Below are 56,876 nucleotides of genomic sequence, written 5' to 3'. Positions count from 1 at the left end.
CAAGGAACGGCGGCCGGTCCCCGCACCGGTACAGGAGAGGGCGACGTGCGAGAGATCTGTGTCATCGGCGGAAACCGGTATTTCGGAAAGCGACTCATAGCCCGTTTGACCGCCGCGGGGGACCGGGTCACCGTCGTCAATCGCGGCTCGTCGCCGCCGCCCGCCGGGACGATCCATCTGATCGCCGACCGCGACGACGAGAACTCCCTGGAAAGGGCGCTGGGTTCCCGGACCTTCGACGTCGTCGTCGACCAGGTCTGCTACACACCGCGGCAGGCCCTGATCGCGCGCCGGGTCTTCGCGGGCCGCACCCGCCGGTACGTGATGACCTCCACCGTCGAGGTGTACGAGTACGAGGACACGGCGGTCCCCGTCGCCGAGGGGGCCGTGGATCCTCGTGCGGTCGCCGTCGACCCGAGTCTGCCCTGGGACGACGCGGAGTTCCTCGACGCGCACTACGGCGAGGGCAAGCGACAGGCCGAGGCGGTGTTCGCGGCCGGCTCCGGCTTCCCGTACGTGGCCGTGCGCGTGGCCCATGTGCTGGGCGGTGACGACGACTTCACCGGCCGTCTGGAGCACTACGCCGACCGCGTCCGCACCGGAGAGGCGATCGCCGTGCCCGCCGTGAACCACCCGGCGACGTACATCCACGTCGAGGAGATCGCCGACTTCCTGTTCTGGACGGTGGGCGAGGACTTCACCGGTCCGGTCAACGCGGCCTCCCACGGGCCGCTGACCACGGAGGAGTTGTGCGCGGCGCTCACCGCCCGCCTCCCGGACGGCAAGGTGCTGCTGCGGCCCGTCGAGCCGGGCGACGAGGTCTCCCCCTTCTCGTTCGACCGTTCCTACGGCATGGACAACTCCCGGGCCGTCCGGCTCGGTTTCCCCTTCGGCGAGGCGCGGGCCTGGCTGCCGCGCGCCGTGGCCGAGACCCTCGGGAAGGGCGGCTGACATGCGGTACCGGACGCTCGGCGGGCTGCGCGTCGGCGCCGTGGGGCTCGGCGCGATGCCGCTGTCGATCGAGGGCCGCCCGGACGAGGAGCGGGCTCTGGACACGGCGGAACCGGCCCGCCTGACCGCGGCGGCGGACCACCGGAGCCCGCCCGTCGCCGGACCGTGAGCCGGGCGTGGCCCCGAGGGGTCACACCGGGGTCATACGAGGACCCCGGCCGACTCCTCCACCTCCAGGAGCGACGCGCTCCGACGCTCCGCCTCGAACGCCTTGCGCCCGCCGCGCAGCCCGAACAGCCGCTTGGTGAGGGCGATGTAGAGGACGGCGAGGATGTTCAGGACGAGCGTCGCGATCTTCAACCAGCTGATGTGCTCGGTGAGTTCGTAGACCTCCAGCGGGAGGAACCCGGCGGTGGCGACGACCGTGAGGTACTCCGCCCAGCGCTTGGCGTACCAGAGTCCGACCGCCTCGACGATCTCGATCAGCGCGTAGACCAGCAGCAAGACCGCGACCAGCGTCAGTGTGGAGTGCTTGTAGCCGAAGGTCTTCTGGATGGTGCCGACCACCGGCGAGTGGTCGAGGTCGTAGTGGAAGTGCCGGAAGACCGGCCGCAGGACGTCGAGGTACTCGTCGAAGAGGCGTCGCACCGCGTCCTGGCTGTTGCTGAACTTCCACACGGCGGCCGCGACGAGGACGATGAACACCCCGCGCACGGCCCGCTCGACGGCCAGGAAGCGCAGGACGAACAGATCGCGGAGCACGCTGCCGCGCGGCACGAGCGGCGCCTCGGCGGCCGGACCCGAACCGTGCGGGGCGCCGAGCGCGAAATCTCCGCAGCGCAGGCAGCGCCAGATCTCGCCGAGCGCGGTCTCGGCGTGCAGCCGTACCCGCAGGCGCGGGTCGTCCGGCGCGTAGGTGATGTGCCCCTTGCGCGCGCAGGTACGCCGGTCCCAGTCGATCTTCATGCTCGGTGTCCTCCGCAGAACGTGTCGTGCCGTGCCGGTCAGCCCGGCACGGCACGGTAGTGCAACTGTTCTACGAGACGGTGGCCCGTGGGGCACGGTTCCGGGGGAGGCCGCGACACCGCCCGCTCACGGGATCAACGGGACGCCCGCCCACCGGCCCCGGCCTCCTCCACCGGCCCCCCGACACCGACCACCACGTCACCCTGGGCGTCGGTTCCGGTGTCGACACCGGTGCGGCTGTCCGCGTCCGTGCCGGTGCCGGTGCCGGTGCCGGTGCCGACGGCGTCCGGGTCGGTGTCAGGGAGTTCAGCGTGCGCGTCCGTGTCGGGGTCAGCGACTTCGGCGCCCGTGCCAGTGTCCGTGTCAGCGACTTCGGCGCCCGTGCCGGCGTCGGCGTCACCCCTGCCCTCGGCACCGCTCTCGGCGGCGGCACCGTTCTCGGCGGCAACCTCGCCCCCCGTACGCCCCTTCCCCGGCAGCAGCACGGCCACCAGCACCGTGCCCACGCCCAGGATCACCGCTCCGACGAGGCTGGTGCGGGCGACCGCGTCCGAGAAGGACGAGCCGACCGCGTCGGCCATCTGCCGTGCTCCGTCGGCGAGTTGGCCGGCCTGCGTCTTCAACTGGGCCGCCTGCTCGGCGTCCGGCGTCCGGGCCGCCTGCTCGCCGAGCGCGCGCGCCTTGTCGCCGATGCCCTGGGCGACGGCGTATCCGGCGCCCACCGAGTCCTGGGCCGTGGCCAGGGCACCCGCGGGAAGCCCGCCGCCCGCGGTCGCGTCCGCGAGGTGCGAGGAGTACGAACCCGCCAGCACCGAACCGAGGATGGCGATGCCGAGCGAGCCGCCGAGTTCCAGCGAGGTGTCGTTGACCGCGCCGCCGACGCCGAGCTCGGCCTCGGGGAACGCGCCCATGATGGCGTCCGTGCAGGGCGAGAGCGCGAGCCCGATGGCGAGGCCGAGGATGACGAGGGGCAGCACGAAGTCGCCGTACACGGAGGAGGCGTCCACCCGGGTGAGCAGCGCCAGCGCCGCCGTGCCGCCGACCATGCCGGCGGTGACCGTGATCCTCATGCCGACGCGCGGGGTGAGGTACCCGGTGAGCGCCGAGCCCACGAAGACGGCACCGGCGAGCGGCAGCATCCGCACCCCGGTGTCCAGCGCGTCGTGGCCGAGGACGAACTGGAGGTGCTGGGTGAGGTAGTAGAAGGCGCCGAAGACGGCCAGGAAGAAGAGGGCCACGGCGAGGTTAGAGCCCGCGAAGCGACGGTGGGCGAAGCGTCGTACGTCGACGACCGGGCGCGGGTGGCGCAGCTCCCACAGGACGAAGGACAGCAGTCCGGCCCCGGCGACCACGGCGGCGGACACGGCCTTCACCCCCCACCCGAAGTGCGGGCCTTCGATGATCATGTAGACCAGCGAGCCGATCCAGACGACGGAGAGCAGCCCGCCCACGTGGTCGATGCGGTTGTGGTGCGCGGCCTTCGACGGCGGTACGAGGACGAGGGCGCCGACGATGGCGAGGGCGGCGATCGGCACGTTGATCAGGAACGTGGACGACCAGCCGTGGTGCTCCAGGAGGGCGCCGGCGACCAGCGGCCCGGCGGCGATGGCGAGTCCGGCCGTGGCGGTCCACAGCACGATCGCCTTGGCCCGCTCGGCGCGCGGGAAGGTCGCGGCGAGCAGCGAGAGCGTGGCGGGCATGATCAGCGCGGCGCCGACGCCCATGACGGCACGGGCCGTGATGACCCCGGTGGAGGTGTCGACGAGCGAACCGGCGATCGCGCCGCCGCCGAAGACGACGAGCCCGAGGACGAGCGCCCCGCGGCGGCTGTACTTGTCCCCGATGGCGCCGAGCAGCAGCATCAGCGCGGCGTACGGGACGGTGTAGCCGTCGATGACCCATTGCAGGTCGGCGCTGGACAGGCGGAGGTCCTCGGTCATGTCGGGAGCCGCGACCGTGAGGGCGGTGTTCGCCATGACGATGATCAGCAGGCTCAGGCAGAGGACCAGCAGCGCCCACCAGCGCCGGGCGTAGGGCCGGTCCATCCTCTCGACCGGTTCCTTCATGACGAGACGCATGACCGCGGCCGTCCTTCCTTCGTCGACGGGTACGGAGATCCGTCCGCACCGGACTTGCACAGTGGAGCGCAATTACACAACCATGTGCAATGTACGAGGTTGCACAGCACTGTGCAAATGACGGAGATGGAGACCGTCGACCGCGGGACGGGTGGTGTCGCGGGCGGCGGGCAGAATGGCAGCCATGACCACGGGCAACCCGAGCCGCGCCGATGTGAACCGCCGCCGCATCCTCGATGTCGCGCTCGCCGAACTGCTGCGCGACCCCGACGCGTCCATGGACCAGATCGCGCGGGCCGCGGGCGTCGTACGGCGCACGGTGTACGGCCACTTCCCCAGCCGCGAGGCGCTGATCGGCACCCTGACCGACGAGGCCGTGGCGGCGGTCGCGGCGGCTCACGCCGAGGGCCGCGCGGGGGTCGCGGACCCCGCCGAGTCCCTGGCCCGCTCGACCCTGGCCGTCTGGGAGATCGCCGACCGCTACCGCCTGCTGGTGGCCCTCGCCCAGCGCAGCGTCACCATGCAGGGCATCCGCGAGCGGCTCACACCGGTCCGCGAGGCCTGCGCGGAGATTCTCCGACGCGGCCTGGAACAGGGCGTGTTCGCGTCCCCGCTGCCTCCGTACGCGCTGGCGTACGTGCACGAGCAGACCCTGTTCGCCCTCATGGAGGCGGTGAACGACGGGCTCCTGGCAGCGGAGGAGGCGGGCGGCTCCGCCGCGGTCACGATGCTGACCGCGGCGGGCGTACCCGCCTCGAGCGCCACCGAACTGGTGGCGGGACTGAGCGACTGAGCCCTCGGAGGGTGTCAGGTCCCTCCGGGGCCCGGCCGTCTCAGCGGCGCACCGGACGGCCGGTCCCGTGGGGGAGGCCCGACCGCCCGGCGTCTTGGAGGGCGGCACCCGCCCGCGGGCGGCGCGCACCCCGGGACCGGGTTCCCGCGCTCGAACCCGGATCCGTACCGTCCCGGACTTCCGGCGTGCACCCGCCCGGAGTCCGTCTTCCTTTCCCGACCTCCGCGCGGGGCCCCGGCCTACTGCTTCGTGACCGGCGCCTTCTCGCCGCCCTGCTCCGGCACGTCCGGGTGGGCCCCCGCGGTGCCGGAGTCGGTGCCGGAGTCGGTGCCGGAGTCGGTGCCGGAGTCGGAGTCGGTGCCGGTGGTCCCGGCTTCGTCCAGCAGGGTCTCCTCGTCGAAGGGCAGGTGTCCCGCGAGGACCAGGGCCACCCGCTCCGTGTCGATCTCCTTCGTCCAGGTGCCGATCAGGACCGTGGCCACGGCGTTTCCGGCGAAGTTCGTCAACGCGCGCGCCTCGCTCATGAAGCGGTCGATGCCGACGATGAGGCCGACCCCGTCCACCAGGGCGGGCTTGTGCGACTGGAGGCCGCCGGCCAGGGTGGCGAGTCCCGCCCCGCTGACGCCCGCCGCGCCCTTGGACGCGACCAGGAGGAAGAGCAGGAGCGGGATCTGCTCCCCGATCGACATCGGCGTGCCCATCGCGTCGGCGATGTAGAGCGAGGCCATGGTCATGTAGATCATCGTGCCGTCGAGGTTGAAGGAGTAGCCGGTCGGGACGGTGATGCCGACCACCGGCTTGCCGACGCCCAGGTGCTCCATCTTCGCGATGAGCCGCGGCAGGGCGGACTCGGAGGAGGAGGTGGACAGGATCAGCAGGAACTCCCGGCCAAGGTACCTGAGGAGCCTGAGGATGTTCAGGCCGGTCACCACCCGCAGCAGCGTGCCGAGCACGACGAAGACGAAGAGGAAGCAGGTGACGTAGAAACCGAGCATCAGCACGGCCAGGCTCTTGAGCGCGTCGAGGCCCGCGGATCCCGTGACGGCGGCGATGGCCCCGAAGGCACCGAGCGGGGCCGCCCACATGACCATGGCGAGGACCCGGAAGACGAGCCGCTGGATGTGCTCCACACCGCGCAGGACCGGCTGACCGGCCGGCCCCATGGCCTGGAGCGCGAACCCGGTGAGGAGCGCGACGAGCAGGGTCTGCAGGACCTGGCCCTCGGTGAACGCCGAGACCATGGTGGTCGGGATGATCGAGAGCACGAAGTCGACCGGCGGCAGCGCCTCCGCCGACACCTGCCCCTGTCCGGCCTCCTTGACCGCGTCGGTCATCGCCAGGCTGCTGCCCGGTTCCAGGATGTTGCCGACGACCAGGCCGATCGCGAGCGCGACCAGCGACATGACCAGGAAGTAGCCGAGCGCGATACCGCCCACGGCGCCGACCTTGGCGGCCTTGCGGACCGAGCCGATGCCCAGCACGATCGTGCAGAAGATGATCGGGGAGATCATCATCTTGATCAGGTTCACGAAGCCCGTACCGATGGGCTTGAGCTCGACCGCGAAGTCGGGGGCGATCAGGCCCACGGCGATACCGAGGATCACCGCGCCGATCACGGCGATGTACAGATAGTGCGTGCGGTCCCGCCGGGCGGCGGGTGCGGCAGGTGCCGTCCGCGATGTGCTGGCCACGGCTGCCCTCCTTGACGACGTCGGCATCATCCGGCGTGCGGCTCACGTCCGGCGGACCCGGCGTACGGCTCACGCCCGGGGAAGCCGGGAGGCGTGTGCGCTCCCGGGGGTCGAGGGGACTATCTCCCGGCGTGTGAGGGCGGTCACCCTTCCGTTCATTTCGTTCACGCCCGCCCGGCGGAGTCCGCGGCCCGGCGAGGCACACTGAACGCCATGCGCCTCCCCCGTGTCCCGCGACCCCGCAGCCTGGCCGGCCAGCTCTTCGGCATGCAGGCCGTGCTGATCGCGGTCCTCGTCGCCGGGTACGCGCTGTTCACCTACGTCAGTGACCGCGGCCAGGCCCAGGAGGCGGCGGGCCGCCAGGCGATGGCGGTCGCGCGTTCGGTCGCGGACTCCCCGTCCGTCCACGAGGCCATCGGCACCGCGAACCCCACCGAAAGACTCCAGCCGTACGCCCTCCAGGTGCAGCGGGACACCGAGGTGGACTTCGTGACGATCATGAATACGAAGGGCATCCGCTGGACGCACCCCGAGGAGAAGCGGATAGGCGAGCACTTCCTCGGGCACTTCCGCCCCGCGGTGGCGGACGGCCGATCCTTCACGGAGACGTACACGGGCAGCCTCGGTGCCTCCGTCCGTGCCGTCACCCCGATCCGGTCCGGCGGCACGACCCTCGGCGCGGTCAGCGCCGGCATCAAGGTCGAGGCGATCACCGAACGGGTCCAGGACCAGGTCACGGCCCTGCTCGGGGTCGCGGCGGGCGCGCTGCTGCTCGGCGGCATCGGCACGTACGTCATCAACGCCCGGCTGCGCCGCTCCACCCACGGCATGAACGCGGCCGAGCTGAGCCGGATGCACGACTACCACCAGGCCGCCCTGCACGCCGTACGCGAGGGGCTGCTGATGCTGGACGGGCGGTTCCGGGTGGCGCTGATGAACGACGGCGGGCGGGAACTGCTCGGCGTCACGGACGACGTGGTCGGCCGCTCGGTGGCCGAACTCGGCCTGCCCGCGCCGCTGACGGGCGCGCTCCTGTCGGCGGAGCCCCGCGTGGACGAGGTCCATCTGACGGACACCGGGGTCCTGGTCGTGAACACCTCCCCGGTGTCCGGCGGGGAGCGCCGCGGCACGGTCGTCACCCTGCGCGATGTGACCGAACTCCAGGCGCTGACGGGCGAACTGGACTCGGAGCGCGGCTTCACCCAGGCGCTGCGCTCGCAGGCCCACGAGGCGGCGAACCGGCTGCACACGATGGTCTCCCTCATCGAACTGGGCCGCCCCGAGGAGGCCGTCGACTTCGCCACCGCGGAACTGGAACTGGCGCAGACCCTGACCGACGAGGTGATCTCCGCGGTCAGTGAACCGGTCCTCGCCGCACTGCTGCTGGGCAAGGCGGCGCAGGCGAAGGAGCGCGGCGTGGAGCTGGTGGTCGCCCGGGACAGCGGCATCGACGACGGGATGCTCCCCGCCTCGCTCTCCGCGCGCGACCTGGTCACCGTCCTCGGGAATCTGATCGACAACGCGGTGGACGCGGCGCAGGGCACGGCGGGCGCGCGCGTCACGGTGACGGCGTCCACGGACGACTCCGTCCTGTCGCTGCGCGTCGCCGACACCGGCTCCGGGGTGGACCCGGCCCACGCCGAACAGGTCTTCCAGCGCGGCTGGTCCACCAAACCGGCGGGTCCCGGGGGGCGCGGTCTCGGTCTGGCCCTCGCCCGCCAGGCCGTGAGCCGTCACGCGGGCACGCTCACGGTGCGCGAGGCCGCGGGCGGCGGCGCGGAGTTCGAGGCACGGCTCCCGCTGCCCGGGCCGTCGGAGCCGTCCGAGCCCCGAGGGCCGTCGGGGCGTCCCGGGATCTCGCGCTCCGCCCGGACCGGAGGTGCCGTATGACCGATCCGATCCGCGTGCTCGTCGTCGAGGACGACCCCGTCGCCGCCGACGCGCACGTCATGTACGTCGGGCGGGTACCCGGTTTCACGGTCGTCGGCACGGCCCGCACGGGCGCCGAGGCGCGCCGCGCGCTGGACCGTACGCCGGTGGACCTGCTGCTGCTCGACCTGCATCTGCCGGACGTGCACGGGCTCCGGCTCGCCCGCTCGCTGCGGGCCGCCGGCCATCACGCCGACGTCGTCGCGGTGACGTCCGCGCGGGACCTGGCCGTCGTCCGCGAGGGGGTCTCGCTCGGGGTCGTCCAGTACGTGCTGAAGCCGTTCACCTTCGCCACCCTGCGCGACCGGCTGGTCCGGTACGCCGAGTTCCGCGCGACGGCCGGCGAGGCGAGCGGCCAGGACGAGGTGGACCGCGCGCTGGCCGCCCTGCGGGTTCCGGGCCCGGCCGCGCTGCCCAAGGGCCTGAGCGCGCCGACCCTGGAACGCGTCACCGTCACCCTCCGGGACCGTGCGGAGGGGCTGACCGCGGCAGGGGCCGCCGAGGCCGTCGGGATCTCCCGGATCACCGCCCGGCGCTATCTGGAGCACCTCGTGGAAGCGGGCCTGGCGGTGCGCGCCCCGCAGTACGGGACGGTCGGACGGCCGGAGTTGCGGTACCGCTGGGTGCGGGGCTGACCGGCGCGGGTGCGTCCACGGACACGCGCCGGGCACGGTACGGGCGCGCCACGGGGCGCTCGACGGCGTTCCGGGCCGTGTGCCCGGGCTCCGCGCCCCCGTGGTGCGCGGAGGCGCGCGGCGGGCGGGCAGGGGGTCGCCGCCGGTCGCCCCGAAGGCGTGAACAGCCCTCCGGCCAGGGCGGACGGAGCCCCCGGGCCCCCTCCGTACGTTCCTACGATCTGTGATTGTGGCCGGACGGACCGTAGTCACCGCCGCTCCGGGACCCGTACTTTGTGCGCGTGCACCGACCGCAAGCCCAACAGCCCACCCCGCCCTTCAACGCCCCCGCCGCCCGGAGACTGCGGGCAGCGCTCGGAATGGGGCCCGAACACGTCGCGTACGGGCTGAGAGCCTCGTACGGGCTGCCGTACGTCACACCCGATCTCGTCGCCGCCTGGGAGCGTGGCACCACCGCACCCAGCAGTCCCGAACTCACGGCACTCGCAGGCGTGTTGTGGTGCTCGGCGGGTGAACTCATAGACGCGCCGCGCACCTTGCGCGAACACCGCCTCGCCCGTGATCTCGCCCAGGAGGACGTGGCGCGCGCCGCCGGGCTCGAACTCTCCGCCTACCAGCAGATGGAGGAGTCCGGCACCTGGCGCGGCAACGAGCGGCAGTCGACCGCGCTCGCCGCCGTGCTCGAACTCTCCTTGCCGGACTTCATCACCCTGACGGGCCGCGACGGGCGCCTCGCCGAGCTGCTGCGCGGCGCCGTGACGACGCGCTGGCAGGCCCAGGTGCGCGCGGTCGGGAAGGTGGTGCCGCTGGACCGGCAGCTCCTGGAGAACGTGCTGGAGGAGATGCACGCCGACTACCAGGGTCAGCTCGTCACCACGCCGGACCGGGGCGGTGATCCGGCCGACGGCGGCTCCGGCGCGTCCGGCCGGGAGTACCTCGACCGGGTCGTCGGCCACTTCTGGTCGACGGTCCACAGCAGTCCGTACTGACGTCACCGACGTCGTACGCGCGCCCGCCCCGGCGGTGCCGGGGCGGGCGCGTACGTACCGGGCCCGGGGACCCGGAGGCGCGAATGCCTCGGTCCCCGGCCTCGACGGGTCTAGAAGACCGACTCCGCCTCGTCCATGCGGTCCTTCGGAACCGTCTTCAGCTCGGTGGTCGCGTCCGCGAGCGGCACCATCTCGATGTCCGTGCCGCGCAGCGCGGTCATCCGGCCGAAGTCGCCGCGGTGCGCGGCCTCGACGGCGTGCCAGCCGAAGCGGGTGGCGAGGACGCGGTCGTACGCGGTCGGCGTGCCGCCGCGCTGGACGTGGCCGAGGATGACCGGCTTGGCCTCCTTGCCGAGGCGGCGCTCCAGCTCGAACGCGAGGGCCGTGCCGATGCCCTGGAAGCGCTCGTGGCCGAACTGGTCGATGGCGCCGTGGCCGTAGTCCATGGTGCCCTCGACGGGGTGGGCGCCCTCGGCGACGCAGATGACGGCGAACCGCTTGCCGCGCGCGAACCGCTCCTCGACCATCGCGACGAGGTGGGACGGGTCGAAGGGACGCTCGGGCAGGCAGATGCCGTGGGCGCCGGCCGCCATGCCGGACTCCAGGGCGATCCAGCCCGCGTGCCGGCCCATGACCTCGACGACCATCACGCGCTGGTGGGACTCGGCGGTCGTCTTCAGCCGGTCCATGGCCTCGGTGGCGACACCGACCGCGGTGTCGAAGCCGAAGGTGCGGTCCGTCGCGGAGATGTCGTTGTCGATGGTCTTCGGCACGCCGACCACCGGCAGACCCGCGTCCGACAGCATCCGGGCCGCCGTGAGCGTGCCCTCGCCGCCGATCGGGATGAGGGCGTCGATCCCGAACTCGCGGGCCATGTCCTGGGCGTTCTCGCAGGCCTCGCGGAGCCGGTCGCGCTGGAGCCGGGAGGAGCCGAGGATGGTGCCGCCGCGGGCGAGGATGCCGCTGACCGCGTTGAGGTCGAGGGTGCGGTAGTGGCCGTCGAGGAGCCCGGCGTAGCCGTCCTCGAAGCCGATGACCTCGTCCCCGAAGTTGGTGACCGCTCGGTGCACGACCGACCGGATCACTGCGTTCAGGCCAGGACAGTCGCCGCCTGCGGTGAGAACTCCGATGCGCATCGTGCTGTGTCTCCTGCTCCCTGCTGGTTCGTGTGAGCCGGTTCGATTCTTTCACGGCCCGGGACGGCCCGCCGATTCCCTCTCCCGGGCGCCCGCCGGACGGGCGTCCGACCGGGGGGAACGCCGCTCCCGCCCGACCAGGACGTTTGTCCTGGCGGGCGTCCTAGCCAGCGCCGGAGGTATTGTCAAGAGGGTTCTGCTCACGTCGGTGGGCCGTGTCCCGAGCCCAGAAACCGCCTGGCGACGAGACGGATGGAGAGCACGCGTGACGCGCAGCGTGTACGTGACCGGGATCGACCGAGGGGACGGCCGCCAGGTCGTCGAACTGGGGGTCATGGAGTTCCTGACCCGCCAGGTCGACCGGGTGGGGGTGTTCCGTCCGCTGGTGCACGACGGTCCGGACCGGCTCTTCGAGCTGCTGCGCTCGCGCTACCGGCTGACGCAGGACCCGGCGACGGTGTACGGCATGGACTACCACGAGGCGTCCGCGCTCCAGGCCGAGCAGGGTACGGACGAGCTGGTGTCCACGCTCGTCGACCGGTTCCACCTGGTCGCCCGCGACTACGACGTCGTCCTCGTCCTCGGCACCGACTTCGCCGGCACCCAGGTCCCCGACGAGCTGGCGCTCAACGCCCGTCTGGCGAACGAGTTCGCCGCGTCCGTGATCCCGGTCGTCGGCGGCCGGGGCCAGAACGCGGAGTCGGTGCGGTCCGAGACGCGCAACGCCTACCGCGCGTACGACGGACTGGGGTGCGACGTCCTCGCCATGGTGGTGAACCGGGTGAGTCCGGAGGACCGGACGATCCTGGAACAGCTCGGCTCCCGGCTCCCGGTGCCCTGTTACGTGCTTCCGGACGAGCCCGCGCTCTCCGCCCCCACCGTCGCGCAGATCACCCACGCGCTCGGCGGCACGGTGCTCCTCGGCGACGACGCGGGGCTCGCCCGTGACGCTCTCGGCTTCGTCTTCGGCGGTGCGATGCTGCCGAACCTCCTGCGGGCGCTGACCCCGGGATGCCTCGTGGTCACCCCCGGGGACCGGGCCGATCTGGTGATCGGCACGCTCGCCGCGCACAGCGCCGGCACCCCGCCGATAGCCGGCATCCTGCTCACCCTGGACGAGCGGCCCAGCCCCGAGATCCTGACGCTCGCGGCCCGCCTCGCGCCCGGCACCCCGGTCGTCTCGGTGGCCGGGAACTCCTTCCCCACCGCGACCGAGCTCTTCGCCCTGGAGGGCAAGCTGAACGCGGCCACGCCCCGCAAGGCGGAGACCGCGCTCGGCCTCTTCGAGCGGTACGTGGACACCACCGAGCTGCTGAAGCGGGTCTCCGCCCCCAGCAGCGACCGGCTCACCCCGATGATGTTCGAGCACAAGCTGCTGGAGCAGGCGCGCTCCGACCGGCGCCGCGTCGTGCTCCCCGAGGGCACCGAGGAGCGCGTCCTGCACGCCGCCGAGGTGCTGCTGCGCCGGGGGGTGTGCGACCTGACCCTGCTCGGCCCGGTCGACCAGATCCGCAAGAAGGCCGCCGACCTCGGCATCGACCTCGGCGCCACCCAGCTCATCGACCCGGGGACCTCCCCGCTGCGGGACACCTTCGCCGAGAAGTACGCCGAACTGCGCGCCCACCGGGGCGTCACGGTGGAGCTGGCGTACGACGTGGTCGCGGACGTGAACTACTTCGGGACGCTCATGGTGGAGGAGGGCCTCGCCGACGGCATGGTGTCGGGTTCCGTGCACTCGACGGCCGCGACCATCCGGCCCGCTTTCGAGATCATCAAGACCCGGCCGGACGCGAACATCGTGTCGTCCGTGTTCTTCATGTGCCTGGCCGACAAGGTCCTGGTCTACGGCGACTGCGCGGTGAACCCGGACCCGGACGCCGAGCAGCTCTGCGACATCGCCATCCAGTCGGCCGCCACCGCCGAGCAGTTCGGCGTGGAACCGCGGATCGCGATGCTGTCGTACTCGACGGGCACCTCGGGTTCGGGCGCCGACGTCGACAAGGTGCGCGAGGCGACCGAGCTGGTGCGCGAGCGCCGCGGCGATCTGAGGATCGAGGGGCCCATCCAGTACGACGCCGCCGTCGAGCCGTCGGTCGCCGCGACCAAGCTGCCCGACTCGAAGGTCGCCGGACAGGCGTCGGTGCTGATCTTCCCCGACCTCAACACCGGCAACAACACCTACAAGGCCGTGCAGCGTTCGGCCGGCGCGATCGCCGTCGGCCCGGTGCTCCAGGGCCTGCGCAAGCCCGTCAACGACCTGTCCCGCGGCGCGCTCGTCCAGGACATCGTCAACACGGTCGCCATCACCGCGATCCAGTCCCAGGCCCCCGACCAGAAGGCTTCCCAGCAGTGAGCGCCGACCCGTCCTCCTCCTCCGCCGCCGTGACCGACGCGTCCTCCTCCCCGTCGGCCACGCGTGTCCTCGTCCTCAACTCCGGCTCCTCGTCGGTGAAGTACCAGCTGCTCGACATGCGGGACAGCTCGCGGCTGGCCGTCGGGCTGGTGGAGCGCATCGGCGAGGGAACCTCGCTGATCCGGCACACCGCGCTGACGACGGGTGAGACCCGTGAGCGGACCGACACGTTCGCCGACCACGAGGCCGCGCTGAAGGCGATGGGGGAGGAACTGGCGGTGGACGGCCTCGGCCTGGGCTCCCCCGAACTGGCCGCCATCGGTCACCGGGTGGTGCACGGCGGGCAGACCTTCACCGAGCCGACCGTCATCGACGACACGGTCCTCGCCGAGATCGAGCGGCTGATCCCCGTCGCGCCCCTGCACAACCCGGCGAACCTCACCGGCATCCGCACCGCGAAGGCACTGCGTCCGGACCTCCCCCAGGTCGCGATCTTCGACACCGCGTTCCACACGACGATGCCGGAGGCGGCCGCGCGCTACGCGATCGACGTGGCGACCGCCGACGAGCACCGCATCCGCCGGTACGGCTTCCACGGCACCTCGCACGCCTACGTCTCCCGCGCGACCGCCGAACTCCTCGGCAGGGCGCCCGAGGAGGTCAACCTCATCGTGCTGCACCTGGGCAACGGCGCCTCGGCGTCGGCGGTCAGGGGCGGACGGTGCGTGGACACCTCGATGGGGCTCACGCCCCTGGAGGGGCTGGTGATGGGAACGCGCTCCGGTGACGTGGATCCGGCCGTCATCTTCCATCTGGAGCGCGTCGGCGACATGTCCACGGACGAGATCGACACTCTTCTCAACAAGAAGAGCGGTCTGATCGGTCTGTGCGGCGACAACGACATGCGGGAGATCCGCCGCCGTGTCGACGAGGGCGACGAGCGGGCCCGGCTCGCCTTCGACATCTACATCCACCGTCTGAAGAAGTACATCGGCGCCTACTACGCGGTCCTCGGCCGGGTGGACGCCGTCGTCTTCACCGCCGGGGTGGGCGAGAACGCCGCCCCGGTACGCGAGGCCGCGATCGCGGGCCTGGAGGAACTGGGTCTCGTGGTCGACGGCGACCTGAACGCCGTGCGCGGCGGCGAGCCGCGGATCATCTCGCCTCCGTACGCGCGGGTCGCGGTCGCCGTGGTTCCGACGGACGAGGAACTGGAGATCGCCACACAGACGTATGAGCTGGTCGGAAAGGGCCATGTCTGAGCGGGCCGCGGAGCCACGCCTGAGCGGCCGCCCGCCCATTTGTATCTTCCGCCAGACGGAATATTCCGTAGCGAAACAAACCGATAGGATCGCCCCATGCGCCGTTCGAAAATCGTCTGTACTCTCGGCCCCGCGGTCGACTCCCACGAAAAGCTGGTCTCGCTGATCCAGGCGGGCATGAATGTGGCCCGCTTCAACTTCAGCCACGGATCACACGCCGAGCACCAGGGCCGGTACGACCGTGTCCGGGCCGCCTCGGCCGAGACCGGCATCGCCATCGGTGTGCTCGCCGACCTGCAGGGCCCGAAGATCCGCCTGGAGACCTTCGCCGAAGGCCCCGTCGAGCTGGAGCGCGGTGACGAGTTCGTCATCACGACCGAGGACGTGCCGGGTGACAAGCAGATCTGCGGCACGACCTACAAGGGTCTGCCCGGTGACGTCTCCCACGGCGACCAGATCCTCATCAACGACGGCAACGTCGAGCTCCGCGTCGTCGAGGTCGACGGCCCCCGGGTCAAGACGGTCGTCATCGAGGGCGGGGTGATCTCCGACCACAAGGGCATCAACCTGCCCGGCGCGGCCGTGAACGTGCCCGCGCTGTCGGAGAAGGACATCGAGGACCTGCGCTTCGCCCTGCGGATGGGCTGCGACATGGTCGCCCTCTCCTTCGTGCGTGACGCCGACGACGTGAACGACGTCCACAAGGTGATGGACGAGGAGGGCCGCCGCGTCCCCGTCATCGCCAAGGTGGAGAAGCCGCAGGCGGTCGACAACATGGAGGCCGTCGTCGCGGCGTTCGACGCCGTCATGGTGGCCCGTGGCGACCTGGCCGTCGAGTACCCGCTGGAGCGGGTCCCGATGGTGCAGAAGCGCCTCGTGGAGCTGTGCCGCCGCAACGCCAAGCCCGTGATCGTCGCGACCCAGATGATGGAGTCGATGATCACCAACTCCCGTCCGACGCGCGCCGAGGCCTCCGACGTGGCCAACGCGATCCTGGACGGCGCGGACGCGGTCATGCTGTCCGCCGAGTCCAGCGTGGGCGCGTACCCGATCGAGACCGTGAAGACGATGTCGAAGATCGTCGTGGCGGCCGAGGAGGAGCTCCTCTCCAAGGGCCTCCAGCCGCTGGTGCCGGGCAAGAAGCCCCGCACGCAGGGTGGTTCGGTCGCCCGCGCCGCCTGCGAGATCGCCGACTTCCTCGGCGGCAAGGGCCTGGTGGCCTTCACCGAGTCCGGTGACACCGCTCGTCGGCTCTCGCGCTACCGGGCCGCCCAGCCGATCCTGGCCTTCACCACGGACGAGGGCACCCGCAACCAGCTGACGCTCAGCTGGGGCGTCGAGTCGCACGTCGTGCCGTTCGTGAACAGCACCGACGAGATGGTCGCGCTGGTCGACCGCGAGCTGCAGAAGCTCCGGCGGTTCAACGACGGCGACGTCGTCGTGATGACCGCCGGTTCTCCCCCCGGCGTCCCCGGCACCACCAACATGGTCCGGGTGCACCACCTGGGCGAGGCCGACCGCGCCTGACCCCCGGTCCCCGAACACCGCTGAGGGCGCCCCCTGTTGGACAGGGGGCGCCCTCAGCGTTCTGTGCGGCTCCCGGAAGGGCTCTGGACGACTCAGCCGGTCGTGTACTGGTGCAGTCCGGGGACGGTCAGGGTTCCACCGAACTGACCCGCCTGGACGACCTTCACCTTGGTGAAGTAGATCAGCGGGATGTTCAGCGGCGGAGGGTTGTCCGGGTCGAACGTGACGGGGATGAGCCCGAGCAGGTTCCCGGAGATGCTCTCCGTGTACATGATCGTCTTGCCGTTGCGGATGGTGGACGTCGAGCCGCCGGCGGCCTGCACGTGATACGTCTTGCCGGCCTGCTTGTCCTCCACCGTCTGGTGCAGGTCCCCGATGTCCGTGCCGTCGGAGATGACGTACTTCAGCACCTTCTTGACGGTGCCGTTGGCCGTCTTCACCTTGACGATGCCCTGGTAGTCGGCGCCCTTGAGGAGCAGGGAGCTGGCGTTGAGGTACCAGGGGTCGTCGGGCAGGGTGACCGGGTTGTCGACGCCGCCCACGTCGTCGGTCGCGACCGGGCAGTCGTCGGGGTCCGTGGTCGCGCTCGCGGACGGGCTGGGCGTGGCGGAGGCCGCGTCCTCGGCGGCCTTCTCGGCCGCCTCCGTCGCGTCCGCGGCCGCCTCGGACGCCGTGTCGGTGGTGTCCTCCGCGGCCTCCTCCGCCTTGTCCACGACCTTGTCGGCCGTGTCCTCGACCGTGTCCCCGCTCTTGCCGTCGGTCGCGGTCTCGCTCGCGCTCGCCGAGGCGGACGGCGCGGGTGTGGCGCTCGCCGTCTCGTCGGGCGTGAGGATGTCCTTGATGGCGTCGCCGACGCCCAGCGGGTCGAGCGGGTTCGTGCTCTTCTCCGAAGCCGACGGGGTCGGCGTGGACGCGCTGGCGTCCGCCGCCTTGTCCGACGTGCTCGCGGCGGAGGACGACGCGGAGGGGGCCGGCTCGGCCTTGTCGTCGGAACCTGAATCCGAGGAAGAGGTCTTGCCCGGGGCCGCCGACTCGGACGCCGGTGCCGAAGGGGTCGGCGTGGCCTCGTCGGACGACTCGCTCGCGCTGGGCGTGGCGGAGGGCGACGCCGTCTCCGACGCGTCCTTGTCGTCCTCGTCGGTCACGGCCTCGACGCACGCCTGGTACTCGTCGGCCGTGAGACTCCTGGACGTGGAGTGGTCGTCGGCCTGGGCGAGCGTCGGGGTGAGGCCCATGCCCATGAGGACCGCGGTAGGCATCGCCGCTATGGCTATCGCCTTGCCGGCGGGCATCTGGAACCTGGTGAGCAGCGGCTTCCTGGGGGCCGCGTGCCGCGGCCCGGTTCTCACAAAGGACTCGTCCACATCAGTCCCCTGTGTCACCTTGTCAGCCGGCACTGTGCCTCCCGTTCGCCCCATTGATCGGGCTCGTTCCTGACAGATCGTTCGGGTCGTCCACACCGGTCGCCGACTTGTCGAAGTCGACGGGCTCGGCGGATTCGGCCACCGCGCCCACGGGTTCGGCCTGCCGGCCGAAGGACTCCTGCTCGCCGTAGTTCTCGTCGGGCTCACCGGGAACCCAGGAGACCGCCATGGCTCCGCCGATCAGGGCGAACACGAAACCGATGAGGAAGCCGCCCAGGTTGGCCACCGGGAGGGACACCAGGCCAAGGAGGATCGCGGCGACACCCGCGAACGTCCGTACGTGCTTCTGGAACCAGAGGCTGATCCCGAGCACGACGAGGAGAACGCCGATGATCAGGGACCCGGCACCGGCGGTGGTGGACATCGCCAGCGTCAGATGGCCGAGCTTGAGATGCGCGTACGGGAAGTACGCGATGGGAAAGCCGCCGAACACGATGAACAGACCGGCCCAGAACGGGCGGTCGCCCCTCCAGGTACGGAAGATCCGCCGGAACGCCTGAAGGTAGTGCTCGTCGTTCTGGCCGGGCGCGGCAGGGGTCTCGGCGCTCATGGAAACAGCTCCCTGGAACGGCATTGCTATGAGAAGTACGCGTTGAGTGCTCCGCGTACAACGGGCGGAGCGGGCGAAGCGGGCGGAGCGGGCGAAGCGGCCTGAGCCTCCTCGCCCACTCCTGGGGTGCTTAGTAGCACTCGTGGGTGCCGGCCTTGACCGACATCTTCAGACCGCTGAGCTTGAACGTGCCGGCGGTGGTCGCCCACGCCGTCTGCTTCACGTCGGTCAGCGTGGCCTTGGTGGCCTGCTGGGCGAACCCGAACGGGTTGGCCTGCTCCTTGCCGCCCTTCATGCCCGGACCCTTGTTGGCGTCCTTGGCCGCAACACCGATGTCGATACCCTCGAACACCGCGTCAGCCGCGAGGTCCTGGACATCGATGTAGAGGTTGTCGGCGTGCACCGGCGTACCGCTGCCGCCGGCCTTCAGCACGAGGCTGACGGAACCGAGCACCGGGATGTCCGGGGTGACGACGGACTGGCACATGTTGGTGATGTCAGCGCTGTTGAACGCCGACACGGCAACGGGGTGCAGCGCCGTCTTGCCGTCGAGGCCGGTGCCCATGTCGAGGGCCCCGTACTGCGAGAAGCCTTCACCCTTGAGCGTGTCCGCGGTCACCTTGAACGACTGACCCGAAACACTGAACGACGCGGCGAGGGCACCCTGCGCGAGGGCGACGCCTATCGCTGCCGTGGCTGCCACGCTGGGCACCATGACGACGGCGAACCGCTTCCATCTGGTACCGCCACGCACCTGGGACATCATAATTTCCTCCTTCTCGGACGTACATCTCCTGGCCCTGACTGCCACATTGCGGCGGCTCAGCCGGGCAGGGATGGGAGAAGTGCTACGTCCTCGGGAAGGAGAGCGCCCGTACCCGAAGGTGCAACTGCACCCGAATCACCGGCGATCACCCCCGAGCGACAACCACTGGTCGCGCCTGACACACATCACGCACAACCTGCTGGACAGGCTCCGCCGGACGGCGAAGACCCCCCTGCCCAAGAACCGACCGCACTGCCGTCGGCCCTACTCGGTGGGGACCCAGAAAGTCCGCCGGCCCGATTGGGTGTCGGGTGCGGGAATGGACCGAGCGTGGCCGATCGTGGTGCATTCTCGCCGCGCGCACAAGGGGGTTCGTTACTGGCTAGTAACGGCGGGATAACCGAACAACGACCCGTCGGTATCGGGCAGCGACACAGGGTGGCGCCGGAGGGGGTGACACAACAGGGGATTGCCGGACGGAACCAGACAGTTCGACGTCCTCGACTTACTACAAGTAACAGCGGCCGCGTTTACCAAGTTTTGGTAAAGCGCGGCCACTTACCCCCCTGCAGACCAATCTTTCACCTGGGCATCACAGGCCCTGGCGTTTAGGGACTGGTCAGAACAAGGCGCGGGCCAGTGCCCGGCGCGCCGCGATCACGCGCGGGTCGTCGGCCCCGACCACCTCGAAGAGCTCGAGGAGCCGCAGCCGTACGGCGTCCCGGTCGTCGCCGGCCGTACGCCGCACCGCGTCGATGAGCCGCCCGAAGGCGTCCTCGACATGACCGCCGACGAGATCCAGGTCGGCCCCCGCGATCTGCGCCTGCGCGTCGCCGGGCTTCTCGGCGGCGTCCTTGCGCACCAGCTGCGGGTCCAGACCCTGCACCCGGTGCAGCAACTCGGCCTGGGCCAGCCCCAGTTTGGCCTCGCTGTTGCCCGGGTCGTCGGTCAGCACGTTCTTGTACGCCTGGACGGCACCGGCGAAGTCGCCGGCGTCCAGCGCCTGTACGGCGGCCTCCAGCAGCGCGTCGTACGGGCCGGCCGGCATCTCCTGATCGGGGGCCGCGCCCGGCCCGGCCTCCGCGTCGACCACGAGGCCGGTCAGGCCGAAGCGCTGCTCGGCGACCTGGACGAGCTGGTCGAGGGTCTCGCGGATCTGCGCCTCGGCGGCGGCTCCCTGGAAGAGCGGCAGGGCCTGGCCGGCCACCACCGCGAACACGGCCGGAATCCCCTGGATCCCGAACTGCTGCATCAGCATCTGGTTGGCGTCGACGTCGATCTTGGCCAGCACGAACCGGCCGGCGTACTCGACGGCGAGCCGCTCCAGGAGCGGGCTCAGCTGCTTGCAGGGTTCGCACCACTCGGCCCAGAAGTCGATGACGACCGGCACCTCGGTGGAGCGTTGCAGGACATCCTGCTCGAATCCCGCCTCGTCGACGTCGATGACGAGGCTCGCGGGAGTCACGGCCCCGCCTCCGCCGCCTTGGCTGGCGGCGGAGGCGCGTGCCTGCTCCGCCTTCGACTTGGCCTCCTGGGCCGCCTTCACCGCGGCGAGGTCGACGACTCCGCTCATGGACATGTTCCGTGGCTGCATGAGTACATCCTCCCCCTTCCTCGCGCGCCTGTGAAAAGCGTGGTGAAAGCCAGGCCCTGTCGGGCCGGTTCGGCGTCGGGTCCCCACCTGACGCCTGTGCGGTTGTCGCCGCGGTCGAGCTTTCGCTACGAGTCGTAGCGTAACTGTGCGGGGACGTCCCCACGCACCGTCTCCCGGTGATCTCCCTCACGACTTCACAGAACCTGCCGGATATCGCCGGTGAAGCGGCCGGATATGGTCACTGACATGCAATGTCGCTCCCAGGCCGCCCGCACGGGCCGCCCCCGCAGCGCCGCCGCGGACGCCGCGATCCTGGAGGCGACGCGCACGGCCCTGGTCGAACTGGGCTGGTCCAAACTGACGTTGGGGTACGTGGCGACCCTCGCCGGAGTCGCCAAGACGACCCTCTACCGCCGCTGGGCGGGCAAGAACGAACTCGTCGTCGACGCCGTGGCCGTTCTCTTCGACGAGCTGGAGCTGCCCGACCGGGGCAGCCTGGCCGCCGACATCGAGGGCGTGGTGCTCCAGTTCGCGGCGCTCCTGGACCGCCCGGAGGCGAAGACGGCGCTGATGGCCGTGGTGGCGGAGTCCACCCGCGACGAACCGCTGCGTGAACGCATCCGCACGTCCATCGTCGACCGCCAGAAGCGCCTGGTCATGGAGGGCCGCGCCCGTGCCCAGGCCCGCGGCGAACTCCCCCCGGAGACGGACCCCGTCGCCGCCGCCCGTACCGCCGATCTGATCTTCGACGTGGTCGCCGGAGCGGTCGTCCATCGCACCCTGGTCAGCGCGGAACCCGCCGACGAGGAATGGGTGCGCTCCTTCACCCGGATCCTGCTCCTCGGCCTGACCGGCGCGGCGGCCGAGGGCTGAGGGCCGAAAGGGGCACGCGGGCCGGACCCGGACGCGCGTGGCCCCCGCCGCCCCGGTCCCGGGAAGGACAGGGGCGGCGGGGGCCACGGAGACCGGCAGGGCGCCGCGGGCCCTGCCCGCGCCACCGGGAAGGGCCCGCGGCGCCCTGAAGGCGCGAGGGCGCGCTCAGAAGCCCGCCGGCTCCGTGTACACCCCCCACTCGTCCCGCAGGACACCGCAGATCTCACCCAGCGTCGCCTCGGCGCGGACCGCCTCCAGCATCGGGGTGATCATGTTGGAACCGTCGCGGGCCGCGGCGAGCATGGCGTCCAGCGCGCCGCGCACGGCGGCCTCGTCCCGGCCGCCCTTGCGCGAGGCCAGCACCCGCACCTGCTCGCGCTCCACCTCGTGGCTGACCCGGAGGATCTCCAGGTCGCCGGTCACGGACCCGTGGTGGACGTTGACGCCGACGACGCGCTTGTCGCCCTTCTCGACCGACCGCTGGTACTGGAAGGCCGACTCGGCGATCTCGCCGGTGAACCAGCCGTCCTCGATCCCGCGCAGGATGCCGGAGGTGATGGGACCGATCGGGTGACGCCCGTCCGGGTGCGCCCGCAGTCCGCGCTCCCTGATCTGCTCGAAGATCTTCTCCGCGTCGGCCTCGATCCGGTCGGTGAGCTGCTCGACGTACCAGGAACCGCCCAGCGGGTCGGCGACGTTGGCGACGCCGGTCTCCTCCATGAGCACCTGCTGCGTCCGCAGGGCGATCTCCGCGGCCTGCTCGGACGGCAGCGCGAGCGTCTCGTCCAGCGCGTTGGTGTGCAGGGAGTTCGTGCCGCCGAGGACCGCCGCGAGCGCCTCCACCGCGGTGCGCACGACGTTGTTGTACGGCTGCTGGGCCGTCAGCGAGACGCCGGCGGTCTGCGTGTGGAAACGCAGCCACTGCGCCTTCTCGGAGGTGGCGCCGTACACGTCCCGCATCCAGCGGGCCCAGATCCGGCGGGCCGCGCGGAACTTGGCGATCTCCTCGAAGAAGTCGACGTGCGCGTCGAAGAAGAAGGAGAGACCGGGGGCGAAGACGTTCACGTCGAGCCCTCGGGAGAGCCCCAGTTCGACGTAGCCGAAGCCGTCGGCCAGCGTGTACGCGAGCTCCTGTGCGGCCGTGGAGCCCGCCTCCCGGATGTGGTAGCCGGAGACGGAGAGCGGCTTGTACGCGGGGATCTTCTCGGCGCAGTGCTCCATCAGGTCGCCGATGAGACGCAGGTGCGGCTCGGGCTGGAAGAGCCACTCCTTCTGCGCGATGTACTCCTTGAAGATGTCGGTCTGGAGCGTGCCGTTCAGCACGGCGGGGTCGATGCCCTGGCGCTCGGCGGCGACCAGGTACATGCAGAAGACGGGCACGGCGGGACCGCTGATCGTCATCGACGTGGTGACGTCACCGAGCGGGATGTCCTGGAAGAGGACCTCCATGTCGGCCGCCGAGTCGATCGCGACACCGCAGTGGCCGACCTCGCCGAGCGCCCGGGGGTCGTCCGAGTCGCGGCCCATCAGCGTGGGCATGTCGAAGGCCACGGAGAGCCCGCCGCCGCCGTTGGCGAGGATCTTCTTGTAGCGCTCGTTGGTCTGCTCGGCGTTGCCGAATCCGGCGAACTGCCGGATGGTCCAGGTGCGCCCCCGGTAGCCGGTCGCGTGCAGCCCCCGGGTGAAGGGGTACTCGCCGGGCCAGCCGATCCGCTCGAAGCCTTCGTAGGCGTCCCCGGGCCGGGGACCGTACGCCGGCTCCACGGGATCACCGGAGAGCGTGGTGAAGTCGGCATCGCGCTTGCGCGAAGCGTCATAGCGGGCCTGCCAGCGTCGGCGGCCTTCCTCGATGGCGTGAGCGTCCATACCCTCGAATTTACTAGGACGTCCTAGTAAATGTCGATGGCAAACCGCCGCACGGTGTCGTGCGGCGGTTCGGATCAGGCCTTGGCGACCGCGGGAGAACCCTCCGCGATCTGCGATTCCAGCTCCTGGCTGACGCGACGCTCCACGAAGAAGGCGGCCGTCGGGATCGTGCCCGCCAGCAGCACCCAGAGCTGCTTGCCGACCGGCCACCTCGCCTTGGAGCCCAGGTCGAAGGCGAACACCAGGTAGAGGACGTACAGCCAGCCGTGCGCGATGGCGACGACACGGGTGAAGTCCGCGGCGCCGTCGACGCCCAGGCCGTACTTGGCGATCATGCCGAGGCACAGCAGGACCAGCAGCACGCCGGTGACGTAGGCCAGGACGCGGTAGCGGGTCAGGACGCTCTTCTTCATGGGTACGAGGGTAACGACCCCTTTTGCGCGATCTTCGCGCGCCCCCACGCCCCGCCGCCCGCCGTCCGCCGCCCGGGTGGTGCGCCTACACGTCGTCGAAGTCGTGCGCGGCGACCCGCAGCGGACGCAGCATCGCGAAGATCTCCGCGCACTCCTCCGCGTCGTAGGCCCCGAGACCGAAGTCCATCGCCATCAGGTCGCGGGTGGCCGCGTCACAGACCTCGCGGCCCTTCTCGGTGATCGAGGCGAGGGTGCCCCGCCCGTCGTTGGGGTTCGGGCGCCTGGCGACGAGCCCGGACCGCACCAGCCGGTCCACCGTGTTGGTGACGGACGTCGGGTGCACCATGAGCCGCTCGCCGATCTTGGACATCGGCAGCTCGCCCGCCTTGGAGAAGGTGAGCAGCACCAGGGCCTCGTAGCGCGCGAAGGTCAGCCCGTACGGCTTGACGACCGCGTCCACCTCGGCCAGCAGGATCTGGTGCGCGCGCATGATCGAGGTGATCGCGGCCATGGAGGGCACGGAACCCCAGCGCTGCCGCCAGTGTTCGTCGGCACGGGCGATGGGATCGAAGGCAAGACTGAGCGGCTTCGGCACGCCAGTGACCTTACCGGCCGGTCACATCGTGGTCAGCCCCGTCTCGCGTTTCGGTATCCGCCCCCGCGGCGGCCGGGGTCCGGGCCTCCTCCACCGCCCCCGGCCCGGCACCTTCCGCACCGGCCCCGGCGTCCCGTCCGGTGCGCCGAGCCGCCACCGCCAGGCCCGCGCAGACCACGGTCCCCAGCACCCCCGCGCCCACGACCGTCGCCCGTGCCCCGGCGAACTCCGCCACCGCGCCCGACAGCGCCATCCCCACGCCCTGGACCGTCATCAGCCCCGCCGAGTTCAACGTCATCGCGCGCCCGAGCAGTTCGTCCGGCACCGCCCGCACGAACCACTGGTCCAGGCCGAGGGTGTACGCCGATCCGGCGCCCGCGAGCACCAGCAGGGCAACCGACCAGCCGAGCCCCGGCCGCAGCGCGTACCCGACGTAGGGCAGCAGCGTGACGCAGACCAGCGGGAGGGTGAGCCGGTTCCGGGTGGCCGGCCGCAGCCGCGAGCCCGCGAACAGCTCCCCCGCGATCGTGCCGACCGGCAGCGCGCACATCAGCAGGCCGAGCCCGGCCGAACCGGCGCCGATGCCGTCGGCGTACGGCGCCGCCAGCGCCTCCGGGACGACCGCGAACATCGGGGGCACCCAGAACAGCAGGAGCAGTACGAGCGTCCGGCGGTCTCCGAGGATCCGCCGGGCCCCGCCGAGGGAGCCCCGCACGAGCGACCGTCCCCGGCCGGCCCGCGCGGGCCGCCGACGGGTGCCGAACCGCAGCAGCACGGCGGAGAGCAGGAAGGTGCAGACCGTCACGAGGAGCGCGCGCCGCGGTGACACGACGGTGAGCAGCAGCCCGCCCGCCCCGAACCCGGCCAGCAGCGCGCCCTGCGAGACGATCCGCAGCAGCGAACGGCCGAGCACGAACAGCTCTCCGTCGCCGAGGACGTCGGCGAGGGTCGCCGTCCGGGTCCCCTGGAAGACCGGACCGATCAGGGCGAGCGCGGCCCGCATCACGAGCAGCACCGCGATGGGCGTGCCCGGCACCACCATCACGGCCACGCATCCCGCGCACACCAGATCGCAGACCACCAGGACCCGGCGGGCCGGGAACCGGTCCGCGACGCCCGAGAGCAGGGTGCCGCCGATCAGATAGGGCAGGAAGCCGAGGGCGAACGTCAGGGCGCTCAGCAGCGGAGAGCCCGTCAGGTCGTAGACGAGGACGGACAGCGTGATCTCGGCGACGACGAGTCCGAGCAGCGAGAACGCGTGCGCGACGAAGAGCGCGCGGAACTCGGGCACGGCGAAGACCGGGCCGTAACCGGTGGGCGCGGGCGCGGTCTCCCCCGCGCTCTCCGGAAGGTTCTCCGGGAGGTGCCCCGGAGGGTTCTCCGGGAGGCCCTTCGGGGTGCTTGTGTCTGCTTCTGGCATGGGTGACAGCGTGCCCGGCCGCGCCCCGCCGCCGTAAAGTTTCGGTGTCAGCCGAATGTCCTGGAGCCGTGTCATGCCGTCGCTGCTGCACTTCGGGGAGGACGACCTCCTCAACTGCCGCTTCGCGGTGTCGCCCTTGTGGGAGACGCAGGAGGCGGTCCGCACACTCAACCGGCCCGTGCGGCACGGCTATCACGCGCACTGGCTGCGCCGCATCCGCGCCGCGGCGGCCGGACTCGACCTCGCGCCGCTGTGGCTGCTGATGCCACAGCGCGGCTACTCCCCCGACTGGCTCGGCCCGCCCCCGCTCGGCCCCGCGGCGAGCTTCGAGGACGAGATCGCCGCGGTGCGCGCGGCCGACCCCGAGGTGGCCCGCGCCGAGACCGCGCGCTCCCTCGCCGACACCCCGGGCGCCGGGGCCTCGCCGCACGGCCGGGCCCTGCTGGCGGACCCCGCCCGCACGGTGCGGGAGCTGACGGACCTGCTGGAGCTGGCCTGGCACACCCTCGTGGAACCCGACTGGCCGCGGCTGCGGGTCCTGCTGGAGGCCGACATCGCGTTCCACTCGCGGCGGCTCGCCGAGGTCGGGCTCGGGGGCCTGCTGCCCGAGATCGACCGGCGGTTCGGCTGGCGCTCGCACACCCTGACCGTCGAGGTCAGCGGTCGGCACGAACGGCACCTGGCCGGACAGGGCCTGGTCCTGATGCCGAGCGTCTTCTCCTGGCCCGATGTGATCAGCGGTTTCGAGCCGCCCTGGCAGCCGACCCTCGTGTACCCGGCGCGCGGAGTCGGCGGCCTGTGGACCGAACCGGCGGACCGCACCCCCGACGCGCTCGTCCGGCTGCTCGGGCGCGGCCGGGCCACCGTGCTCACCGCGCTCGACGAACCGGCCGGCACGACGGCGCTCGCCCACCGGCTGCGCCTCGCTCCGTCGTCGGTGTCCGCCCATCTCGCCGCCCTGCGCGACGCGGGCCTGCTCGTCTCGCGCCGGTACGGGCACCAGGTGCTGTACGAGCGGACGCCGCTGGGGATCGCGCTGGTCTCGGGCGGCGACTGACCCGGGCACGCCCACCACGCCACGCCGCACCGCCCCCTCCATGAACCCTTATGCGACGATTGGTGACCATCCGTCACCTTCGCGCAAGGGAGCAGCATGCCCCGGCTGAGTCACGCGGCCCTCGCGGCCCTCACGGTGTTCGGACTCCTGGCGGGCTGCTCGCCCGCGCCCGAGGCCGGCGAGGCCTCCGCCGCCGGCGCCGCCCCGAAGCGGCGGGACTCCGCCGCCCGTTCGCCGTTCTGGGTGGATCCGAGCGGCCCCGCGGCGCGGCAGATCCGGCTGTGGGAGCGGGAGGGCCGCACCCGGGACGCCGCCCTGCTGCGGCGGATCGCGGACGAGCCCGCCGCCCTGTGGCCGGCCGGTGAGACCGACCCGGGCCCGGCGGTCCGTTCGGCGGCCGCGGCCGCGGCCCGGGAAGGACGGACGGCGGTGTTCGTGGCGTACGACATCCCGCACCGGGACTGCGGCCAGCACTCGGCGGGCGGCGCCGCGGACGCGGACGCCTACCGGCGGTGGATCGGCCGGTTCGCCGACGCGCTCGGGGGCGGCCGGGCCCTGGTGATCCTGGAACCGGACGCCGTCGCGCACATCGCGGACGGCTGTGCCCCGGGCGAGTACCACGACGAGCGGGAGCGGTTGCTGAGCGAGGCGATCCTCCGGCTGAAGGCCCGGCCGGGCACCAAGGTGTACCTGGACGCCGGGAACCCGTCCTGGATCCGGGACGTCGACCGGCTGGTGGCGCCCCTGGAACGCGCGGGCATCGCGAACGCCGACGGCTTCTCGCTCAACGTCTCCAACTTCCACACGGACGCCGCCACCAAGCAGTACGGTCTCCGCCTCTCCCGGCTGCTCGGCGGCAAGCACTTCGTCGTGGACACCAGCCGCAGCGGCAACGGCCCGCTGGAGGGCGCCTGGTGCAACCCGCCCGGCCGGGCGCTGGGCACCCGGCCGACCACCGCCACCGGGGAGCCCGCCCTCGACGCCTACCTGTGGATCAAGCGGCCGGGCGAGTCGGACGGGGAGTGCGGGGGCGGCCCGGCGGCCGGGCGGTGGTGGCCGGAGTACGCCCTGGAACTGGCGCGCGGCTCCGTCACCTGACCTGGATCCACTTCGCCTCGGACGGCGTGCCCTGACCGTCCGTCACGAAGAGCATGTACCAGCCGGGCGGCACCAGCGCGGGGTCCCTCGGCACGTCGACGGTGACCGAGTTCCCGGTCTTCGTCAGCCCCAGTTCGATCGACCGCTGCTCGACGTCCGTGGTGTGGGTGACGGCGCTGGGCCGCATCAGCCGGGCCTTCGCGATCCGCTCCGGACGGTCGGTGGCGAAGGTCGCCCGGTGGTCCGGGTCGAGCTCCTCGGGACCGCGGCCCAGCACCGGACGGTTCTTTCCGTTCCTGTTCAGGGCGGGCGGGGTGAAGACCTCCATGCGCTGCTCGAAGTGGCCGAGCTTGGTGTTCCGCCGGTCGTCGAAGAGCGGGTCCGAGCCGAAGGTGACGACGCGGCCGTCGGGCAGCAGCAGGGCCTCGGAGTGGTAGTTGCGGCCCACGCGCGGGGACGCGGCCTCACGGAAGCGGTTGGTCCGGGGATCGTAGAACTGCGCCTTGAGGATGTTGCTCGCGCCGCGGCCCCGGTAGTCCTCGGAGCCGTTGGTGGTGAGGACGGAGTCGTCCGGCATGATCACGCTGTTCAGGTAGCGGGTGCCCTGGGGAAGGTCGGGACCGTCCTGGAAGACCGGGCTGTCCTTCTTGAGGTCGACCACCGCGGTGCGGGCCGTGGACCTCTTGGACTCACCGACTCCGCCGCCGCCGAGGATCATCACCTTCTGGTCCTGGGCGGGCGGGAGCAGGAGCGAGGCGGAGGTCTCCGTCTCGTCGGCGTCGCGCAGGCCCGGCACCTTCTGGAAGGTGTTGGTCCGCGGATCCCACAGACCCGCCTCGCGGCCCCGGTCGGCGGGTCCGTACCCGGCGTTGGAGCCCGGGTAGAAGAGCTTGCCGCCCTTGGTGAGGAAGAGGGCCGGGTAGGTGGGGAAGTAGCGCTGGGGGCCGCGGCTCCATTTCCTGGTCCCCGGGTCGTAGATCTCGTTGTCGCCGGGGTCGACGGCCCCGACGTCGTCGAGTCCGGAGACGGCGAGGACGCGTCCGTCGTCGAGTCCCACGAGGGTCGGGTACCAGCGGGCCTTCTCCATCGGGTCGACGGGGATGTACTTCTCGGCCTTCGGGTCGAACTCGTAGGCGGCCCTGATCCCCTGGAAGTCCTGTTTCTCCAGGGTGATCCGCTCCGAGAGGCCGTACGTGTTGGCGGCGTCCTCGCCCCGCAGGCCGACGATCCCGTACTGGGCCCGCCGGTCGGTGACCGACCGCGGTCCCTTCTCCTCGGCCTCCACGAAGACCCGCGCCTCACCGGCGGTGACCTCGGTCTTCCAGGGCCGCATGACACCGGCCCGGTCGTAGGTGACCACCTGGTCCCGCCGGGCCCGGGGAACCGTCACGTCCGCCCCGCTGACGTAACGGACGCCGGCCGGCGAGCGGAAGACGGTGCCCTTCTTGAGGACGACCTCCTTGTCGGGGTTCTCGTTCTTCACCCGCATGCCGCCGCCGGCCCGCTCGACCTCGCCGTCCAGCTTCTCGTAGCGGGCGGTGCCGCCGGCCACGAGCAGCCTCCCGTCGGGGAGCTGGGCGTGCCCGGAGCAGAAGAAGTCGTCCGGGGTGGGGACCTTCTCGAAGGTGTTCGTCCTCGGATCCCACAGGACCGTGTCGAAGGATCCCCTGTCGAACTTCTTCTGCTCGTTGCCCGACCCGGCGACGATGAGCACCTTCCCGGTGTGCAGCAGGGCCGCGTGGATCGCGTTGGTGCGGTACCGCTCGGGGATGTCGATCCCGCTCCAGGAGCCGTACCTCGCCCGGTAGGCGGGCCGGGAGATCTCGTACTCGTGGTACCTCTCACCGGCGAAGCCGAGCGCGGCCGGTGCGTTGAGTCCCGCCAGGACGGTGATCCCCGCGATGCCGAGCGCCGTCTTCCTCGTCCTCTTCGAGGGCCGGTACGTCATGGTCTAGATGCCTCCTGCCGTGGAGCCGGTGACCGTGGCCGGGGCGCGGCCGGCGGCGAGCGCGCCCTCATGGCCGTCCGGAACGCGGGCGGTGGGGCGCGGCGCCGGACGGGTCCGGGCCCGGCGCTCCCCGGCGAGGGTGCGGACCCACACGCCGACCGGTGCGAGGGAGATCGCCATGGCCAGCAGCGCCCAGGTCCGCATGGCCGCGTGGGTGTGGCCGAGGACGGCCGACGCGCCGAGCGAGACGGCGAGGAACGCGGCCCAGCCGAGGTGGACGCGGAAGGTCCGGAGCCGGTCGGCGCTGGCGCCCTGGCCCTTCGGGGTGACGACGAACCGGCTGGGGCGCCGGAGCAGGGCCTCGCTCAGCGCCTTCAGATAGACGGGGGCCGACAGGGCCGACATCGCCATGCCCGCCAGGCCGCCCGATCCCTCGGGTTCGTGCGGCGAGACGTTGTGGCGCCGGTTCCACAGGTACAGGCCGATCTGGAGGGCGGCCGCGTCGCTGTAGAGCATCAGCCACACGGAGGCCGTGACCTGGGTCCCGGAGGCCCCGAACCACAGGAAGAGGAAGCAGCTGAGAACCCCCAGAAGCCAGTTGACGGCCGCCATCGGGTAGTAGACGAGCATCAGGGTGTACGAGAGCAGCCGGCCGGCCGGCATGGTGGACGGCGCCTTCCAGTACTGCTTGAGCAGCGTCTCGTAGGTGCCGCGCGACCAGCGCAGCTGCTGGGTGAAGAAGTCGGTCCAGGAGGAGGGACCCTCACCGACGGCGAGGACGTCCGGTGTGTAGACGGACCGCCAGTGCCGGCCCGTCCTCGGGTTCCGGTGCCGGTGCAGTTCGAACCCGGTGGCCATGTCCTCGGTGATGGAGTCGTACAGCCCGCCGATCTGCCGGAGGGCCGCGATGCGTACGACGTTGTTGGTGCCGACGAACATGGGCGCGCGGTAGCGGTTGGCGGCGCGCTGGATCAGGGCGTGGAAGAGGAACTGCTGGGACTCGGCGGCCTTGGTGACGGGGTTCCCGTAGTTCCCGTACACCTGGGGACCGACGACGAACGCGACGTCGGGGTCCCGGAGGTAGCCCATCATGCGCTCCAGGAAGCCGGGCAGCGGGACGTGGTCGGTGTCCACGGAGGCGAAGAAGTCGTACGCGTGGCCGTACAGGGAGAGCCACGCGTTGTAGTTGCCGTGCTTGGTGCGGGCCTTGTGCCTCCCCTCGGGGCGGTTCCACTCGGGCACGCCCTTCCGGCTGAAGTGCCGCACCCGGAGTTCGGCGCAGAGGGCCTTGGCCCGCTCGTCGTCGCCCTCGTCGAGGAGCCAGATGTCGAGGGGGCCGCTGTGGGTGATCCGGACCGCGCCCTCGAGGGTGGCGCGGACCATGGAGAGGGGTTCCTTTCCCGGGACGTAGGTGGTGAGGAAGGCGACCCGGGTGCCCTGCGCGGGAACGACGGGAACGGGGTCGCTCGCGACCACGGTCGCGTGAGCGATGCTCAGGACGTTGACGACCATGAACAGTTCGATCAGGCCGATGGCCACGAACATGGTGGTGTCGAGACCGATCAGCCAGACCTCTCCGCCCTCGCGGCGCACCCGGTGCGTGGGCCACACGAGGTAGACGAGGAGCGCGCCGGTGAGGACGGGGGCCAGGATCATCAGCAGGAGTGCGCCTATTCGACGCGGCTCGCGCGACAGGAGCCTGGTGTACTCCACCCGGTAGGGGGCCCCGGAGGGCGGCCGGGTCAGCGGTCCGGCGAGTCGGCTGTAGGTCTCGTAGTCGTAGCCCTCGGGCCGCACGTCGCCCTCCCGTGGTTGAACGTGTCCGGTGTCGCTCGGGGGTTCGCTCTGGCTGGTACCCACACACAAGTGGAGATTTCACGACGTGTCGAACGGGGCGCGTCCGATGGGGTGCGCGGGGCGTGCGGGCGGGTGGTCTTCACGTCCCCGGCACGGCCGTTCCGCCGGCGCCCCGGTCGCCTCGGCCGTCCGGGCACGGAAAGACCCCGGTCCGAAGGACCGGGGTCACGGGTGCGGGGTCACGGGTGCGGGGTCACGGGTGCGGGGTCATCACCCCGCGGTCGTGGCCGACATGACGACATCCCGTCATGACCGACATGCCGATATGCCGTCACACCGACACGTCGTCAGGCCGACAGGTGTCGCTCCACCGTCTCCACCTTGGAGGTGAGACCGTCCGTCACACCGGGGCGGATGTCCGCCTTGAGGACGACCGAGACGCGCGGAGCGCGCTCCTCGACGACGGCGACGGCGCGCTTGACGACGGCCATCACCTCGTCCCAGTCACCTTCGATCGAGGTGAACATCGCGTCGGTGCGGTGCGGCAGGCCCGATTCGCGGACGACCCGGACGGCGTCGGCGACGTACTCCCCCACGTCCTCGCCGACACCCAGCGGCGTCACGGAGAAGGCGACGATCACGCGTTCACGACCTTGACCTCGGAGGCGCGGGAGGCGACGACCGCGTCCTCGGTCTCGCCCTTGAGCCTGCGCTCGGCGAAGAACCCGCCGGCGGGCAGGACGGAGAGGGCGAAGTAGAGGGCGCTGGTGCCGACGCTCCACCGGGCGCGGTACCAGGCGAGCGCCCAGAAGATCAGGTACAGGATGAAGAGGACGGCGTGGACGCGGCCCATCACGGGCACGGCGTTGAACTCCGTGGTGCGCTTCAGTACCGAGCAGACCATCAGCAGCAGGAAGGAGACGGCTTCGGGGGCCGAGACCAGGCGGAGCCGGCGGAGTGCGTTGGCGGTCTTCATGTCCACGGGTCACCTTCGGGGGAGTCGCTGTCGGAGGAGGGGACGCCGAGCTTTGTGAACGCAAGCACAAGCGTCCCGGTCATTGTGGCATCCACCGGGCTGGATCTTGGGGCCGGGGCCCTGAGGGTCCCCTCAGGGGTGAGATCCGCCTCGGGGCCCTGTCGGCGGTCCCGCGCTGCGGCTACCGTCGCAGCGTGGCGATGTTTCGACTTCAGGGCAGCAAGGTGCTGGCCGTCGACATGACCGGGGACGCCGTGAAGGCGAAGAACGGCTCCATGGTCGCGTACGACGGCCAGATGGCCTTCAAGAAGCTGAGCGGGGGCGGTGACGGGGTCCGGGGGATGGTGACCCGGCGCCTCACCGGCGAGCAGATGACGGTGATGGAGGTGAAGGGGCACGGCACGTGCTGGTTCGCGGACCGGGCCTCGGAGATCAACCTGGTGGCTCTTCAGGGGGACAAGCTGTACGTGGAGTCGAGCAACCTGCTCGCCACGGACGCGGGTCTGCGCACGGGCACGACGTTCACGGGGCTGCGCGGCGCCTCGCAGGGCAACGGTCTGTTCACGACCACCGTCGAGGGCCACGGCCAGGCGGCGATCATGTCGGACGGGCCCGCGGTGGTGCTGCGCGTCAGTTCCCAGTACCCGCTGACGGTCGATCCGGGGGCGTACATCGCGCACCAGGGGAACGTGCGGCAGTCGTTGCAGTCCGGCGTGACGTTCCGCACGCTCCTCGGTGAGGGCGGCGGCGAGGCGTTCCAGATGCGCTTCGAGGGCGACGGCCTGGTCTACGTCCAGCCCAGTGAGCGCAACACGATCGCGGGGGATGTGTGACATGCCGTTCCGCGAGGTGAATTCCAAGATGGTCGAGGCGACGGTGGTACCGGGGCAGCGGCTGTTCAGTCAGCGGGGCGCGATGCTCGCGTACAAGGGCGAGGTGTCGTTCACGCCCAACGTGCAGGGCGGGCAGGGCGGGGTGATGTCGATGATCGGCCGCCGGCTGGCCAACGAGGCGACTCCCCTGATGACCGTCGAGGGCGCGGGCACGGTGCTGTTCGGGCACGGCGGCCACCACGTCCAGGTGATCAGCCTCACCGGTGACACCCTGTACGTCGAGGCGGACCGGCTGCTGGCCTTCGACGGGACCCTTCAGCAGGGCACGATGTTCCTGGGCTCGCAGGGCGGCGTGATGGGCATGGTGCGGGGCCAGGTGACGGGTCAGGGACTCTTCACCACCACGCTCGAGGGGCACGGGGCGGTGGCCGTGATGGCGCACGGCGGTGTCTTCGAGGTCCCGATCACTCCGCAGCGGCCGGTGCACGTCGACCCCCAGGCGTACGTGGCCCACCACGGCGACGTCCGCAACAAGCTGTCCACGGCGTTGGGCTGGCGCGACATGGTGGGGCGCGGTTCGGGCGAGGCGTTCCAGCTGGAGCTGAGCGGGAGCGGTTCGGTGTACGTCCAGGCCTCGGAGGAGAAGCTGTGAGCGGGTACGGAACCCCCGGCGGCCCGGTGATCCACGATCCGATGTCGCTGCCGGTCGACGACAACGTGAACAACTACACCTTCTGCGTGGAGCTCAAGGGGAGCCAGTGGTTCCTGCAGAAGGGCAAGATGATCGCCTACTACGGCTCGATGGAGTTCAACGGCATCGGGCACGGCCGTCTTGACCGTCTTGTCCGTACGTCGTTCCATTCGCCTCTGCACGCGAGCGACTGGGTCGTGGCGGAGGGTTCGGGCAAGATGCTGCTCGCCGACCGGGCCTTCGACGTCAATTCGTACGACTTGGACAACGGCAACCTGACCATTCGCTCCGGCAACTTGCTCGCTTTTCAGCCAAGTCTCGCACTCAAGCAATCGATCGTGCCGGGTTTTCTGACCCTTATCGGAACCGGCAAGTTTGTGGCCGCGTCCAACGGTCCGGTGGTGTTCATGGAACCCCCGCTCCGGGTGGACCCGCAGGCCCTCGTCGGATGGGCGGACTGCCCCTCCCCCTGCCACCACTACGACCACGGGTACATGACCGGCGTCATGGGCGGTCTACGTGCGATGACGGGCCTCGGCGGGGCTTCCGGGGAGGAGCACCAGTTCGAGTTCGTGGGGGCCGGCACGGTGCTGCTCCAGTCCACCGAGATCCTGATGGCGGAGCAGGCCACCGGGGCGGTCCCGCAGCAGGCCGGGGTGCCCGGCGCGGGAGGGGTGCCCGGTCAGCACGGGCAGCCGGCCGGCGCACCGCGCCTTCCCGGACAGCTGGGAGACCTCCAGCGTCGCTTCGGGCTGTGAGCGGTAGTCTGCGGAGTGTGACGTCGAACGCGCATCGAACACGTGCGCACGGTCACACAACCCCTCACTAGTTCGCATTTCAACATTTTAGGTAGACTTCATTTATGGAGACCGAGACGGCCACGCCCTGGCTGACCGATGCGGAGCAGTGCGCCTGGCGCACCCACCTGGAGGTCAACAGGCTGTTGACGTACCAGCTTGAGAGGGATCTTCAGCCGTTCGGGCTGACGATGAACGACTACGAGATCCTGGTGAACCTCTCCGAGTCGGAGGGCCTACGCATGCGGATGAGCGACCTCGCGTCCGCCACCCTCCAGTCCAAGAGCCGACTCTCCCACCAGGTCACGCGCATGGAGAACGCGGATCTCGTGCGCCGGGAGAACTGCGAGTCGGACCGGCGGGGGCTGTACGCGGTCCTCACCGAGCACGGCATGGAGACGATGAAGAAGGTCTCGCCGCATCATGTGGCGTCCGTACGGAGGCACTTCATCGACCTGGTGTCGCCGGAGTCGCTGGAGGACCTGCACAAGTCGCTGCGGCCCATCGCCGAACACCTGCTGGGGCAGCGCGGCAAGCCGTAGGCCGGGGCCCCTCAGAGGGCCCCGAGCGGCAGCCGGAGCTCGAAGAGCGCTCCGCCCGCGGGCGCCTCACCGACCGTGAGCGTCCCGCCGTGCCGCACGGCGACGTCCCGGGCGATGGCGAGGCCGAGACCGGCTCCGCCGTCGTCCCGGCTGCGGGCGTCGTCGAGACGCACGAACCGTTCGAAGACCCGTTCGCGCTGAGCGGCGGGGACGCCGTCCCCGTCGTCGGCGACGGTCAGCACGGCCCACACCCCGTCGGCACGCACCCGCACCTCCACCCGCTCCCGGGCGTGCCGCCGCGCGTTGTCCAGCAGATTGACCAGCAACCGCCCCAACTGCCCCCGAGAACCGGTCACTTGCACGGCGTCCTCGGCCTGGACGGTGACCCCGGTCCGGCGCTCGGCCTCGTCCGCCGCGAGGGCTCCCAGGTCGAAGCGGCCGCCCGCCGGCCGCTCCCCCGCGTCCAGCCGGGCGAGCAGCAACAGGTCCGCGGCGAGCCGTTGCAGTCGTACGGTGTCCTCGATCGCGCCCGCCACATCGAGCAGCTCGGGGTGGGCGGCGCCCACCTCCAGCTGGGTCCGCAGCGAGGCGACGGGGCTGCGCAGCTCGTGCGAGGCGTCGGCGACGAACCGGCGCTGCCGCTCCACCGACGCCTCCAGCGCGGCCAGCGTCTCGTTCGTGGTCCGGGCCAGCCGGGCGACCTCGTCGTGCGCGTCAGGGACGGGCACGCGCCGCGCGAGGTCCTGCGAGGCGGTGATGGCGGCCATCTCGCCGCGGATCCCCTCGACCGGACGCAGGGCGCGCCGGGTCACCCGCCAGGTCACCCCCGCCACCGTCGCCAGGAGGACCGGCAGGCCGATCAGCATGGCCGTCAGGGCGGTGCGGACGGCTCCCTGTTCGGCGGCGAGCGGGGCGCCGGTGTGCACGGTGAGGGTGACGCCCCCGGGGGTGGTCACCTCGACGGCCGCGAACCGGTACGCCGCGGTGGCCCCGTCCACGGTGGCGGTGCCCCTGCTGTTGCTCACGTCCCCGGACATCTCCCCCACGGCGGGGTCGTCGTCCCGACCTGCGTCGTCACCGTCGTCGTCCTTCCCGCCGCTCCTCCCGCTGCCGCTGCCGCTCTCGCCGCTGCCGCCCTTCCCGCTGTTGCCCTTCCCGCTGCCGCCGCCGTCGTCCTCGCCGCTCCGGCCGCCGTGCCGGCCGCGGTCCTCCGAGTCGTCGTCCGACGCGTCGTCCGACTCGTCCGGCGCGGTACCGGACGCGGCTTCGGACGGGGCGTCCGACGCGGCCCCCCGCCGGTCGCCCTGAGCGCCCTCGGCCGGCACCGGGCCCGGCCGTACCGCGCGGATCCCCGTCCCCTCGACGCGCTCCAGCCCCTCGCTCGCGGCGACCAGGCGTCCTTCCTCGTCGGCGACCTGGACCGGGTGCTCCTCGGCGTCGCCGAGCTCCAGGTCCTTGTAGGCGATGCCCGCCGCCAGCTGCGAGGCCACGCGACGGGCCGCCGAATCGGCCTGGGCGTCCGCCTGGTCGACGAGGTCGGCCCGCAGCGAGAGCAGCACCGCGGCGCCCGCGGCGACGAGCGCTACGGCGACCACGAGGGTGGCGGCGAGGGTCGCCTTGGCCCGTACCGACCCGAACGCGTGCCTCATCGTGCCTCCAGGCGGTACCCGGCCCCGCGCACGGTCCGGATCGTCCCGGCTCCGAGTTTGCGGCGCAGCGCGCTGACGTAGACCTCGATGATGTTCGGGTCGCCGTCGTAGGCGAAGTCCCAGACGTGTTCGAGGATCTCGGCCTTGGAGACGACCTCCCCGGCCCGCAGCACCAGGTGTTCGAGGACGGAGAACTCCTTGGTGGTGAGGGCGACTTCGTCCCCGTCGCGCAGCACCCGCCGGGCCGCGGTGTCGACCTCCAGGGGACCGAGGACGTGCACGCGTGAGGCGCCGGCCTGCCCGCGCCTGCGCAGCAGCGCCTTGATCCGGGCGACGAGCACCACGTAGGAGAAGGGTTTCGTCAGGTAGTCGTCGGCGCCGGTGTCGAGCCCCTCGGCCTCGTCGTACTCGCCGTCCTTGGCCGTGAGCATCAGGATCGGGACGTCGTGTCCGGCACCGCGGAGCGCGGCGCACACGCGGTAGCCGTTCATGCCGGGCAGCATGATGTCGAGGACGACGAGGTCGTGGCGCCCCTCCGAGGCCAGGTGCAGTCCTTCGAGCCCGTCGTGCACGACGTCCACGGCGTAGCCCTCGGCCCGCAGGCCCCTCGCGAGCGACAGGGCGAGCCGCTTCTCATCCTCCACGATCAACAGGCGCATGCGCACAGCCTCGCAAATGGAACCTGAAGACGGCTTCAGGTTCCTTCAGGCTGCCTTCAGCATCCTTCCCCCAGATTGGTCCCCGTCCGGCCGCTCCGGCGGAAACGTCCTGGACGAAGCGTCAAGAACGTGCGGTAACAGACGAGAACCGACAGGAAACAGTCAACAGCGGGAGGATTTCCATGAAGCGCAACCTCGTCCTCGCCACGGTCGCGGCCGCGGCCCTGATCGGCGGAGGCACGGCGACGGCCCTCGCCGTCACGGGGAACGACGTGCCGGCATCGGCGGACCGGTCGAGCGCGCGGCCCGGGACGCACGAGGCCCGGGACACCGGCTCGGCCGCACCGACGGCCACGGCCGGAGGCGCGGGCGCGGCGGGGCGTACGACCGTCGCGGCGAAGGACGCCGTCGTCCGCGCGCTGGCCCACACGCCGGGCACCGCGGTGGGCGCCGAACTCGAAGCCGAGCACGGCGCGGTGGTCTGGGAGGTCGAGATCATCGACCGGGCCGGCGCCTGGCACGACGTCCGGGTCGACCCCGCCGGCGGCGAGGTGCTCGGCTCCCGGACCAGGCACGAGGAGGACGCCGCCCGGATACGCGCGGCGCTCGCGGGCGCGTCCGTCCCGGCGGCCCGGGCGGCCGAGGCCGTCGCGGCCCGGGGCACGGTCACCTCGGTCGACATCGACGACGACGGGACACCCGCCTGGGACGTGGAGACCCTGACGCCGAACGGCACCGTGCGGGAGTGGCGGGTCGACCTCACCACGGGCCGCGTCACACCGGACGACCACGGATCGCACGACACGTGGGACGACGGGGCGCACCACGGGGCCGACGACAGGTCGGACGACGGAGCCGACGACCGGACGGCTCACGGAGCGGACGACCGGCGGGGTCGCGGCTCCGACGACGGCTCCGAGCGCGGTTCGGACGACGACGGTGCGGAGCACACGGCGAGCCACGGATCAGGGCACGGGTCGCACCGTGACCCGGGACATGGCTCGGGTCACGGATCGGACGACGGATCGCGGCGCGGGTCCGACGACGACTGACCGCGCGAGCGGCCAGGGCCCGTGTCCACCCGCCACGGCACGGGCGCGGGCCGGACGACGGATCGCGGCGCGAACCCGGGCCCGGGCCCGTCGACGGCTGACCGCACCGGCGGCCATCGGCCGGGCGGCCGACGTGCCGACGGGTACGAGCGCGGGAGCGGAGCGCGCCGCAGCGCTCCCCCGCCGCCCGGCGGTCGTGCTGCACCCCGCCGTCATGCCGTCCGGTACGTGCCGGAACCTGGAGTTCAGGACTCCTTGAGGCCTTCCACCAGGGAGTCCGCGGCCCGGTAGGGGTCCAGTTCACCGGCGACGATGCGTTCCGCGAGGGCGCTCAGCCGGCGGTCCCCGTGGAGGTCGCCGATGCGCCGGCGCAACGTGGTGACGGCGATCGTCTCGACCTCCTGGGAGGCCCGCGCGAGCCGGCGCTCGGTCAGGACGCCGCGCTCCTCCATCCACGCCCGGTGCTTCTCCAGGGCCTCGACGACCTCGTCGATGCCCTCGCCGCGCGCGGCCACGGTCTTGACGATCGGCGGGCGCCAGTCCCCCGGGCTCCGGGACTCGCCGAGGCTGAGCATGTGGTTGAGCTCGCGGGCGGTGGCGTCCGCGCCGTCACGGTCGGCCTTGTTGACGACGTACACGTCGCCGATCTCCAGGATTCCGGCCTTGGCCGCCTGGATGCCGTCGCCCATCCCGGGAGCGAGGAGGACGACGGAGGTGTCGGCCTGGGAGGCGATCTCCACCTCCGACTGGCCGACGCCCACCGTCTCCACCAGGATCACGTCGCAGCCCGCCGCGTCCAGGACGCGGATCGCCTGGGGGGCCGACCAGGCCAGTCCCCCCAGGTGGCCGCGCGTGGCCATCGAACGGATGTAGACGCCCGGGTCCGAGGCGTGGTCGGACATCCGGACACGGTCGCCGAGCAGCGCGCCCCCGGAGAACGGCGAGGACGGGTCGACGGCCAGGACGCCGACCCGCTTGCCCTGCCGCCGGTAGGCCGTCACCAGCGCCGACGTCGAGGTCGACTTGCCGACGCCGGGCGATCCGGTGAGCCCCACCACGTACGCGTTGCCGGTCAGCGGGGCCAGCGCCGCCATGACCTCACGGAGCTGCGGTGCCGCGCCCTCGACCAGGGAGATCAGCCGGGCCACGGCCCGCGGCCGTCCTTCCCTGGCCTGGGCCACCAGCGAGGAGACGTCCTGCATCACAGCTCCGTTCACGAGAGGTCGGTCGAACGCGGGTCGGCCGGTCAGGCCTTGGCGACCCGCACGATCAGCGCGTCGCCCTGACCGCCGCCACCGCACAGGGCGGCCGCGCCGACACCGCCGCCGCGCCGCTTCAGTTCGAGGGCGAGGTGCAGGACGACCCGGGCGCCGGACATGCCGATCGGGTGGCCGAGGGCGATCGCGCCGCCGTTGACATTCACCTTGTCGGTGGACACCCCGAGGTCCTTCATTGACTGGACCGCGACCGCCGCGAAGGCCTCGTTGATCTCGATCAGGTCGAGGTCCCCGACCTCCAGTCCCTCCTTCTTCAGGGCGTGCAGGATCGCGTTCGAGGGCTGCGACTGGAGGGAGTTGTCCGGACCCGCCACGTTGCCGTGCGCGCCGATCTCCGCGATCCACTCCAGACCCAGCTCCAGCGCCTTGGCCTTGCTCATCACGACCACGGCGGCGGCGCCGTCCGAGATCTGGGAGGAGGTGCCGGCGGTGATGGTGCCGTCCTTGGCGAAGGCCGGGCGCAGCCTGCCGAGCGACTCGGCGGTCGTCTCTGCGCGGATGCCCTCGTCCTTGCTGAAGACGACGGGCTCGCCCTTGCGCTGCGGGATCTCGACGGGTGTGATCTCCGCCTCGAAGACACCGTTCTTCTGGGCGGCGGCAGCGCGCTGGTGGGAGAGCGCGGCGATCTCGTCCTGCTCCGGGCGCTGGATGCCGAGCCGGGTGTTGTGCTTCTCCGTCGACTCGCCCATGGCGATGTTCTCGAAGGCGTCCGTCAGACCGTCGTACGCCATCGCGTCGAGCATCTCGATCGCGCCGTACTTGAAGCCCTCGCGGGACTTCGGGAGCAGGTGCGGGGCGTTCGTCATGGACTCCTGGCCACCGGCCACCACGATGTCGAACTCACCGGCGCGGATCAACTGGTCCGCGAGGGCGATGGCGTCGAGGCCGGAGAGACACACCTTGTTGATGGTCAGGGCCGGGACGTTCATCGGGATGCCCGCCTTGACGGCGGCCTGGCGTGCCGGGATCTGCCCTGCCCCGGCCTGGAGCACCTGGCCCATGATCACATACTGCACCTGGTCGCCGCCGATGCCCGCACGGTCGAGGGCGGCCTTGATTGCGAAGCCGCCGAGGTCGGCCCCGGAGAAGGACTTCAGCGAGCCCAGCAACCGTCCCATGGGCGTTCGGGCGCCCGCGACGATCACCGAGGTAGTGCTGTTCGTTCCAGACATGAGGTGCGATCCCCTTACCGGCTGCACAGCCGAGGAGTGAACGAGGGTTTACTGAGAATGTACTGAGCGGTAGGCCACCCGTCATCCGGCCCGCGGTGTGATCGCGCGCACGTTGCGTAACCACGCCGGGAGCGCTGCACTGAACAGATGCTGACGCGAATCGACCACATCGGGATCGCCTGTTTCGACCTCGACACCACTGTTGAGTTCTATCGTGCGACGTACGGCTTCGAAGTCTTCCACTCCGAGGTCAACGAGGAGCAGGGCGTCCGGGAGGCCATGCTCAAGATCAACGAGACGTCCGACGGCGGCGCCTCCTACCTCCAGCTGCTCGAACCCACCCGCGAGGACTCGGCCGTGGGCAAGTGGCTGGCCAAGAACGGCGAGGGTGTGCACCACATCGCCTTCGGCACCGCGGACGTCGACGGCGACGCCGCGGACATCCGGAACAAGGGCGTCCGCGTGCTCTACGAGGAGCCCCGCATCGGATCCATGGGCTCCCGGATCACTTTCCTGCACCCCAAGGATTGCCACGGAGTCCTGACAGAACTGGTCACTTCGGCCGCGGTTGAGTCACCTGAGCACTGACCTCCGTATATCTGGGCCGGTAGGGTTGGGGGCGGCCGTCACCTTTCGCGGGGGACGGCCGCGGTCCCGACGCCTTCCGGCGAGCGGGACCAAGGGCCGGGGTCCAGGTTTCGGGGGGCGAGCGTCGGGGCGACAGCCCGTGCTCCGCCGTTGATCTGACACCATTCCCCGGGGGCCCCGTTCGGCGGATGAACGGTGCTCGTTCGGATTTACTTGCGACCAGGGGACGGATGGGACCGCGCAGTGCGGGGCTACGAACGCCAGGAGCGAGAGCCGGCGGCTGACGTCGACCACCTCTCTCGGTTCGAGGCCGAGATGGAACGGCTGAAGACCGAGCGGGAGAAGGCCGTCCAGCACGCCGAGGACCTCGGCTATCAGGTCGAGGTGCTGCGCGCCAAGCTGCATGAGGCGCGCCGCAGTCTGGCGACCCGTCCTTCCTACGACGGGGCCGACATCGGCTATCAGGCCGAGCAGCTGCTCCGTAATGCCCAGATGCAGGCGGATCAGCTGCGCACCGACGCAGAGCGCGAGATCAGCCAGGCCCGGGCGCAGACACAGCGCATCCTCCAGGAGCACGCCGAGCAGGCCGCCAGGCTCCAGGCGGAACTGCACCAGGAGGCGGTCACCCGCCGTCAGCAGCTCGACCAGGAACTGGCCGAGCGCCGGCAGACCGTCGAGTCGCACGTCAACGAGAACGTCGCCTGGGCCGAGCAGCTGCGCGCCCGCTCCGAGTCGCAGGCCCGCCGTCTCCTGGACGAGTCGCGCGCCGAGGCCGAGCAGGCGCTGGCCGCGGCCCGCGCGGAGGCCGAACGGGTCGCCGCCGAGGCGCGCCAGCGGCTCACCACCGACGCCGAGTCGGCCCGCGCGGAGGCCGAGGCGCTGCTGCGCCGTGCCCGTACGGACGCCGAGCGGCTGCTGAACGCCGCGTCGACGCAGGCCCAGGAGGCCACCGACCACGCCGAGCAGCTGCGCAGCTCCACGGCCAGCGAGTCGGACAACGCCCGGCGCCAGGCGACCGAGCTGAGCCGGGCCGCCGAGCAGCGGATGAGCGCCGCCGAGTCGGCGCTGCGCGAGGCGCAGGCCGAGGCCGACAAGGTCCTCAACGAGGCCAAGGAAGCCGCAGCGAAGACGATCGCGAGCGCCGAGTCGGTCAACGAACAGCGCACCCGGACGGCGAAGGAGCAGGTCGCCCGGCTGGTCAGCGAGGCCAGCCAGGAGGCCGAGACCACCAAGTCCGAGGCCGAGCAGATCGTCGCGGACGCCCGGAGCAAGGCCGAGACGATCGTCGCCGAGGCCGAGGAGAGCGCGCGCAGCCTCACCGCCGAGGAGACCGCCTCCCAGCTCTCCAAGGCCGCCCGTACCGCCGAGGACGTGCTCGACCGGGCGTCCGAGGAGGCCAAGAGGACCACGAAGGCGGCGGCCGAGGAGGCCGAGCGGATCCGCACCGAGGCGGAGACCGAGGCCGACCGGCTGCGCGCCGAGGCGCACGACATCGCCGAGCAGCTCAAGGGCACCGCGAAGGACGACACCAAGGAATACCGCGCCAAGACGGTCGAGCTCCAGGAGGAGGCGCGCCGCCTGCGCGGCGACGCCGAGACCCTGCGCTCGGACGCCGTCGCCGAGGGCGAGCGCATCCGCGCCGAGGCCCGGCGGGAGGCCGTCCAGCAGATCGAGGAGGCGGCACGGACCGCCGAGGAACTGCTCGGCAAGGCGAAGGCCGACGCGGACGAGCTGCGCCAGGCCGCCGCGTCGGACAGCGAGAAGGTCCGCACCGAGGCCATCGAGCGCGCCACGGCCCTGCGCAAGCAGGCCGAGGAGACGCTGGAGCGCACCCGCGCGGAGGCCGACCGGCTGCGCGCGGAGGCCGGCGAGCAGGCCGAGACGATCGCCGCCGACGCGGAGCGGGCAGCCGAACGGCAGCGCGAGGAGACCGAGCGGGCCATAGCGGCCCGTCAGGCCGAGGCCGCCGACGGGCTGGCCCGGCTGCGCACGGAGGCCGAGGAACGTCTCGCCGCCGCCGAGACGGCGTTGACGGAAGCGCGCGTGGACGCCGAGCGGATCCGCCGCGAGGCCTCCGAGGAGATCGACCGGCTGCGTTCGGAGGCCGCCGAGCGGATCCGTACGCTCCGGGCCCAGGCCGAGACGGAGGCCGAGCGGCTGCGCGACGAGGCCGCCGCGGACGCCGCGTCCTCCCGGGCCGAGGGCGAGACCATCGCCGTACGGCTGCGTTCGGAGGCGGCGGCGGAGGCCGAGCGGCTGAAGTCGGAGGCCCAGGACAGCGCCGACCGGGTGCGCGGCGAGGCACAGGCCGCGGCCGAGCGCCTGGCCACCGAGGGCGCCGAGACGCTGGCCGCCGCCCAGGAGGAGGCCGCCCGGCGCCGCCGCGAGGCCGAGGAGACCCTCGGTTCGGCGCGCCAGGAGGCCGACCAGGAGCGTGAGCGGGCCCGCGAGCAGAGCGAGGAACTCCTCGCCTCCGCGCGCAAGCGGGTCGAGGAGGCCCAGACCGAGGCCGTACGGCTGGTCGAGGAGGCCGACCGGCGCGCGACCGAGATGGTCACGAACGCCGAGCAGACCGCGCAGCAGGTGCGGGACGCGGTCGCGGGTCTGCACGAGCAGGCGCAGGAGGAGATCACCGGACTGCGTTCGGCCGCCGAGCACGTGGCGGACCGTACGCGCACCGAGGCGCAGGAGGAGGCGGACCGGGTCCGCGCCGACGCGTACGCCGAGCGGGAGCGGGCGTCCGAGGACGCGGCGCGCCTGCGGCGGGAGGCGTCCGAGGCGACCGAGGCCGCGAGCGCGCTCGCGGAGCGCACGGTCGCCGAGGCGATCGCGGAGTCGGAGCGGCTGCGTTCGGACGCGGCCGATCACGCCCAGCGGGTGCGCACCGAGGTGTCGGACGCCATCGCCAATGCCGACCAGGACGCCGCGCGCACCCGTGCGGACGCCCGGGAGGACGCGAACCGGATCCGTTCCGACGCCGCGGCGCAGGTCGACACCCTCATCACCGAGGCGACGGCGGAGGCCGAGCGGCTCGCCACCGAGACCACGGCCGAGGCCGAGCGGGTACGCACCGAGGCCGTGGCCAAGGCCGAGCAGCTGATCTCGGACGCGACCGGCGACGCGGAGCGGCTGCGTGCCGAGGCCGCCGAGACCGTCGGTTCCGCGCAGCAGCACGCCGAGCGGATCCGCTCCGACGCCGAGCGGCTCAGGACGCGGGCGGCAGGTGAGGCCGAGCAGCTCACGTCCTCGGCGCGCGCCGAGGCGGAGCGCACGCTGGACGAGGCCCGCAAGGAGGCCAACAAGCGGCGCTCCGAGGCGGCCGAGCAGGTCGACACGCTCATCTCCGAGACGGCGTCCGAGGCGGACAAGCTGCTCTCCGAGGCGCAGCAGAGCGCGCAGAAGACGACGGCGGAAGCCGAGTCGCAGGCCGACACGATGGTCGGCGTGGCGCGGGGCGAGGCCGAGCGGATCGTCTCGGAGGCGACCGTCGAGGGCAACACCCTCGTGGAGCGGGCCCGTACGGACGCCGACGAGCTGCTGATCGGCGCGCGCCGGGACGCCACCGCGATCAGGGAGCGCGCGGAGGAGCTGCGGGAGCGCATCTCCACCGAGATCGAGGATCTGCACGGCCGGGCCCGTCGGGAGTCGGCCGAGGCGATGAAGAACGCCGGCGACCGGTGCGACGCGCTCATCAAGGCCGCCGAGGACCAGCTCGCCGAGGCGGAGGCGAAGGCGAAGGACCTGGTGTCGGAGGCGAACTCCGAGGCGAGCAAGGTCCGTATCGCCGCCGTGCGCAAGGCCGAGGGGCTCCTCAAGGAGGCCGAGCAGAAGAAGGCCTCGGTCATCGGCGAGGCCGAGAAGATCAGGTCCGAGGCCATCCAGGAGGCGAAGGCCGCCGTCGAGGAGGGCAAGCGCGACCTGGAGGTGCTGGTGCGCCGGCGCGAGGACATCAACGCGGAGATCTCCCGCGTGCAGGATGTCCTGGAGGCGCTGGAGTCCTTCGAGGCGCCGGGCGCCAAGGACGGCGGGGTGAAGGCGGGGGCAGCGGCGGGTTCTACCCGTTCGAGTGGCAAGACCTCGGAGAGCTAGCCAGAAGCACTGATCCCGTGCCTAAACGGGACCTTTGTCACAGGCTCTGGCAAGCCATCCGGGAGCCAGCCACCCAAAAGGAGTGTCATTCTCCAGATCAAACACGTATCCGCTCGATGACACACCGCATTGCCCCCTAGGATTCCACCTATCACCTCACCGGTCTCATTCGACAGGAACCCCATGAGCGACACTTCCCCCTACGGCTTCGAGCTTGTGCGGCGTGGATACGACCGCGCTCAGGTGGACGAACGCATTTCGAAGCTCGTCTCCGACCGTGACAGCGCTCTGGCCCGTATCACCGCCCTTGAAAAGCGCATCGAGGAACTCCATCTCGAAACGCAGAACGCCCAGGCCCAGGTCAGCGACGCGGAGCCGTCGTACGCCGGGCTCGGCGCTCGCGTCGAGAAGATCCTCCGCCTCGCCGAGGAGGAGGCCAAGGACCTGCGCGAGGAGGCCCGTCGCGCGTCCGAGCAGCACCGCGAGCTCGCCGAGTCGGCCGCCCAGCAGGTGCGCAACGATGCAGAATCGTTCGCTGCGGACCGCAAGACCAAGGCCGAGGACGAGGGCGTCCGGATCGTCGAGAAGGCCAAGAGCGACGCGTCCCAGCTGCGCTCCGAGGCTCAGAAGGACGCGGCGTCCAAGCGTGAGGAGGCGGACGCGCTCTTCGAGGAGACCCGCGCGAAGGCCGCCCAGGCCGCCGCCGACTTCGAGACGAACCTCGCCAAGCGCCGCGAGCAGTCCGAGCGCGACCTCGCGTCGCGTCAGGCCAAGGCCGAGAAGCGCCTCGCGGAGATCGAGCACCGCGCGGAGCAGCTCCGCCTGGAGGCCGAGAAGCTGCGCACGGACGCCGAGCGCCGCGCCCGCCAGACGGTGGAGACGGCTCAGCGCCAGGCCGAGGACATCGTCGCCGACGCAAACGCCAAGGCCGACCGGATCCGCTCGGAATCCGAGCGCGAGCTGGCCGCCCTGACGAACCGCCGCGACTCGATCAACGCGCAGCTCACGAACGTCCGCGAGATGCTCGCGACGCTCACGGGCGCCGCGGTGGCCGCCACCACCGGCCCGGCCGAGGACGAGCCGATCACGCGTGGGGTTCCGGCGCAGCAGTCCCGGTAGCAAACAGTCCGACACCAGGGCCCGCTCCCTTCGCCGAGGGTGCGGGCCTTGTCGTGTCCGCCTCTCCGGCGCCGAGGGTTGGGGTCCCGTCCCGCCGTCGGGCGGCGAGGTCTCGGCCGCGTGGGCGGGTTCCCCCGGGCCGCCACGACTACCCGGGAGCGGCCTTGGGACCGTGTCCCCCTCAAGTGGCAGGCCCTCGGGGGCCGTCTTAGCGTGGCCGCATGATCGAGCTCGAGGGGCTGACCAAGCGGTACGGCGAGAAGGTGGCGGTCAACAACCTCACGTTCGCCGTCAGACCGGGCATCGTGACCGGCTTCCTCGGCCCGAACGGTGCCGGGAAGTCCACGACGATGCGGATGATGCTCGGGCTCGACCGTCCCACCGCGGGTGACGTCCGGATCGACGGGGAGCACTACGACCATCTCAAGGACCCCCTGAAGTACATCGGTGCCCTGCTGGACGCCAAGGCCATGCACGGCGGCCGCAGCGCCTTCAACCATCTCCTGTGCCTCGCCCAGAGCAACGGCATCCCGAAAGCCCGCGTGGACGAGGTCCTCGACACCGTCGGCCTCACCGCGGTCGCGCGGAAGAAGGCGAAGGGGTTCTCGCTGGGCATGGGCCAGCGGCTGGGCATCGCGGGCGCGCTCCTCGGCGACCCGCGGATCCTGATGTTCGACGAGCCGGTCAACGGCCTCGACCCCGAGGGCATCCACTGGATCCGCAACCTGATGAAATCCCTCGCCTCCCAGGGCCGCACGGTCTTCGTCTCCTCCCACCTGATGAGCGAGATGGCGCTGACCGCCGACCACCTCGTCGTCATCGGCCAGGGCCGGCTGCTCGCCGACACCTCGATGGCCGACTTCATCCAGCAGAACTCGCGCAGTTACGTCCGTATCCGTTCCCCGCAGCGCGAGCGGCTGCTCGACGTGCTGCGGGGCGCGGGCGTCACCGTCGTCGAGACGGGGGGCGGAGCGCTGGAGGTCGACGACGGGAAACCCGAACACCTCGGTGAGCTGGCCGCGCGGCACCAGCTCGTGCTGCACGAGCTGAGCCCGCAGCAGGCCTCTCTGGAGGAGGCGTTCATGCAGCTGACGGCGGAGTCGGTGGAGTACCACGCGCACAGCGACACCCCGGGCGCACAGGAAGCCCCGGGCCCGCACGAGACCCCGGTTCCGCGGAACGCGCCGCCGGCCCCGCAATGGGGCGGCGACTGGAAGAAGGGCTGAAGATGGCGGCCACCCAGGTCCTCAGGTCCGAGTGGACCAAAATCCGGTCCGTGGCGTCCACGGTGTGGACGCTGAGCCTCGCGGCGGTCGTCACGATCGCCCTGGGCATCCTCATCTCGCTCCTCTCCAAGAACGAGTTCGACAATCTGAGCAGGAACGACCAGCTCACCTTCGACCCGACGTTCATCAGCTTCGCGGGCATGACCCTCGGCCAGCTCGCGATGATCGTCTTCGGGGTGCTGGTGGTCGGCAACGAGTACAGCACCGGCATGATCCGCACCTCGCTCGCGGCGGTCCCGCAGCGCGGCACGTTCCTGTTCAGCAAGGTCGCGGTGGCGGCCGGACTCGCCCTCGTCGTCGGCCTGATCACCAGCTTCATCACGTTCTTCCTGGGCCAGGCCGTGCTCGGCACGCACAGGACGTCGATCGGCGACCTGGGTGTGCTGCGCGCGGTGATCGGCGGGGGGCTCTACATGACGCTCATCGCCGTCTTCTCGATGGGCGTCGCGGCGATGCTGCGCAGCCCGATGCTCTCGCTCGGCATCCTGATGCCGTTCTTCTTCCTGATCTCCAACATCCTGGGCGCCGTGTCCGCGACGAAGAAGGTCGGGCGCTACCTCCCCGACCAGGCCGGCAGCAGGATCATGCGGGTCGTGACCCCCCTCGACGACACTCCGTACGGCCCCTGGGGCGGCCTCGGGATCATGGTGGTGTGGGTGATCGCGGCCCTGGTCGGCGGGTACGCGCTGCTCAAGAGGAGGGACGCCTAGAGCGCGTCCGGGGCACCCCTGGCGGGGGCGGCGGCACCCCTCGGCCGGGCTCTCCGCCGCCCGGCCCGGGAGGCGTCAGCCCGTCGAAGTCCGGCCATCCCTCCCACTGCCAGACGTCCTTGTCGAGGTCCGGCTGGAGCGGCACGAAGCGGCCGAGCTCGAAGTCTCCGGCCTCCAGGTCGAACCAGCGCTCGTCGGCGACCTCGGTGCCGAGCCCGACGGTCCGCGCGGTCAGCCGGACGAGCAGCTTCACCCCGTGCGAGCCGGACAGGTCCTTCCCCTGGATCCTGTGGAACGGCAGGCCGGTCACCGGTGCCTCGACCGGGATCCACACCGTGAAGGGCGCCCCTCGCTCGACCGCGAGCCAGCTCCGCTCGTCGGCCGGCTCGCCCTGCGCGTCCAGGACCCGCAGCCACTGCTTGTAGATGACGAGGCTGCCGTCGTGCGGGGAGCGCTCCAGGTAGCGCAGGTGCGCCCGGGCCCGCAGGTCGACGACCGACAGATTGTCGAAGCGGTTGTAGAAACGGACGGCGATGATGGCGTCGTCGCTGTCGGCGTTCCGTCGCGAGTAGCCGGGGAAGTCGGCGGTCCAGGCGTGCGAGATGCTGGCCCGCCGCCGCCAGACGAAGGGCCGCAGCGCGAACATCTTGATCAGGACGATGCCGAGCAGCACCGCGGGCACCAGCGAGCCGGTGACGGAGGAGAGCGTGGCCAGCAGCTGGTGGGCGGTGCTGTCCGCCTCGGGTTCGAGGTTGTCGGTGCCGACGCAGGCCCGCAGCACGGTCAGGCTGAGATCGAGGAGCTGCTCCTCGTTCGAGAACCGGTCCGCCATCGAACGCGGCGAGTGCTCGGTGAGCGTCCACGCCGTCGCGACGACCACCGAGAGTCCGGCGAGCGCTCCCAACGTCATCAGGAGCAGGGCGTGCACGGTGCGTCCCGCGATCCACCAGCGAACGGACGTGCGATAGCGCGGATGCGCCGGTCCCCGCCCCGGTCGTCCCGTTCCCCCGGATCGGCGCCACATAGTGCTCAACTCACTTCCCCCGTAACCGACTTCGCCCCCGCTCGTACAATGGGGACGGCATGATTCCCGGTACCGGTTCGGGCCAACCCCGCTCAGCCGGGGAGACCGTGCCCCGTCGCGGGTACATCTCGCGTGCAAGGCTGTCCCCGCATTTCGCGCGACCACCCCGAAGGGCGTCACCGTGACGACGAAGGACCGAAGCCTCGAGGCGCTGGGCCTGGACGACGTGCCCGCGAAGAAGCCGCTCACGTATCCCGGCCGGCCCACCACCGAACCGTCCCTGCTGACCGGCGGTGAGCTGCTCCAGCTCGACGTCCGGCCGCTGCGGCTCGGCGAGTGGTTCGTGGAGGAGCGCCAGGAGCAGCAGCGGCTGGACGAGGCCCTCGCCGACCTGGGCCAGGTGGGCACCGGGCGGCGCCACCCGGTCATCGCGGTCGGCTCGAACGCCTCCCCCGGGCAGGTCGCCCACAAGCTGACCCGGCTCGGCCTCCCGGCGACGGTGCCGATGGTTCCGGTGCGGGTGGGCGGGATCGCCGTGGGCTGCTCGGGCCACATCAGCCCGGCGGGCTACGTGGCCGGGACGCCGTACGTCGACCGGACCGCGGAGACGACACTCGTGGTGACCTGGCTGGACGCGACCCAGCTCAAGGCCGTCGACGACACCGAGTTCCCGGACTACCGGCGGGCCATACTCCCCGGCGACGAGTTCGCGATGACGATGCCCTCCGGGGAGCGGCTCGCCGGCGCGTACATCTACTTCAGCGCGCACGGCGTGCTGGCGGATCCGGAGACCGGGCTGCCGCGTCGCGGCGGCGGCGACCAGTCCGAGCTGCTCTCCTCGCTGCTCGCCGCCTCCGCGCGGCTGCGCGGGCTGCTCGGACCCGACCCCGCCGCCTGGGTGCGCGGCGCGGGGGCCGACCGGTCGCTGCGCGCGGAGGGGACCCTGATCTTCGGCCAGGAGGGCTGGGTGCTGCCGCAGACCGACTTCCTGCCGTACGTCGACGAGTCGGCCGAACTGCGCCTGTACGACGACCTCCCGCCGCTGGACGATTCACTGCCACGCCGGGCCTGAGAATTCCCGTGCCCCCGGATTCGGCGCGCCTTATCCTTTCCGCCTGACCAGGAACGACAAGGAGCGACGAGTACCTGACAGGACACTCGTACGAAAGACCCATCTCCTACTGGATCTTTCTCCGGCCCGTGAACCGGTTTTTACTCTCTCTTGAGTGGAACCGTCAGCGTCCGGATATCCTCCTAACCCTTACGGGGGCGTGTGCCCCGACGTCCTGAACCTTTCGATGGGTGCGGAGAATGATCGAGGCAGTCGGCCTGACGAAGCGCTACGGCGCCAAGACGGCCGTGTACAACCTTTCCTTCCAGGTGAGGCCGGGTGCCGTCACCGGATTCCTCGGGCCCAACGGCTCGGGCAAGTCGACGACCATGCGCATGATCCTCGGCCTCGACAACCCCACGTCCGGGGCCGTGACGATCGGCGGCTTCCCCTACCGCAAGCTGCCGAACGCGCCCCGTCAGGTCGGCGCGCTCCTCGACGCCAAGGCCGTGCACGGCGGCCGGCACGCCCGCAACCACCTGCTCTCCCTGGCCCAGCTGTCGGGCATCCCGGCCCGCCGCGTGGACGAGGTGCTCGGCGTCGTCGGTCTCCAGGACGTGGCCAGAAAGCGCTCCAAGGGCTTCTCCCTCGGCATGGGCCAGCGCCTCGGCATCGCCGCCGCGCTCCTCGGCGACCCCCAGGTGCTGCTCTTCGACGAACCGGTCAACGGCCTCGACCCCGAGGGCATCCTCTGGGTGCGCAACCTGATGAAGTCCCTCGCGGCGGAGGGCCGTACGGTCTTCGTCTCCTCGCACCTGATGAGCGAGATGGCGCTGACCGCCGACCACCTGATCGTGATCGGCCGGGGCCAGCTGCTCGCCGACCAGAGCGTCAGGGACTTCATCTCGCACAACTCGGCCGACTTCGCCCGGGTGCGCACCCCGGACACCGAGCCGCAGCAGCGCGAGAAGCTGACCGCCGCGCTGACCGAGGCGGGCGGCCAGGTGCTCCCCGAGCAGGACGGCGCGCTGCGCGTCACCGGCCTGCATCTCTCCCGCATCAGCGACCTCGCGCACTCCTCCGACGTCCGGCTGTGGGAGCTGTCGCCGCACCAGGCCTCGCTGGAGGAGGCGTACATGCGGATGACGCAGGGCGCCGTCGACTACCGCTCGACCATCGACCAGCGGGCCGGGCTCCAGCAACTGCCCCCGCAGGGCGCCGCGCCCATGCCGCCGATGCCGGTGGCGGGCCAGGGACAGCCGGGCTGGTACGCGCCGCCGCCGCCCCAGCAGGGCGGTCAGCCCTTCGCCATGCCGCAGACCGGGCCGTACGGCGCTCCCGTCGCCCCCGGTCCGGGTTCGTACGGCGCTCCGGCCGCTCCCGGCGCCCCGGACGCCAACCCGTACGCCCAGGCCGCTCCCGCGGCCCCCGCGGGTCCCCCTGCGCCGGCAGCCGCCGCGACGCCCGCGCCCGCGCCCGCCCCCGCGCCCGCAGCCGACCTGACCAAGCCCGAGGACGCCCGATGAGCACGCCCCAGCCCCCGATGCCGCAGCAGGCCGTCGCCGCTCCCGACTGGCAGGCGGCGCCCGGCACTTCGTACACCTCGCCGATCCCCGTCGTCCGGACCCACCTCGGGCACGCGCTCCACTCCGAGTGGACGAAGATCAAGTCGGTGCGCTCCACGATGTGGACGCTCGGCGTCTTCCTGCTCCTGGTGGTCGGCATCGGCTTCCTGGTCGCCGCGCAGACCACGAACGAGGACTTCCAGGACACGCCGTACACGATCCCCGCGTTCTTCGGGCTGATGCTCGGACAGATCTGCCTGATCACGCTCGGCGTGCTGGTGGTCTCCTCCGAGTACGGCACGGGCATGATCCGTACGACGTTCACCGCCTCGCCGCAGCGGCACCGGGTGCTCGCCGCGAAGCTGATCATCTTCTTCGCGGTCGCGTTCGTCGTCTCGGCGTCCGCGATCGGGGTCGTCGGCCTGTTCACCGACGGCCTGCACGACGAAGCCCCCGGGGTTCCCTGGGGCGGCACCGTCCTGATGGCCGCCCTGTACGTCTCGCTGCTGGGCGTGCTCGCGCTCGCGGTGGGCTCGATGCTGCGTCACTCGGCGGGTGCGATCACCACGATGCTCGGTGTCGTGCTGGTGCCCGCGATCATGCCCGCCTTCCTGATGATGTCCGACAGCATGCGGACGATCGGCGAGAAGATGCAGGAGTACAACGCGCCCAACGCGCTCGCCCACACCTTCCGCCTGGACTCCGAGAGCGGTAACGGCGGCGCGCAGCTCGGCCTGCTCGCCGGGGTGACGGCCGCCGCCGTCATCGGCGCGTTCGTGCTCCTGGAGCGCCGGGACGTCTGACGTCCGCCCGCCTCGAGAGGCCTAGAACCTGGGCGCGTTACGGGACCGCTGCACCCGCGAGGTGCGGCGGTCCTTCGCGTTCCAGCAGGCCTTGTGCCAGTGGCGCCGCTCGTCGACCCCGGAGTGCTCCGGCCAGGCCACCACGTGCGGGACCCCGGACGGGATCAACTGGTCGCAGCCGGGGCAGCGGTAGGTCTTGCCCTGCGCGCTCGCGCCCGCGACATGGCGCACGCTCCACTGCTCGCCCTGCCAGCTCTCCGTGGACTGCCAGCCGCCGTAGCGGTTCGACGGGTCGTCCTCGGCGCTGCTGCCTGACGAACCGGCGTCCTTCGGACGGTTGCGACGCGGGGACAAGGGACACCTCACGGAGCTATACAGGGAGCGGGGCCACGTCCAGCGTACGCGGCGCGCACCGGGGTATCCGTACTCCCCGACCCGCACCGATCCCTCATCGGACAGCCCATTCCCCAGACAATCCGCAAATCTCTCCGCAAGGCCGTGTCTTCGGCACGTGTCAGGCGGTTATGCCGGGCGGGGGAGCTCCATGTCGGAGCCGAGGAAGCAGGAAGTTCGATGCACGTTGGAAGCTTTGTACTGGCGGCCCAGTTCCCTGGACAGGGCCAGGGGGAGGCCCTGCACCGCGCGGCGCGGTCGGCCGAGGTCGCCGAGGAGGCCGGTCTCGACACCGTATGGCTGGCCGAACACCACTTCGTGCCGTACGGGACCTGCCCGTCGGCCGTCACGCTCGCCGCGTACCTGCTCGGCCGCACCAGCCGGATCCGGGTCGGCACGGCGGTCAGCGTACTGCCCACCGTCCACCCCGTGGCACTCGGCGAACAGGCGGCCCTGCTGCACATGACGTCCGGCGGACGGTTCTCGCTGGGTGTCGGCCGCGGTGGCCCCTGGGTCGACCTGGAAGTCTTCGGAATGGGCCTGGAGGCTTACGAACAAGGGTTCCCTGAGTCACTCGATCTGCTGATGCGGTGGCTGCGCGAGCCGTCCGTCGCCGGCACCTCCGAGCGGTTCCCGTTCCGTGAAGTCCCCGTCGTCCCCCGCCCGTCGGAAGCTCTGGGCGGCGCTCCGGGCCCCGAGGTCGTCGTCGCGTGCACCTCACCGGCGAGCGTCCGGCTGGCCGCCGAGCGCGGGCTGGCGATGCTTCTCGGCATGCACATCGGCGACGAGGAGAAGGCCGAAATGGTCGCACTGTGGTGCCGGCACGCGCGCGCCGCGGGCCGGCCCACGGAGGAGATCCGCTCGGCCGCCCACGTCTCCGCCGGCGTCTGCCAGATCGCGGACCGCAGGACCGACGCCGTCGAGACGCTCGTCAAGGCGATGCCGGGCTGGCTGAAGCAGGGGCTGGACGCGCATGTGACGGTCGACGGCCGCCCCCGCTCGATGCGGGACCCGGTGGCGTACACCGAACTGCTCTGCGGGCTGCACCCGGTGGGCACCCCGCGTCTGTGCGCCGACCGGCTCGCGGCGACCTCCGAGCGGACCGGCATCTCACGCTTCGCGCTGCTCGTCGAGGGGTCGGGCGACCTGGCGGCGACCGAGGACAACGTACGCCGGCTCGGCGCCGAGGTACTGCCCCATCTCCGGTGACCGCACGAGGTCCGGCCCTACGGACCGGACACACGGGGAGCTTGCCGCCCCAGTACCAATGCACCTCCCGCGTACGGAGCGGCAAGCAATGCGGCATCAGTGCGTCAGCAGTCCCTGAACTCCGGGGACTGGTTCAGCAGCTGACTGCGTACCGAGGTGAAGCGTGCCAGTGTGTCGTCCACCGAGTCGTCCAGCGGGAACACCGCCACCCGGTGGCAGTTCTGGAAGGCCAGCCGCACACCGAAGTGCCGCTGCAGCGCGCCGCGTATCGCGTCACTCGCGAGCGCACGCAGCAGCTGGCCACGTGCCTGCTCGTCCGGCGGGGGCGTCTGGTTGTCGGCGAAGTTGCCGCCGTCCACCTTCAGCTGGGCCACCAGGGAGCTGACCATCTCCCACGCGTAGGGCAGGGAGGTCCGGACGCAGTCGACGAATTCAGCTTCATCGACCTCGCCTCGCTCGGCCTGTTGGAGTAGGGCCGGTGAGACGTCGAGCGACATGGGTTCTCCTCTCGCACCCCCAGACCTCGGGGGTTGCCGGACAGGGATGGGGAATTCGCGATATCGAACACGCTGAGTACACGCACCGCGACCTCCCGTTCATACGGTAAGCATCGCCAGGTAACGGCACCAGGAGAATGAGCACATAGCGAACAGCCGGTAGGCCGACAATCAGCCACGACCGAACAGGGAACCATCAGGATCAATGGGATGGCCCACCCGGTCCGTGGCGGGCCCGGCGCCGGGGAACGAAAGAACAAAAGGTGCGAACCGCCGGTCCTGAGCCGGGTGCGGCGACGGGAGTCCGGCGGGAGAATCGCGCGCACCGCCGCCCGTCGAGTAGCGTTGCCGACCATGCGTCTCGTCATTGCCCGCTGTTCCGTGGACTACGCGGGCCGGCTCACCGCCCATCTGCCGTCGGCCCCTCGCCTCATCCTCGTGAAGGCGGACGGAAGCGTCTCGATCCACGCGGACGACCGGGCCTACAAGCCCCTCAACTGGATGTCGCCGCCCTGCACACTGAAGGAGGGGTCCGGCGACGAGGAAGGCACCTGGACCGTCATCAACAAGGCGGGCGAGAAGCTCATCATCACGATGGAGGAGATCCTCCACGACTCCTCGCACGAACTGGGCGTGGACCCCGGCCTGATCAAGGACGGCGTGGAAGCGCACCTTCAGGAGCTGCTCGCCGACCGCATCGAGACGCTCGGCGAGGGCTACTCGCTCATCCGGCGCGAGTACATGACGGCCATCGGACCGGTCGACATCCTGTGCCGGGACGCCACGGGCCAGACCGTCGCCGTGGAGATCAAGCGCCGCGGCGAGATCGACGGCGTGGAGCAACTCACGCGCTACCTGGAGCTGTTGAACCGCGACCCGCACCTCGCGCCGGTCCGCGGCGTCTTCGCCGCCCAGGAGATCAAGCCGCAGGCCCGCGTCCTCGCCACCGACCGCGGCATCGGCTGCGCCGTCCTGGACTACAACGCCCTGCGCGGCATCGAGGACGACAAACTGCGGCTGTTCTGACGCCGCGCCCGTCCACGGACGGCCGAGGGCGAGAGGGGCGGGGGGGGGGGGGGGCCGGGGGGGGGGGGGGGCGCCCCCCCCCCCCCCCCCCCCCCGCCCGCCCCCCCCCCCCCCCCCCCCCCCCCCCCCCCCCCCCCCCCCCCCCCCCGCGCCGCCG

Annotated in this window: 48 protein-coding genes and 2 pseudogenes; 27 read left to right on the top strand and 23 right to left on the bottom strand. The window is 71.5% G+C overall.

Annotated features, from left to right (window positions below; genetic code table 11):
- Positions 1-45: 45 nt before the first annotated feature.
- Positions 46-951 (top strand): NAD-dependent epimerase/dehydratase family protein, encoded by a 906-nt coding sequence (locus ACFYW7_RS23915; protein WP_389505538.1) that lies wholly within the window; start codon positions 46-48, stop codon positions 949-951.
- A gap of 1 nt (position 952) precedes the next feature.
- Positions 953-1,069 (top strand): annotated as a pseudogene (locus tag ACFYW7_RS23910) (aldo/keto reductase); the annotation flags it as partial.
- Between the two features lie 83 nt (positions 1,070-1,152).
- On the opposite strand, the gene ACFYW7_RS23905 reads toward ACFYW7_RS23910, so the two are convergent.
- The gene (locus tag ACFYW7_RS23905) at positions 1,153-1,917 is read right to left on the bottom strand and encodes a DUF2127 domain-containing protein (RefSeq protein ID WP_389505536.1); all 765 of its coding nucleotides are present in this window, start codon (positions 1,915-1,917) and stop codon (positions 1,153-1,155) included.
- 134 nt (positions 1,918-2,051) lie between these two features.
- On the bottom strand, positions 2,052-3,995 hold the full coding sequence (locus ACFYW7_RS23900) for an MFS transporter (RefSeq protein WP_389505534.1): 1,944 nt from the start codon (positions 3,993-3,995) through the stop codon (positions 2,052-2,054).
- Positions 3,996-4,170: 175 nt separating this feature from the next.
- Here ACFYW7_RS23900 and ACFYW7_RS23895 point away from each other — a divergent pair, with 175 nt between their 5' ends.
- Positions 4,171-4,788, top strand: a complete 618-nt coding sequence (locus ACFYW7_RS23895) for a TetR/AcrR family transcriptional regulator (protein WP_389505532.1) — start codon at positions 4,171-4,173, stop codon at positions 4,786-4,788.
- A gap of 239 nt (positions 4,789-5,027) precedes the next feature.
- On the opposite strand, the gene ACFYW7_RS23890 is transcribed toward ACFYW7_RS23895, so the two are convergent.
- Positions 5,028-6,506: a cation:dicarboxylate symporter family transporter gene (locus ACFYW7_RS23890; RefSeq protein WP_389505603.1), complete on the bottom strand. Its 1,479-nt coding sequence runs from the start codon at positions 6,504-6,506 to the stop codon at positions 5,028-5,030.
- A gap of 186 nt (positions 6,507-6,692) precedes the next feature.
- Here ACFYW7_RS23890 and ACFYW7_RS23885 point away from each other — a divergent pair, with 186 nt between their 5' ends.
- The 3 genes from ACFYW7_RS23885 (at position 6,693) to ACFYW7_RS23875 (ending at position 10,032) form a co-directional block, all read left to right on the top strand.
- The gene (locus ACFYW7_RS23885; protein WP_389505530.1) at positions 6,693-8,369 is read left to right on the top strand and encodes an ATP-binding protein; all 1,677 of its coding nucleotides are present in this window, start codon (positions 6,693-6,695) and stop codon (positions 8,367-8,369) included.
- Complete coding sequence (locus tag ACFYW7_RS23880; RefSeq protein WP_389505528.1) at positions 8,366-9,043, top strand: response regulator; 678 nt, start codon at positions 8,366-8,368, stop codon at positions 9,041-9,043. The genes ACFYW7_RS23885 and ACFYW7_RS23880 overlap by 4 nt, the downstream gene beginning before the upstream one ends.
- Before the next feature lie 281 nt (positions 9,044-9,324).
- Positions 9,325-10,032 carry a helix-turn-helix domain-containing protein gene (locus ACFYW7_RS23875; RefSeq protein WP_389505526.1) on the top strand — a complete coding sequence of 236 codons (708 nt, stop codon included), beginning with the start codon at positions 9,325-9,327 and terminating at the stop codon, positions 10,030-10,032.
- Between the two features lie 110 nt (positions 10,033-10,142).
- Here ACFYW7_RS23875 and ACFYW7_RS23870 read toward each other — a convergent pair whose 3' ends face one another.
- On the bottom strand, positions 10,143-11,168 hold the full coding sequence (locus tag ACFYW7_RS23870; RefSeq protein ID WP_389505524.1) for an ATP-dependent 6-phosphofructokinase: 1,026 nt from the start codon (positions 11,166-11,168) through the stop codon (positions 10,143-10,145).
- 265 nt (positions 11,169-11,433) lie between these two features.
- Between ACFYW7_RS23870 and pta the strand changes: the two genes are divergently transcribed.
- The 3 genes from pta to pyk all read left to right on the top strand — a co-directional run bounded on the left by pta (position 11,434) and on the right by pyk (position 16,310).
- Positions 11,434-13,521, top strand: coding sequence for a phosphate acetyltransferase (gene pta, locus ACFYW7_RS23865; protein WP_389505522.1), 2,088 nt, complete (start codon positions 11,434-11,436; stop codon positions 13,519-13,521).
- Positions 13,518-14,783, top strand: coding sequence for an acetate kinase (locus tag ACFYW7_RS23860; protein WP_389505520.1), 1,266 nt, complete (start codon positions 13,518-13,520; stop codon positions 14,781-14,783). Before pta ends, ACFYW7_RS23860 begins: the two co-directional genes overlap by 4 nt.
- Positions 14,784-14,879: 96 nt before the next feature.
- Entirely contained in the window at positions 14,880-16,310 is a 1,431-nt protein-coding gene (gene pyk, locus ACFYW7_RS23855; protein ID WP_389505518.1) for a pyruvate kinase, read from the top strand.
- 92 nt (positions 16,311-16,402) lie between these two features.
- On the opposite strand, the gene ACFYW7_RS23850 is transcribed toward pyk, so the two are convergent.
- The 4 genes from ACFYW7_RS23850 to ACFYW7_RS23835 all read right to left on the bottom strand — a co-directional run bounded on the left by ACFYW7_RS23850 (position 16,403) and on the right by ACFYW7_RS23835 (position 20,644).
- The gene (locus ACFYW7_RS23850) at positions 16,403-17,707 is read right to left on the bottom strand and encodes a hypothetical protein (protein WP_389505516.1); all 1,305 of its coding nucleotides are present in this window, start codon (positions 17,705-17,707) and stop codon (positions 16,403-16,405) included.
- On the bottom strand, positions 17,697-18,284 hold the full coding sequence (locus tag ACFYW7_RS23845; protein WP_389505514.1) for a DUF6114 domain-containing protein: 588 nt from the start codon (positions 18,282-18,284) through the stop codon (positions 17,697-17,699). The genes ACFYW7_RS23850 and ACFYW7_RS23845 overlap by 11 nt, the downstream gene beginning before the upstream one ends.
- Before the next feature lie 130 nt (positions 18,285-18,414).
- Entirely contained in the window at positions 18,415-19,050 is a 636-nt protein-coding gene (locus ACFYW7_RS23840; RefSeq protein WP_389505512.1) for a DUF6230 family protein, read from the bottom strand.
- A 619-nt stretch (positions 19,051-19,669) separates the two neighbouring features.
- Positions 19,670-20,644, bottom strand: coding sequence for a tetratricopeptide repeat protein (locus tag ACFYW7_RS23835; RefSeq protein WP_389505510.1), 975 nt, complete (start codon positions 20,642-20,644; stop codon positions 19,670-19,672).
- 246 nt (positions 20,645-20,890) lie between these two features.
- Between ACFYW7_RS23835 and ACFYW7_RS23830 the strand changes: the two genes are divergently transcribed.
- Positions 20,891-21,517 (top strand): TetR/AcrR family transcriptional regulator, encoded by a 627-nt coding sequence (locus ACFYW7_RS23830; RefSeq protein WP_389505508.1) that lies wholly within the window; start codon positions 20,891-20,893, stop codon positions 21,515-21,517.
- Between the two features lie 165 nt (positions 21,518-21,682).
- On the opposite strand, the gene ACFYW7_RS23825 is transcribed toward ACFYW7_RS23830, so the two are convergent.
- The 4 genes from ACFYW7_RS23825 to ACFYW7_RS23810 form a co-directional block, all read right to left on the bottom strand.
- Positions 21,683-23,383, bottom strand: a complete 1,701-nt coding sequence (locus ACFYW7_RS23825; RefSeq protein WP_389505506.1) for a methylmalonyl-CoA mutase — start codon at positions 23,381-23,383, stop codon at positions 21,683-21,685.
- A 74-nt stretch (positions 23,384-23,457) separates the two neighbouring features.
- A complete protein-coding gene (locus ACFYW7_RS23820; protein WP_389505504.1) occupies positions 23,458-23,796 on the bottom strand; it encodes a DUF3817 domain-containing protein in 339 nt (112 codons plus the stop codon).
- A gap of 85 nt (positions 23,797-23,881) precedes the next feature.
- The gene (locus ACFYW7_RS23815) at positions 23,882-24,391 is read right to left on the bottom strand and encodes a MarR family winged helix-turn-helix transcriptional regulator (protein WP_389505502.1); all 510 of its coding nucleotides are present in this window, start codon (positions 24,389-24,391) and stop codon (positions 23,882-23,884) included.
- Positions 24,392-24,401: 10 nt separating this feature from the next.
- Positions 24,402-25,811 carry an MFS transporter gene (locus tag ACFYW7_RS23810; protein WP_389505500.1) on the bottom strand — a complete coding sequence of 470 codons (1,410 nt, stop codon included), beginning with the start codon at positions 25,809-25,811 and terminating at the stop codon, positions 24,402-24,404.
- Between the two features lie 73 nt (positions 25,812-25,884).
- Here ACFYW7_RS23810 and ACFYW7_RS23805 point away from each other — a divergent pair, with 73 nt between their 5' ends.
- Complete coding sequence (locus ACFYW7_RS23805; RefSeq protein WP_389505498.1) at positions 25,885-26,868, top strand: DUF5937 family protein; 984 nt, start codon at positions 25,885-25,887, stop codon at positions 26,866-26,868.
- Positions 26,869-26,964: 96 nt separating this feature from the next.
- Positions 26,965-27,966, top strand: coding sequence for a glycoside hydrolase family 6 protein (locus ACFYW7_RS23800; RefSeq protein ID WP_389505496.1), 1,002 nt, complete (start codon positions 26,965-26,967; stop codon positions 27,964-27,966).
- On the opposite strand, the gene ACFYW7_RS23795 is transcribed toward ACFYW7_RS23800, so the two are convergent.
- The 4 genes from ACFYW7_RS23795 to ACFYW7_RS23780 all read right to left on the bottom strand — a co-directional run bounded on the left by ACFYW7_RS23795 (position 27,959) and on the right by ACFYW7_RS23780 (position 32,693).
- On the bottom strand, positions 27,959-29,914 hold the full coding sequence (locus tag ACFYW7_RS23795) for a galactose oxidase-like domain-containing protein (protein WP_389505494.1): 1,956 nt from the start codon (positions 29,912-29,914) through the stop codon (positions 27,959-27,961). The two genes, ACFYW7_RS23800 and ACFYW7_RS23795, sit on opposite strands and share 8 nt — an antisense overlap.
- A 3-nt stretch (positions 29,915-29,917) precedes the next feature.
- The gene (locus tag ACFYW7_RS23790; RefSeq protein ID WP_389505601.1) at positions 29,918-31,711 is read right to left on the bottom strand and encodes a glycosyltransferase family 2 protein; all 1,794 of its coding nucleotides are present in this window, start codon (positions 31,709-31,711) and stop codon (positions 29,918-29,920) included.
- Between the two features lie 347 nt (positions 31,712-32,058).
- Entirely contained in the window at positions 32,059-32,352 is a 294-nt protein-coding gene (locus tag ACFYW7_RS23785; RefSeq protein WP_389505491.1) for an MTH1187 family thiamine-binding protein, read from the bottom strand.
- Positions 32,349-32,693, bottom strand: a complete 345-nt coding sequence (locus ACFYW7_RS23780) for a DUF3817 domain-containing protein (RefSeq protein ID WP_389505489.1) — start codon at positions 32,691-32,693, stop codon at positions 32,349-32,351. The genes ACFYW7_RS23785 and ACFYW7_RS23780 overlap by 4 nt, the downstream gene beginning before the upstream one ends.
- Before the next feature lie 194 nt (positions 32,694-32,887).
- Between ACFYW7_RS23780 and ACFYW7_RS23775 the strand changes: the two genes are divergently transcribed.
- From ACFYW7_RS23775 to ACFYW7_RS23760, 4 genes are all read left to right on the top strand, one after another.
- Complete coding sequence (locus tag ACFYW7_RS23775) at positions 32,888-33,520, top strand: AIM24 family protein (RefSeq protein WP_389505599.1); 633 nt, start codon at positions 32,888-32,890, stop codon at positions 33,518-33,520.
- A gap of 1 nt (position 33,521) precedes the next feature.
- Positions 33,522-34,172, top strand: a complete 651-nt coding sequence (locus ACFYW7_RS23770) for an AIM24 family protein (protein ID WP_389505597.1) — start codon at positions 33,522-33,524, stop codon at positions 34,170-34,172.
- The gene (locus ACFYW7_RS23765; protein WP_389505487.1) at positions 34,169-34,969 is read left to right on the top strand and encodes an AIM24 family protein; all 801 of its coding nucleotides are present in this window, start codon (positions 34,169-34,171) and stop codon (positions 34,967-34,969) included. The genes ACFYW7_RS23770 and ACFYW7_RS23765 overlap by 4 nt, the downstream gene beginning before the upstream one ends.
- Before the next feature lie 104 nt (positions 34,970-35,073).
- On the top strand, positions 35,074-35,550 hold the full coding sequence (locus ACFYW7_RS23760; protein WP_389505485.1) for a MarR family winged helix-turn-helix transcriptional regulator: 477 nt from the start codon (positions 35,074-35,076) through the stop codon (positions 35,548-35,550).
- An 11-nt stretch (positions 35,551-35,561) separates the two neighbouring features.
- Here the strand turns inward: ACFYW7_RS23760 and ACFYW7_RS23755 are convergent.
- Positions 35,562-36,566 (bottom strand): annotated as a pseudogene (locus tag ACFYW7_RS23755) (sensor histidine kinase); the annotation flags it as partial.
- A 629-nt stretch (positions 36,567-37,195) separates the two neighbouring features.
- Positions 37,196-37,858: a response regulator transcription factor gene (locus tag ACFYW7_RS23750; protein ID WP_389505483.1), complete on the bottom strand. Its 663-nt coding sequence runs from the start codon at positions 37,856-37,858 to the stop codon at positions 37,196-37,198.
- Between the two features lie 182 nt (positions 37,859-38,040).
- Here ACFYW7_RS23750 and ACFYW7_RS23745 point away from each other — a divergent pair, with 182 nt between their 5' ends.
- Positions 38,041-38,910, top strand: a complete 870-nt coding sequence (locus ACFYW7_RS23745; protein WP_389505481.1) for a PepSY domain-containing protein — start codon at positions 38,041-38,043, stop codon at positions 38,908-38,910.
- Positions 38,911-39,155: 245 nt separating this feature from the next.
- Here the strand turns inward: ACFYW7_RS23745 and meaB are convergent, their stop codons facing one another.
- Both meaB and ACFYW7_RS23735 read right to left on the bottom strand, forming a co-directional pair.
- Positions 39,156-40,112 carry a methylmalonyl Co-A mutase-associated GTPase MeaB gene (gene meaB / locus ACFYW7_RS23740; protein WP_389505595.1) on the bottom strand — a complete coding sequence of 319 codons (957 nt, stop codon included), beginning with the start codon at positions 40,110-40,112 and terminating at the stop codon, positions 39,156-39,158.
- Between the two features lie 44 nt (positions 40,113-40,156).
- Positions 40,157-41,359, bottom strand: a complete 1,203-nt coding sequence (locus ACFYW7_RS23735; RefSeq protein WP_389505479.1) for an acetyl-CoA C-acetyltransferase — start codon at positions 41,357-41,359, stop codon at positions 40,157-40,159.
- A 147-nt stretch (positions 41,360-41,506) separates the two neighbouring features.
- Here ACFYW7_RS23735 and mce point away from each other — a divergent pair, with 147 nt between their 5' ends.
- The 5 genes from mce (at position 41,507) to ACFYW7_RS23710 (ending at position 49,151) form a co-directional block, all read left to right on the top strand.
- Positions 41,507-41,947, top strand: coding sequence for a methylmalonyl-CoA epimerase (gene mce, locus ACFYW7_RS23730; protein ID WP_389505477.1), 441 nt, complete (start codon positions 41,507-41,509; stop codon positions 41,945-41,947).
- 243 nt (positions 41,948-42,190) lie between these two features.
- The gene (gene scy, locus ACFYW7_RS23725; RefSeq protein WP_389505475.1) at positions 42,191-46,036 is read left to right on the top strand and encodes a polarized growth protein Scy; all 3,846 of its coding nucleotides are present in this window, start codon (positions 42,191-42,193) and stop codon (positions 46,034-46,036) included.
- 183 nt (positions 46,037-46,219) lie between these two features.
- On the top strand, positions 46,220-47,155 hold the full coding sequence (locus ACFYW7_RS23720) for a cellulose-binding protein (RefSeq protein WP_389505473.1): 936 nt from the start codon (positions 46,220-46,222) through the stop codon (positions 47,153-47,155).
- A 221-nt stretch (positions 47,156-47,376) separates the two neighbouring features.
- A complete protein-coding gene (locus tag ACFYW7_RS23715; RefSeq protein ID WP_389505470.1) occupies positions 47,377-48,381 on the top strand; it encodes an ABC transporter ATP-binding protein in 1,005 nt (334 codons plus the stop codon).
- A gap of 2 nt (positions 48,382-48,383) precedes the next feature.
- Complete coding sequence (locus tag ACFYW7_RS23710; protein WP_389505468.1) at positions 48,384-49,151, top strand: ABC transporter permease; 768 nt, start codon at positions 48,384-48,386, stop codon at positions 49,149-49,151.
- Here the strand turns inward: ACFYW7_RS23710 and ACFYW7_RS23705 are convergent.
- Complete coding sequence (locus tag ACFYW7_RS23705; RefSeq protein WP_389505466.1) at positions 49,132-50,079, bottom strand: hypothetical protein; 948 nt, start codon at positions 50,077-50,079, stop codon at positions 49,132-49,134. The two genes, ACFYW7_RS23710 and ACFYW7_RS23705, sit on opposite strands and share 20 nt — an antisense overlap.
- A 277-nt stretch (positions 50,080-50,356) precedes the next feature.
- Here ACFYW7_RS23705 and ACFYW7_RS23700 point away from each other — a divergent pair, with 277 nt between their 5' ends.
- From ACFYW7_RS23700 to ACFYW7_RS23690, 3 genes are all read left to right on the top strand, one after another.
- Positions 50,357-51,247 carry a hypothetical protein gene (locus ACFYW7_RS23700; RefSeq protein ID WP_389505464.1) on the top strand — a complete coding sequence of 297 codons (891 nt, stop codon included), beginning with the start codon at positions 50,357-50,359 and terminating at the stop codon, positions 51,245-51,247.
- A gap of 239 nt (positions 51,248-51,486) precedes the next feature.
- Complete coding sequence (locus ACFYW7_RS23695; RefSeq protein WP_389505462.1) at positions 51,487-52,752, top strand: ABC transporter ATP-binding protein; 1,266 nt, start codon at positions 51,487-51,489, stop codon at positions 52,750-52,752.
- Positions 52,749-53,594, top strand: a complete 846-nt coding sequence (locus ACFYW7_RS23690; protein WP_389505460.1) for an ABC transporter permease — start codon at positions 52,749-52,751, stop codon at positions 53,592-53,594. Before ACFYW7_RS23695 ends, ACFYW7_RS23690 begins: the two co-directional genes overlap by 4 nt.
- 21 nt (positions 53,595-53,615) lie before the next feature.
- Here ACFYW7_RS23690 and ACFYW7_RS23685 read toward each other — a convergent pair whose 3' ends face one another.
- Entirely contained in the window at positions 53,616-53,948 is a 333-nt protein-coding gene (locus ACFYW7_RS23685; RefSeq protein WP_389505458.1) for an ATP/GTP-binding protein, read from the bottom strand.
- 219 nt (positions 53,949-54,167) lie between these two features.
- Here ACFYW7_RS23685 and ACFYW7_RS23680 point away from each other — a divergent pair, with 219 nt between their 5' ends.
- Entirely contained in the window at positions 54,168-55,196 is a 1,029-nt protein-coding gene (locus ACFYW7_RS23680; RefSeq protein ID WP_389505456.1) for an LLM class flavin-dependent oxidoreductase, read from the top strand.
- Positions 55,197-55,300: 104 nt separating this feature from the next.
- Here the strand turns inward: ACFYW7_RS23680 and ACFYW7_RS23675 are convergent, their stop codons facing one another.
- The gene (locus tag ACFYW7_RS23675) at positions 55,301-55,693 is read right to left on the bottom strand and encodes an SCO5389 family protein (protein ID WP_389505454.1); all 393 of its coding nucleotides are present in this window, start codon (positions 55,691-55,693) and stop codon (positions 55,301-55,303) included.
- Positions 55,694-56,047: 354 nt separating this feature from the next.
- On the opposite strand from ACFYW7_RS23675, the gene nucS reads away from it, so the two are divergent.
- Positions 56,048-56,719, top strand: a complete 672-nt coding sequence (gene nucS, locus ACFYW7_RS23670) for an endonuclease NucS (protein WP_389505452.1) — start codon at positions 56,048-56,050, stop codon at positions 56,717-56,719.
- Positions 56,720-56,876 lie beyond the last annotated feature (157 nt).

It is taken from the genome of Streptomyces sp. NPDC002580 (genome assembly GCF_042889485.1).
Taxonomy (GTDB): Bacteria; Actinomycetota; Actinomycetes; order Streptomycetales; family Streptomycetaceae; genus Streptomyces.
This window is presented reverse-complemented; position numbering and strand designations above follow the sequence as displayed.

Coding starts and splice junctions, on each gene's coding strand:
- ACFYW7_RS23905 (WP_389505536.1), bottom strand. CDS start 1,917: ATGAAGATCGACTGGGACCGGCGTACCTGCGCGCGCAAGGGGCACATC.
- ACFYW7_RS23900 (WP_389505534.1), bottom strand. CDS start 3,995: ATGCGTCTCGTCATGAAGGAACCGGTCGAGAGGATGGACCGGCCCTAC.
- ACFYW7_RS23895 (WP_389505532.1), top strand. CDS start 4,171: ATGGCAGCCATGACCACGGGCAACCCGAGCCGCGCCGATGTGAACCGC.
- ACFYW7_RS23890 (WP_389505603.1), bottom strand. CDS start 6,506: ATGCCGACGTCGTCAAGGAGGGCAGCCGTGGCCAGCACATCGCGGACG.
- ACFYW7_RS23885 (WP_389505530.1), top strand. CDS start 6,693: ATGCGCCTCCCCCGTGTCCCGCGACCCCGCAGCCTGGCCGGCCAGCTC.
- ACFYW7_RS23880 (WP_389505528.1), top strand. CDS start 8,366: ATGACCGATCCGATCCGCGTGCTCGTCGTCGAGGACGACCCCGTCGCC.
- ACFYW7_RS23870 (WP_389505524.1), bottom strand. CDS start 11,168: ATGCGCATCGGAGTTCTCACCGCAGGCGGCGACTGTCCTGGCCTGAAC.
- pyk (WP_389505518.1), top strand. CDS start 14,880: ATGCGCCGTTCGAAAATCGTCTGTACTCTCGGCCCCGCGGTCGACTCC.
- ACFYW7_RS23845 (WP_389505514.1), bottom strand. CDS start 18,284: ATGAGCGCCGAGACCCCTGCCGCGCCCGGCCAGAACGACGAGCACTAC.
- ACFYW7_RS23840 (WP_389505512.1), bottom strand. CDS start 19,050: ATGATGTCCCAGGTGCGTGGCGGTACCAGATGGAAGCGGTTCGCCGTC.
- ACFYW7_RS23835 (WP_389505510.1), bottom strand. CDS start 20,644: ATGCAGCCACGGAACATGTCCATGAGCGGAGTCGTCGACCTCGCCGCG.
- ACFYW7_RS23830 (WP_389505508.1), top strand. CDS start 20,891: ATGCAATGTCGCTCCCAGGCCGCCCGCACGGGCCGCCCCCGCAGCGCC.
- ACFYW7_RS23825 (WP_389505506.1), bottom strand. CDS start 23,383: ATGGACGCTCACGCCATCGAGGAAGGCCGCCGACGCTGGCAGGCCCGC.
- ACFYW7_RS23820 (WP_389505504.1), bottom strand. CDS start 23,796: ATGAAGAAGAGCGTCCTGACCCGCTACCGCGTCCTGGCCTACGTCACC.
- ACFYW7_RS23810 (WP_389505500.1), bottom strand. CDS start 25,811: ATGCCAGAAGCAGACACAAGCACCCCGAAGGGCCTCCCGGAGAACCCT.
- ACFYW7_RS23805 (WP_389505498.1), top strand. CDS start 25,885: ATGCCGTCGCTGCTGCACTTCGGGGAGGACGACCTCCTCAACTGCCGC.
- ACFYW7_RS23800 (WP_389505496.1), top strand. CDS start 26,965: ATGCCCCGGCTGAGTCACGCGGCCCTCGCGGCCCTCACGGTGTTCGGA.
- ACFYW7_RS23795 (WP_389505494.1), bottom strand. CDS start 29,914: ATGACGTACCGGCCCTCGAAGAGGACGAGGAAGACGGCGCTCGGCATC.
- ACFYW7_RS23775 (WP_389505599.1), top strand. CDS start 32,888: ATGTTTCGACTTCAGGGCAGCAAGGTGCTGGCCGTCGACATGACCGGG.
- ACFYW7_RS23770 (WP_389505597.1), top strand. CDS start 33,522: ATGCCGTTCCGCGAGGTGAATTCCAAGATGGTCGAGGCGACGGTGGTA.
- ACFYW7_RS23760 (WP_389505485.1), top strand. CDS start 35,074: ATGGAGACCGAGACGGCCACGCCCTGGCTGACCGATGCGGAGCAGTGC.
- ACFYW7_RS23750 (WP_389505483.1), bottom strand. CDS start 37,858: ATGCGCCTGTTGATCGTGGAGGATGAGAAGCGGCTCGCCCTGTCGCTC.
- ACFYW7_RS23745 (WP_389505481.1), top strand. CDS start 38,041: ATGAAGCGCAACCTCGTCCTCGCCACGGTCGCGGCCGCGGCCCTGATC.
- meaB (WP_389505595.1), bottom strand. CDS start 40,112: ATGCAGGACGTCTCCTCGCTGGTGGCCCAGGCCAGGGAAGGACGGCCG.
- ACFYW7_RS23735 (WP_389505479.1), bottom strand. CDS start 41,359: ATGTCTGGAACGAACAGCACTACCTCGGTGATCGTCGCGGGCGCCCGA.
- mce (WP_389505477.1), top strand. CDS start 41,507: ATGCTGACGCGAATCGACCACATCGGGATCGCCTGTTTCGACCTCGAC.
- ACFYW7_RS23720 (WP_389505473.1), top strand. CDS start 46,220: ATGAGCGACACTTCCCCCTACGGCTTCGAGCTTGTGCGGCGTGGATAC.
- ACFYW7_RS23715 (WP_389505470.1), top strand. CDS start 47,377: ATGATCGAGCTCGAGGGGCTGACCAAGCGGTACGGCGAGAAGGTGGCG.
- ACFYW7_RS23710 (WP_389505468.1), top strand. CDS start 48,384: ATGGCGGCCACCCAGGTCCTCAGGTCCGAGTGGACCAAAATCCGGTCC.
- ACFYW7_RS23695 (WP_389505462.1), top strand. CDS start 51,487: ATGATCGAGGCAGTCGGCCTGACGAAGCGCTACGGCGCCAAGACGGCC.
- ACFYW7_RS23690 (WP_389505460.1), top strand. CDS start 52,749: ATGAGCACGCCCCAGCCCCCGATGCCGCAGCAGGCCGTCGCCGCTCCC.
- ACFYW7_RS23680 (WP_389505456.1), top strand. CDS start 54,168: ATGCACGTTGGAAGCTTTGTACTGGCGGCCCAGTTCCCTGGACAGGGC.
- ACFYW7_RS23675 (WP_389505454.1), bottom strand. CDS start 55,693: ATGTCGCTCGACGTCTCACCGGCCCTACTCCAACAGGCCGAGCGAGGC.
- nucS (WP_389505452.1), top strand. CDS start 56,048: ATGCGTCTCGTCATTGCCCGCTGTTCCGTGGACTACGCGGGCCGGCTC.